The sequence below is a fragment of the Colwellia sp. 12G3 genome (assembly GCF_002836775.1).
Taxonomy (GTDB): Bacteria; Pseudomonadota; Gammaproteobacteria; order Enterobacterales; family Alteromonadaceae; genus Colwellia.
In genome coordinates this window covers 230685-288037 of sequence record NZ_PJAQ01000054.1, presented here as the reverse complement: position 1 = coordinate 288037, position 57353 = coordinate 230685, and the positions used below count along the sequence as shown (strand labels likewise).

General features: G+C 38.9%; 51 protein-coding genes (1 of these 51 only partly in view). 26 read left to right on the top strand and 25 right to left on the bottom strand.

Going from position 1 to position 57353, the window contains the following annotated elements; genetic code table 11:
- From pdhR to ampD, 3 genes are all read right to left on the bottom strand, one after another.
- The coding region (gene pdhR, locus CXF71_RS13025; protein ID WP_101233376.1) for a pyruvate dehydrogenase complex transcriptional repressor PdhR at positions 1-725 on the bottom strand (725 nt) is incomplete at its 3' end.
- A 265-nt stretch (positions 726-990) separates the two neighbouring features.
- Complete coding sequence (gene ampE, locus CXF71_RS13020) at positions 991-1914, bottom strand: beta-lactamase regulator AmpE (protein ID WP_101233375.1); 924 nt, start codon at positions 1912-1914, stop codon at positions 991-993.
- A gap of 1 nt (position 1915) precedes the next feature.
- Positions 1916-2485: a 1,6-anhydro-N-acetylmuramyl-L-alanine amidase AmpD gene (gene ampD / locus CXF71_RS13015; protein ID WP_101233374.1), complete on the bottom strand. Its 570-nt coding sequence runs from the start codon at positions 2483-2485 to the stop codon at positions 1916-1918.
- 114 nt (positions 2486-2599) lie between these two features.
- On the opposite strand from ampD, the gene CXF71_RS13010 reads away from it, so the two are divergent.
- Entirely contained in the window at positions 2600-3121 is a 522-nt protein-coding gene (locus CXF71_RS13010) for a retropepsin-like aspartic protease family protein (RefSeq protein ID WP_101233373.1), read from the top strand.
- A 13-nt stretch (positions 3122-3134) separates the two neighbouring features.
- Entirely contained in the window at positions 3135-4046 is a 912-nt protein-coding gene (nadC, locus tag CXF71_RS13005; protein ID WP_101233372.1) for a carboxylating nicotinate-nucleotide diphosphorylase, read from the top strand.
- Positions 4047-4167: 121 nt separating this feature from the next.
- Here the strand turns inward: nadC and CXF71_RS13000 are convergent, their stop codons facing one another.
- Complete coding sequence (locus CXF71_RS13000; RefSeq protein ID WP_101233371.1) at positions 4168-5451, bottom strand: DUF3667 domain-containing protein; 1284 nt, start codon at positions 5449-5451, stop codon at positions 4168-4170.
- A gap of 256 nt (positions 5452-5707) precedes the next feature.
- Here CXF71_RS13000 and CXF71_RS12995 point away from each other — a divergent pair, with 256 nt between their 5' ends.
- Complete coding sequence (locus CXF71_RS12995) at positions 5708-6253, top strand: YkvA family protein (protein WP_101233370.1); 546 nt, start codon at positions 5708-5710, stop codon at positions 6251-6253.
- Between the two features lie 111 nt (positions 6254-6364).
- On the opposite strand, the gene CXF71_RS12990 is transcribed toward CXF71_RS12995, so the two are convergent.
- The gene (locus CXF71_RS12990; RefSeq protein ID WP_101233369.1) at positions 6365-8551 is read right to left on the bottom strand and encodes a DUF6351 family protein; all 2187 of its coding nucleotides are present in this window, start codon (positions 8549-8551) and stop codon (positions 6365-6367) included.
- Between the two features lie 95 nt (positions 8552-8646).
- Entirely contained in the window at positions 8647-9201 is a 555-nt protein-coding gene (msrA, locus tag CXF71_RS12985; protein ID WP_101233368.1) for a peptide-methionine (S)-S-oxide reductase MsrA, read from the bottom strand.
- 127 nt (positions 9202-9328) lie between these two features.
- Here msrA and CXF71_RS12980 point away from each other — a divergent pair, with 127 nt between their 5' ends.
- Both CXF71_RS12980 and CXF71_RS12975 read left to right on the top strand, forming a co-directional pair.
- Complete coding sequence (locus CXF71_RS12980; protein WP_101233367.1) at positions 9329-10618, top strand: sensor histidine kinase; 1290 nt, start codon at positions 9329-9331, stop codon at positions 10616-10618.
- Positions 10611-11171: a response regulator transcription factor gene (locus tag CXF71_RS12975; protein WP_101233366.1), complete on the top strand. Its 561-nt coding sequence runs from the start codon at positions 10611-10613 to the stop codon at positions 11169-11171. The genes CXF71_RS12980 and CXF71_RS12975 overlap by 8 nt, the downstream gene beginning before the upstream one ends.
- Before the next feature lie 65 nt (positions 11172-11236).
- Here CXF71_RS12975 and CXF71_RS12970 read toward each other — a convergent pair whose 3' ends face one another.
- Positions 11237-12349, bottom strand: coding sequence for a DUF3083 family protein (locus CXF71_RS12970; protein ID WP_101233365.1), 1113 nt, complete (start codon positions 12347-12349; stop codon positions 11237-11239).
- A 130-nt stretch (positions 12350-12479) separates the two neighbouring features.
- Between CXF71_RS12970 and CXF71_RS12965 the strand changes: the two genes are divergently transcribed.
- Positions 12480-12698 carry a DUF3820 family protein gene (locus tag CXF71_RS12965; protein WP_101233364.1) on the top strand — a complete coding sequence of 73 codons (219 nt, stop codon included), beginning with the start codon at positions 12480-12482 and terminating at the stop codon, positions 12696-12698.
- A 437-nt stretch (positions 12699-13135) separates the two neighbouring features.
- Entirely contained in the window at positions 13136-13309 is a 174-nt protein-coding gene (rmf, locus tag CXF71_RS12960) for a ribosome modulation factor (protein WP_101230139.1), read from the top strand.
- Positions 13310-13392: 83 nt separating this feature from the next.
- Here rmf and hemN read toward each other — a convergent pair whose 3' ends face one another.
- The 4 genes from hemN to CXF71_RS12940 all read right to left on the bottom strand — a co-directional run bounded on the left by hemN (position 13393) and on the right by CXF71_RS12940 (position 16543).
- Entirely contained in the window at positions 13393-14763 is a 1371-nt protein-coding gene (gene hemN / locus CXF71_RS12955) for an oxygen-independent coproporphyrinogen III oxidase (protein ID WP_101233363.1), read from the bottom strand.
- Positions 14764-15015: 252 nt separating this feature from the next.
- A complete protein-coding gene (locus tag CXF71_RS12950; protein WP_101233362.1) occupies positions 15016-15510 on the bottom strand; it encodes a DUF2489 domain-containing protein in 495 nt (164 codons plus the stop codon).
- Between the two features lie 5 nt (positions 15511-15515).
- Positions 15516-16160, bottom strand: coding sequence for a Der GTPase-activating protein YihI (yihI, locus tag CXF71_RS12945; RefSeq protein ID WP_101233361.1), 645 nt, complete (start codon positions 16158-16160; stop codon positions 15516-15518).
- 125 nt (positions 16161-16285) lie between these two features.
- A complete protein-coding gene (locus CXF71_RS12940) occupies positions 16286-16543 on the bottom strand; it encodes a hypothetical protein (RefSeq protein WP_101233360.1) in 258 nt (85 codons plus the stop codon).
- Between the two features lie 164 nt (positions 16544-16707).
- On the opposite strand from CXF71_RS12940, the gene tesB reads away from it, so the two are divergent.
- Positions 16708-17565 carry an acyl-CoA thioesterase II gene (gene tesB, locus CXF71_RS12935; protein WP_101233359.1) on the top strand — a complete coding sequence of 286 codons (858 nt, stop codon included), beginning with the start codon at positions 16708-16710 and terminating at the stop codon, positions 17563-17565.
- Positions 17566-17626: 61 nt separating this feature from the next.
- Here the strand turns inward: tesB and CXF71_RS12930 are convergent, their stop codons facing one another.
- The 3 genes from CXF71_RS12930 to CXF71_RS12915 form a co-directional block, all read right to left on the bottom strand.
- Complete coding sequence (locus CXF71_RS12930; RefSeq protein WP_101233358.1) at positions 17627-18178, bottom strand: Mpo1 family 2-hydroxy fatty acid dioxygenase; 552 nt, start codon at positions 18176-18178, stop codon at positions 17627-17629.
- Between the two features lie 312 nt (positions 18179-18490).
- Entirely contained in the window at positions 18491-19744 is a 1254-nt protein-coding gene (locus tag CXF71_RS12920; protein WP_101233357.1) for a mechanosensitive ion channel family protein, read from the bottom strand.
- A 72-nt stretch (positions 19745-19816) separates the two neighbouring features.
- Positions 19817-20716 (bottom strand): acyltransferase, encoded by a 900-nt coding sequence (locus tag CXF71_RS12915; RefSeq protein WP_101233356.1) that lies wholly within the window; start codon positions 20714-20716, stop codon positions 19817-19819.
- Positions 20717-21064: 348 nt separating this feature from the next.
- Here CXF71_RS12915 and proB point away from each other — a divergent pair, with 348 nt between their 5' ends.
- The gene (proB, locus tag CXF71_RS12910; protein WP_101233355.1) at positions 21065-22162 is read left to right on the top strand and encodes a glutamate 5-kinase; all 1098 of its coding nucleotides are present in this window, start codon (positions 21065-21067) and stop codon (positions 22160-22162) included.
- A gap of 39 nt (positions 22163-22201) precedes the next feature.
- The gene (locus tag CXF71_RS12905) at positions 22202-23458 is read left to right on the top strand and encodes a glutamate-5-semialdehyde dehydrogenase (RefSeq protein ID WP_101233354.1); all 1257 of its coding nucleotides are present in this window, start codon (positions 22202-22204) and stop codon (positions 23456-23458) included.
- 107 nt (positions 23459-23565) lie between these two features.
- Here the strand turns inward: CXF71_RS12905 and CXF71_RS12900 are convergent, their stop codons facing one another.
- Complete coding sequence (locus CXF71_RS12900; protein WP_101233353.1) at positions 23566-23955, bottom strand: Fis family transcriptional regulator; 390 nt, start codon at positions 23953-23955, stop codon at positions 23566-23568.
- 212 nt (positions 23956-24167) lie between these two features.
- Between CXF71_RS12900 and yegD the strand changes: the two genes are divergently transcribed.
- Together yegD and CXF71_RS12890 are read left to right on the top strand one after the other, a co-directional pair.
- Positions 24168-25529, top strand: coding sequence for a molecular chaperone (gene yegD, locus CXF71_RS12895; protein ID WP_232771469.1), 1362 nt, complete (start codon positions 24168-24170; stop codon positions 25527-25529).
- A 103-nt stretch (positions 25530-25632) separates the two neighbouring features.
- Positions 25633-26505 (top strand): hypothetical protein, encoded by an 873-nt coding sequence (locus CXF71_RS12890; protein WP_157826762.1) that lies wholly within the window; start codon positions 25633-25635, stop codon positions 26503-26505.
- 71 nt (positions 26506-26576) lie between these two features.
- Here the strand turns inward: CXF71_RS12890 and CXF71_RS12885 are convergent, their stop codons facing one another.
- From CXF71_RS12885 to ilvC, 5 genes are all read right to left on the bottom strand, one after another.
- Complete coding sequence (locus CXF71_RS12885; RefSeq protein ID WP_101233350.1) at positions 26577-27035, bottom strand: NfeD family protein; 459 nt, start codon at positions 27033-27035, stop codon at positions 26577-26579.
- 77 nt (positions 27036-27112) lie between these two features.
- Positions 27113-28090, bottom strand: a complete 978-nt coding sequence (locus tag CXF71_RS12880) for an SPFH domain-containing protein (RefSeq protein ID WP_101233349.1) — start codon at positions 28088-28090, stop codon at positions 27113-27115.
- A gap of 176 nt (positions 28091-28266) precedes the next feature.
- Positions 28267-29262, bottom strand: a complete 996-nt coding sequence (locus CXF71_RS12875; RefSeq protein ID WP_198559883.1) for a Gfo/Idh/MocA family protein — start codon at positions 29260-29262, stop codon at positions 28267-28269.
- Positions 29263-30116: 854 nt separating this feature from the next.
- On the bottom strand, positions 30117-30431 hold the full coding sequence (gene ppnP / locus CXF71_RS12870) for a pyrimidine/purine nucleoside phosphorylase (protein ID WP_101233347.1): 315 nt from the start codon (positions 30429-30431) through the stop codon (positions 30117-30119).
- Positions 30432-30573: 142 nt separating this feature from the next.
- The gene (ilvC, locus tag CXF71_RS12865) at positions 30574-32055 is read right to left on the bottom strand and encodes a ketol-acid reductoisomerase (RefSeq protein WP_101233346.1); all 1482 of its coding nucleotides are present in this window, start codon (positions 32053-32055) and stop codon (positions 30574-30576) included.
- Between the two features lie 185 nt (positions 32056-32240).
- Here ilvC and ilvY point away from each other — a divergent pair, with 185 nt between their 5' ends.
- Positions 32241-33119 (top strand): HTH-type transcriptional activator IlvY, encoded by an 879-nt coding sequence (gene ilvY / locus CXF71_RS12860; RefSeq protein ID WP_101233345.1) that lies wholly within the window; start codon positions 32241-32243, stop codon positions 33117-33119.
- Between the two features lie 13 nt (positions 33120-33132).
- Here the strand turns inward: ilvY and CXF71_RS12855 are convergent, their stop codons facing one another.
- Complete coding sequence (locus CXF71_RS12855) at positions 33133-34662, bottom strand: YifB family Mg chelatase-like AAA ATPase (protein WP_101233344.1); 1530 nt, start codon at positions 34660-34662, stop codon at positions 33133-33135.
- Positions 34663-35103: 441 nt separating this feature from the next.
- Here CXF71_RS12855 and ilvG point away from each other — a divergent pair, with 441 nt between their 5' ends.
- The 6 genes from ilvG to CXF71_RS12825 all read left to right on the top strand — a co-directional run bounded on the left by ilvG (position 35104) and on the right by CXF71_RS12825 (position 43100).
- The gene (gene ilvG / locus CXF71_RS12850; protein WP_101233343.1) at positions 35104-36768 is read left to right on the top strand and encodes an acetolactate synthase 2 catalytic subunit; all 1665 of its coding nucleotides are present in this window, start codon (positions 35104-35106) and stop codon (positions 36766-36768) included.
- 1 nt (position 36769) lies between these two features.
- The gene (gene ilvM, locus CXF71_RS12845; protein ID WP_101233342.1) at positions 36770-37048 is read left to right on the top strand and encodes an acetolactate synthase 2 small subunit; all 279 of its coding nucleotides are present in this window, start codon (positions 36770-36772) and stop codon (positions 37046-37048) included.
- Between the two features lie 122 nt (positions 37049-37170).
- The gene (locus CXF71_RS12840; RefSeq protein WP_101233341.1) at positions 37171-38097 is read left to right on the top strand and encodes a branched-chain amino acid transaminase; all 927 of its coding nucleotides are present in this window, start codon (positions 37171-37173) and stop codon (positions 38095-38097) included.
- Between the two features lie 227 nt (positions 38098-38324).
- Positions 38325-40184, top strand: coding sequence for a dihydroxy-acid dehydratase (ilvD, locus tag CXF71_RS12835; protein WP_101233340.1), 1860 nt, complete (start codon positions 38325-38327; stop codon positions 40182-40184).
- A 269-nt stretch (positions 40185-40453) separates the two neighbouring features.
- Complete coding sequence (ilvA, locus tag CXF71_RS12830) at positions 40454-42007, top strand: threonine ammonia-lyase, biosynthetic (RefSeq protein ID WP_101233339.1); 1554 nt, start codon at positions 40454-40456, stop codon at positions 42005-42007.
- Between the two features lie 160 nt (positions 42008-42167).
- On the top strand, positions 42168-43100 hold the full coding sequence (locus tag CXF71_RS12825; RefSeq protein WP_101233338.1) for a prohibitin family protein: 933 nt from the start codon (positions 42168-42170) through the stop codon (positions 43098-43100).
- A 74-nt stretch (positions 43101-43174) separates the two neighbouring features.
- Here CXF71_RS12825 and CXF71_RS12820 read toward each other — a convergent pair whose 3' ends face one another.
- The gene (locus CXF71_RS12820) at positions 43175-43597 is read right to left on the bottom strand and encodes a hypothetical protein (protein ID WP_101233337.1); all 423 of its coding nucleotides are present in this window, start codon (positions 43595-43597) and stop codon (positions 43175-43177) included.
- Between the two features lie 213 nt (positions 43598-43810).
- A complete protein-coding gene (gene glpK, locus CXF71_RS12815; RefSeq protein ID WP_101233336.1) occupies positions 43811-45289 on the bottom strand; it encodes a glycerol kinase GlpK in 1479 nt (492 codons plus the stop codon).
- Between the two features lie 307 nt (positions 45290-45596).
- Here glpK and CXF71_RS12810 point away from each other — a divergent pair, with 307 nt between their 5' ends.
- From CXF71_RS12810 to CXF71_RS12785, 6 genes are all read left to right on the top strand, one after another.
- Entirely contained in the window at positions 45597-46046 is a 450-nt protein-coding gene (locus CXF71_RS12810; RefSeq protein ID WP_101233335.1) for a hypothetical protein, read from the top strand.
- Positions 46047-46223: 177 nt separating this feature from the next.
- Positions 46224-47717, top strand: coding sequence for a TolC family protein (locus tag CXF71_RS12805; protein WP_101233334.1), 1494 nt, complete (start codon positions 46224-46226; stop codon positions 47715-47717).
- Positions 47714-49309 carry an efflux RND transporter periplasmic adaptor subunit gene (locus tag CXF71_RS12800; protein ID WP_101233333.1) on the top strand — a complete coding sequence of 532 codons (1596 nt, stop codon included), beginning with the start codon at positions 47714-47716 and terminating at the stop codon, positions 49307-49309. Before CXF71_RS12805 ends, CXF71_RS12800 begins: the two co-directional genes overlap by 4 nt.
- Positions 49306-52446, top strand: coding sequence for an efflux RND transporter permease subunit (locus CXF71_RS12795; protein ID WP_101233332.1), 3141 nt, complete (start codon positions 49306-49308; stop codon positions 52444-52446). The genes CXF71_RS12800 and CXF71_RS12795 overlap by 4 nt, the downstream gene beginning before the upstream one ends.
- Before the next feature lie 280 nt (positions 52447-52726).
- Positions 52727-53563, top strand: a complete 837-nt coding sequence (locus CXF71_RS12790) for a substrate-binding periplasmic protein (protein WP_101233331.1) — start codon at positions 52727-52729, stop codon at positions 53561-53563.
- A gap of 88 nt (positions 53564-53651) precedes the next feature.
- A complete protein-coding gene (locus CXF71_RS12785) occupies positions 53652-54233 on the top strand; it encodes a hypothetical protein (protein WP_101233330.1) in 582 nt (193 codons plus the stop codon).
- An 80-nt stretch (positions 54234-54313) separates the two neighbouring features.
- Here CXF71_RS12785 and CXF71_RS12780 read toward each other — a convergent pair whose 3' ends face one another.
- Positions 54314-55075: a winged helix-turn-helix domain-containing protein gene (locus CXF71_RS12780; RefSeq protein WP_101233329.1), complete on the bottom strand. Its 762-nt coding sequence runs from the start codon at positions 55073-55075 to the stop codon at positions 54314-54316.
- 165 nt (positions 55076-55240) lie between these two features.
- Here CXF71_RS12780 and CXF71_RS12775 point away from each other — a divergent pair, with 165 nt between their 5' ends.
- Complete coding sequence (locus CXF71_RS12775) at positions 55241-56578, top strand: TonB family protein (RefSeq protein WP_101233328.1); 1338 nt, start codon at positions 55241-55243, stop codon at positions 56576-56578.
- A 184-nt stretch (positions 56579-56762) separates the two neighbouring features.
- Here CXF71_RS12775 and CXF71_RS12770 read toward each other — a convergent pair whose 3' ends face one another.
- On the bottom strand, positions 56763-57353 hold the 3' portion of the coding sequence (locus tag CXF71_RS12770; protein ID WP_101233327.1) for a dipeptidase. It continues 729 nt past the right edge of the window; 591 of the gene's 1320 nt are visible here — the last part of the coding sequence; its start codon lies beyond the right edge, outside the window; the stop codon is at positions 56763-56765.

Below are 57353 nucleotides of genomic sequence, written 5' to 3'. Positions count from 1 at the left end.
ATGAAAGCTAAGTGTCGATGACTAGCTCCCCATGCCTTTTGCGGTTCACCACTAATAATGGCATTGAGCAAACGCTTTCTATAATCGGTAATCTTGCTAAAGATATCAGGGCGCTTCGCTAATACTGTTAAATTTTGTGCAATGTTATCCGCTAATAATGGCGACATACTGCGAGCAAGCTGTAATATCACCGCATTATGTGACGCTGCACAAATGGCTAAATGAAATTCAACAACCGCTTCTGCTTCCCCACGAAAGTCATCTTCTAGTTGGCTAGTACCAATTTCATTATGCTTTGCTTGAATTTGTTCAAAATCTGCTGGCGTACCACGCATAGCGGCATAATACGAAGCCATTCCCTCAATACCGTGACGAAATTCTAATAAATCAAATTGTGACTCATTATTGTTCGACATTAATTCAAACAATGGGTCGGAAAAACCACTGAGTAAATTGGTACAAACAAAAGTACCGCCACCTTGCTTACGCGTTACCAAACCTTTGGCTTCTAACTTCTGTATCGCTTCACGTAATGATGGTCGGGAGACTTCAAATTGCAACGCAAGTTCACGCTCAGGTAATAATTTCTCACCGGGCTGTAAACTTCCCTCGATTATCATGCCTTCAAGCTGAGCTAAAATAATATCAGCTAACTTCTGTGGCTTTACCCGCCCAGTGCTTTTCGATGCTTTCATTGATTTATTTGCCGTTACGTTTGCATTCATAAAAGTAATTTAGCTAGCTATTTCCATGGTAATAAAGAAAGAAATGAGCGATTCAGACACCTGTTTGAATCTTGGTAAATTGGTAAGACCAATCATTTTCAAGGCAATAAAATAGCAAATATAGCTACTTTTGACAAGTAAATTTAGTTGATGGTTTGTATTTAAGCAAGGTTTATATGCGCTAAAACAATATTATTCAGTCTGTTTTTAGCGCATTAAGTCAGGATGACCGATTGGTCTGACCATTCGTTTTGACTAGATTTTGTTAATTAAGAAAACCCGTTAATGTCAAAATTGAAATAACCGCAAGAACTAGTAAAACATTCCGTTTGGCAAGTCTGACAAGTAAACAAGGCTCTGCTGTGCAGTCTTCCTCATTGACCAATATGTCTTCCGATTTTTCGGCCACATCAATCAATACTTGATGGGTTGGTTTTTCGCTATCAAAAATACTCTCTAACCAAACGGGCATCGCTTTGGAAAAGTGACCCACAAACATATAACCAAAAGAAGCGATACGCACAGGTAACCAATCTACCCAAAAAAGTACGTCGTAATGGTTTTGACAGCCGCTCATTATATTAGGAGCGACACTCGCTTCATGCTGACCTTCCTGCTCCTCTTCACTATCACTTGCCGAAGTTGTCTGCGCTTCTGCCTGTTTCTCAGCCGCACTCGCCATGCAATCTGCTTTTTTATGCTCAATAACTGTAGTCAATAAACGGTAAAATAGCGCACCCGCAGCACCAAAAACAGTGAAATACAGCATAATAGCAATGTAATAACGGTAATTTAGCCAAATAAGTGCTTGGCCAAAGCCCATATTAGGCAGGTTCTTATCCGTTAATAGTTGTTGATGGTGCATTTCCGTCGTTGTTTCTTCTCCCCTGAAAGCTGAATGAAGATAATTTTTATAACTATTTCTCGTGGTGGTACAACCAAAACAAACGATGAGTATCACGGTAGAAAGAAGTAACTGCAGCACTGTATTATCAATAACTTCAAGCAACAGGTATGTCAAAATCACAGGTAAGATAATAAACGCAGCACTCGCTACCGCACCTTGTTTTGCTGTAAAATTTTTACTAAAAAAATGTAAATAGTGTTGATAATAAAAATTAAATCGCCACATTTCTGCAGATAAAGATCGCTCTGCTGCTAGTGCAATTAATAAACTTAGTAAACTCATGTTAGGTGATGTTCCTTGTCGCTTGTTCAGTCAAACATTGATGAAAGTATTGCCAGTCAAAGACCGGCCCAGGATCGGTTTTTCTATCCGGGGCGATATCACAATGACCAACAACATTGCCTATAATAATCGCAGGAAATTGATTTTGCAAACAAAGCGTTAACGCAATTAATTGTTGATATTGTTCCGCAGTGTAAGGGATATCATCTGTGCCCTCTAATTCAATACCGATAGAGTAATCATTGCAGCATTCTCTTTTTTTGAATGATGAAATCCCTGCATGCCAGGCTTTATCATCGAAAGAAACATACTGGATTACACTACCATCGCGCAGGATAAGGCAATGGGCTGAAACTTCAACGCCCCTCAAGTCACTAAAACTTGGATGTGCATTACAATCTAGCTGCCCAAGAAACAAGTCACTAATGTAATGACCACCAAATTTACCTGCCGGCAGTGAAATATTATGTATCACTAATAAATTGATTTCTTCACCTAATTCACGTGGAGCAAAGTACGGTGATGGTAAGAGTTGCGCTTGTGTTAGCCAGCCAGAAGAAATAGAAAACATACGTTTCTCATTTTAGAGTGATAAATGCTGTAAGTGTTAAGGTTACACTTTGTACTTTCTTGCTTACTTGAGAAAACATACAATAGTAATACTCTTAATTAAAGATTGCTTAGTATGACTGAAGTTGACCCAACAAACAAAATGGCAAAAATATTCGTCTGGCTAGCCTGGATAATTGGTTTAGCATTATTAATGTTTGTCTTTCAAGATGTCCTTGATGAGCAGTACAACCCAAACAGCCGTCCTGAAATGCGCTTAACAGAAAGTGGCCAAGCAGAGGTGATTTTAGATCAAAACAGGCAAGGTCATTATGTTGCCCGAGGCACAATTAATGAAACGCCTGTTACTTTTTTACTTGATACAGGTGCAACTCAGGTGTCAATTCCTGCACATATCGCTGAACAGTTAGGTTTAGTGGCTCAGGGAAGTTACCAAGTACAAACTGCCAATGGTAGTGTTACTGTATATAAAACTGAAATTACGCAATTGAGCTTAGGTAATATTTTCTTGTATAATGTCGCCGCTCACATTAATCCTGCCATGAAAGCAGATGAAATACTTTTAGGTATGAGTGCACTCAAACAAGTCGATTTTTATCAAACCGGTAAACAACTAATCTTACGGGATCCCCTGTAACAGGAAGAAAGCAATGCTTAATGCACAATTAGAAAAATTACAGCAAGATATTAGCAAAACTATCTCTTGGGCCCTTTGTGAAGATTTAGGAGCCGTTGATAATGAGACACCTCAAGCCAGTCAAGATATTACCGCGATGCTCATTCCTGAAAATGAACAAGCAGTTGCCACGGTAATTACCCGTGAAGATTGTATCGTCTGTGGGGTTGCTTGGGTGAATGAAGTATTCAAACAACTTGATGCTTCTTTAAATAGCACGGCTGAACAAACAAACAAAGTATCATCTACCAAGATAACCTGGTTTGTTAATGATGGTGAATCTGTTGCCGCCAATAGCACGCTTTTTGAACTTGAGGGTGATGCCCGAACCTTGTTAACCGGTGAGCGAGTTGCATTAAACTTCTTACAAACCTTATCAGGCACTGCCACCTTAACCAGTCACTATGTAAAAGAGCTAGCCGGTAGTGAAACTAAACTGCTTGATACTCGTAAAACCTTACCTGGATTACGTAGCGCGCAGAAATATGCCGTGCTTTGTGGTGGTGGTGTGAACCATAGAATTGGCTTATTTGATGCTTTTTTGATAAAAGAAAATCATATTGCTGCTTGTGGCGGAATTAACCAAGCAGTAGCAACCGCTAAAAACAATCACTGTGATAAAACCATTGAAGTAGAAGTAGAATCACTCGACGAGCTTGAACAAGCACTTAACGCTGGGGCTGATATCATCATGCTCGATAACTTCAGTCCTGCGATGATAGAAGAAGCCGTAAAAGCCACACGTGGTAAAGCAAAACTTGAAGTCTCCGGCAATATGACTATTGAAATTTTGCAAGAATATGCCAAAGCAGGTGTCGATTACATTTCAAGCGGCGCACTAACCAAGCATGTTAACGCCATTGATTTGTCTATGCGTTTTAAATAACGCGGCGCTAAGAACAAAAAAACGGTAGGGCATATTATGCTTTACCGTTTTTTCATGAATACGATAAGCTTTACCCAGCAACATGAAGAGACTGGATTCAGCAAATTAGAGAGCCGCTATGCTAAGTTCCCATTATTCCCCATATCATAGCAACAATAGCGGTTACCCCTATCATCATAATATATAAAGTACCGATGATGCTAAACTTCACAAACGTAAAGAATTTGCCTTGTTTATAGACTCTTTTCTGCATTAGAAATAAGTAAATGGGTATCCAGACTAATAATCCACCCGCGACCACACCTGAGAAGTTGGCAATATTAGGACTCGTTTCTGCGAGATAGTCTTCTAAAAGGTCAAGCATTTCATACAGCAGTACCGTAATAAAAATAAAACTATGACTATGCAAAGCAACCGTTAAATGCTCCATGTACAGTCTTTTAGAGAAGATGAACATCACTTTCAGTAATACCGCAAAGAGGGGCAATAAAATAAACATCAATTGCGGGAGCTTACCAATCACTTGCTCCATTAAGGGGCCTGTATCAGAATTAAACGCTTTTTCACCTTTTTCTTTTAGCTCCTCGGTAAACTCATTTAGCTTTTTATTTTGTTCTGTTGATAAGAACTCAAAAGAGAGGCTGCCATCTTCATTATTACCGATAGTGAGCTCTTCAGAGATTAAGTCACCATTAAGCACTTTTATGCGTTTTTCGACTAGGGTCTCAAATCGCTCTTGTTCTTTTGATGACAACCCTTCATCAGCCTTATCAAACTCTAATTCAACCAACTTACGAGTAATTCTAATCATTTCTTTATTCTGCCCCGAACTATATTCGCGGTTCAAGTCAGATAAATAATTGTTAAATTTCGCTAGCTCTTCATTGAGGCGAGTTATTTCAGCTAGCGCTTCTGTACTTTCTGTAGATGATCCCTGTAAGCTATTCTGCTCAGTTTTAAGCTGCTTAATATGTGCTTTAACTTGAGTGACAACCTCTTGTTTACCATTGAGATCTATAGAGTTAACGTCATCAGAAGCAATAAAAAATTTTAAAGTGATAAAAAACACAATACTAATAAATAAATATAATCGTAAAGGCGGCACATAGTGCACTCTCCTGCCGGCAAAATATTCATTAGTGAGAAAAGCTGGTCGTGTAATTAATGGCCAAATAGTTCTACTAGCACGAGAATCAAAGCTAAAAATATCATCAAGCAAATGCATGATAACTAACCAGAAATACTTTAATGTCGAATCTGAAGATTGACCACAATTCGCGCAAAAAGGGCCATTAAGTTCTTGATGGCAATTTTCACAACTTTTACTTTCTTTCTTACTTTCTGAAATAGCAGAATTAACCACATCCGTTGCTGTTTCTGTCTCGATTAACTCGGTAGTTGTCATAATAAATACACAATAAAATAGCTATAAACAGTAAAATCATACCATTATGTCTACATGAAGTTACAATCTAAATACAAAAGTTAACTCAACTTAATTTTATGGGGTGCTGTCAGCGCTTTATTCTGGTAGATTGACTAATAAGAGAATAGATCAAATCAATATATTTCAACTAACTGAATTAATATTAGTGAACTATGCTTAAGCATAATTACCCAATATATATTGTAATAATAAAGCCAAAAGCAGGAGAATTATAATGGCGTTTGAAGTTAAATTTGAATTAACCGAAGCAGACTTAGAGTATTTTCGCGATGTTATGCACAAGGCGCAAACAGGTGCAAAGCAACTTAGCGAGCAAGAAATTTTAGCTAACGCTAAAAAAGTCAGTGTAAATATTAAAGATAACGTACCTGAATTTGTACGTGAGCGTATTCAAAAATTAGAAACTTTTGTTGCCATGATTGAAGATAGTGAATGGCAAATTCCCAGTGAAGAGCGCACCGAAGTATTAAGTGCTTTAGCTTACTTTAGTGATCCTGAAGATTTAGTACCGGATCATATTCCGGTCTTAGGCTTTTTAGATGATGCTATTATGATCGAGCTTGTTGCTGAAGACTTTAAAGATGACTTTGAAGCTTTTGAAGAGTTTTGTGCTTATCGTATCCGCGAAGAAGGACGTAGTGGAGATACTACTATTACTCGCGAAGAGTGGTTAGAGTCAAAACGTCATGAATTGCATAGTCGTATGAGAAGTCGCCGTTCATCTAGAAGCCGTGGCTCATCGTTCCGCAGAGTTTTTTAAGACAAAATATCTTTAAAGCAATAAAAATTTAATCCTTAAAATGACAAAGTATTACCTTTGTCATTTTTTTACTTCCCCTTAATCTGAACTCCAAATAAAACTCAAATTCATCTAAAGATCGCTAGGTCTACCTAAATCACCTTGGCTATAATCGCATACCCCTTGGGCAAATATGGCACGCAAAGATGTTAACTGCTCCGCAAGTTCTATATCACCGTACATGTCTTGTTTAATCGCCTGTTCAAACGGAATTTTATAACATTTGAAAATACTGCCCTGCCAGGGACCTTCGGCTTGAATACGACTATTTGAGAAAATGGCATAATGTTGTGCACATGCCCCTCGTTTTATCCTTTTATCGCCAGAGCTAGCATCACTCCAATTTCCCTGCCAAACCCCCTTACCTTGTGCCAGCACTTCCCCCTTATTATCAAAGCAAGTATCTTGTATTTGTGGTGGCTTACTTTGCCCTGCAGTTAACTCAGGAAATTGTTTCCGTTTTAGCAACCATAAATCCATTACATCAAAAGCTTGATCTGTCGGATCAAAATCTCGTTTTGCCACCCAAATAACCTGATTATCAAAATGACCGTTAGCCTGCTGCAAACGTAATCGGGTACTGAAAGATGCCGACATATGATGCATATCGAGCTTTTCTTCCAAGTAATGACGAACATCGATAATAGGCAAATCAAGTTGGCCAATAAATACCTGCCCACCTCGATAAGCCAGTTCTATCGACTTAAGTGAAGCACTTCGCCTCGGTGCCATTTGGTTATCAATCACTTGAGTTATATTGTCACTCCCCCATAAAGAGACCCAAAATGGCATTTTACGTCCAAATGGAGTAATAATTTTTTCAGCTGTCATTTGGTACTGCTCTTTCCAGCTACCAATATTTTTATTGATATGTACAAATTCAGCGAGTGTGATCTGCTTTTGCTTTAACGCGTGCAAACCATATTGAACACCATCATTATCCCAAGTGCTTTCTACTAACCCATGCTTATCACGGCTGAATAACCACGCCATATCTTCCCAATAGTTCCAATTAGTTTTCTCAACCACATCCTCACTATAAAAGTGTCGCAAGAAGCCTTGCCTAGGATTATGAATAAAGGTCGATAAACCAAAGTAACCATTAATACATTCACTATTTCCTTCAGGGAAACTAGGTATCATGCCGGCCATTAATTGTGCAACCGGTTGTAAGAACGCTATTTTTTGTGGAAAATCTTGCAAGGTGTTCATGCCCTCGAGTAATTGTCGCTGATCCCATTGCTGCCAGCGACTATTATCTTTGGCTCGAAAGGTGAAATAATTATTAAATAAATCACAATCTAAGGTATAAATTGTTTGGCTTATCATATCGGGGTAAGAGTACTGAGGAATTAAGCCATCAAGAATGCCACGGCTATTTTGGCCAATAAGATATTGCGCTAAACCACCACCTGAGCCGCCGATCCCAACCGTATATATTGGCTCACCAAATAAACTAACAAAGTTCAGCTTTACCCTGCGTGCAGTATCTTCTGCTAGTAGCATATTATAAGTATAACTAGTGCGATTTCCGCTCGAGCTTATAATAGCGTAGCCTTTTTGAACTTCAATTAAACGTCGGGTTATCGTTCGAACTGCTTTTTGCCTTCCTTGCCTAAAACCTATACCTGAGCCGCCATTAAATTGATAGATCAGCTTTTTATTCCACAAAGAACTCTTAGTACGTGTACCGAGCTCTTCAGGCATGATTGCCATGGCTATCGTGTAAATGAAACGATTAATACTGCCTTGTTCCGCACGAAACAATTGTAAAGGTAATTTGGCGTCTCTTAATGTCGATAATTGGGAGAATTGCTCAGCCGTGAGCTTCGCCAATTTTTCATTCTGATTAAGATAATAAAACTGTAAATGACTTTTAAATAAGCAATCTTTTGAATAACCAATAATTTTGTTACGCTGTGCTAAATTTTCATACACAGGCACACCAAAGCCCTCTTGGTTATCGACCAAAGGCTGGCCTATGTGTGAGTCTATGGTCATACAATAAAAGGGGTATTGCTTCGGACCTGAATATAGCGAATTACTTGGCCCAACCCCTCCTAACTTGATAGGAAAATGAAAGACTTCTTTGGGACGCCCAACTTGGCTAATATGCGGAGAGATTGGTAGTAAATAATTATCTTCGGCCGTAGCTAATAACTTAACTTGCCGGAATTTATAGGGGTGCTCAGAAGGATATAACCATACAAGTACCGCAAATAGAGCGAGTGTAGATAATATTAATTTTTTCTTTTGCATAATAACACCACCGAAAAAATTCTCTCCACATATATAAAAAGTATAGTGGAAATCATTTTAGTCGGTAGAAGATATTACGCTGATAAAGTGACTGCTTATTTCAATTTAGCCACGAAGGTTTTTCTAAACTTAGCAAGTTTAGGTGAAACAACGGCTTGGCAATATTGATTTTCTGGATTATTGTTAAAGTAATCTTGATGATAATCTTCACCACAATGAAAAGTAACCGCTGGACTCACTTGGGTGACGATAGGATCTTCAAATAACTGCTCTTGACTAATTTCCTCAATTATTTGTTCTGCTATCTCCTGTTGCTCGGCATTATGAGTAAAAATTTCAGAGCGATATTGTGTGCCGACATCATTGCCTTGACGATTTAACTGCGTGGGATTGTGTAGGGTGAAAAATATTTCTAAAATTTCTCTAAAACTAATCACCTGACTATCGAACACTAATTGCACTACTTCAGCATGGCCAGTATTGCCAGTACACACTGCGTTATAGGTTGGCGCTTCACTGTGCCCGCCCATATAACCAGGTTTTGCGGTAATAATGCCCTTGACCATATTAAGAGCACTTTCGATACACCAAAAACAACCTCCGCCTAGAGTCGCAGTTTGTAGTGCTTTGTCGTTGAGTTGTTCAGTCATTTATCGTGCTGCCTTATTCAATGTTTCTTTAATGATTTATCTCAGCCTTTTCTATTAATAAATAAGCTAAGATGTCTTTGTTAATTTTGTGAATACTCACATTATACCCCTATTTAGACCATAATATATGCCAAAATATTTCAAAAAAACGAGTCAAATACAAGTAATTATTGCACTACGCAGCACTGCAATTACCATTCAATTACTGTTAATTATTTTTGTTAATTTGGGCTTAGCGTACCAACTACCTTGGACGCCACTAGTTAGTGTTATTAGTTTAGAAATACTATTTACCTTAAGCAGTTATATTTATTATCGTCATAATCATTTAAGTGAAAAGAAAGCCAGCCAAAAAGCAATACTGGTGCAAATATGTGCGGACATCATCTTTCTCTCATTGCTACTATTTTTCAGTGGTGGCGCGACTAATGCTTTTGTTTCTTTATTGCTCATTCCTATCGCCATAGCCGCAGTTACCCTAACCCCATTATTACTGTCGATAGTAGCCTTTCTCGCCATTGCATCTTACAGTATTTTATTATGGTCATTACCCATGAGTGTGATGCACGGCAATATGCAAGGCCACTTTATTGGTATGGGTATCAACTTTTTATTTTCAGCCTTGGTGGTTGCCATTGTTGTGGGTAAAATGGCACGAAGTATTAATCAGCAAGAACTGGCCATTGCCGCTTATCGCGAGAACTTATTAAAACAAGAACAAGTGACTTCATTAGGTGTTGCTTCCGCTCAGGTGACCCATCAATTAGCGACCCCCATAGCAACCGTACAACTACTTGCTGATGAATTAAGTGAAAATTTACCTAACAACGACATTGTGGCCGATATGCAAAGCCAGCTTACTCGCTGTAGAGACAGCTTAGCTGAATTTCGTGCTATGGTTTTTGAGATAAAAGAACAGGTGGTTAAGGTGATTAATTGCCAAGATTTATTCAATGAAATAACGGTTAGCGTACGGTTCAATAATCCAGAAATACACTTACAATTGCAAAATAATACCGGCTGTAACTCAACCGAAGCAGTCACGATTAATGCTGATGCCACCTTATTACCCGCTATCATCAATTTAATTAATAATGCGATAAGAGCGAGTAAAGCCAATAATAGCAAAACCCTTTGTCTAACTAGCCAAATTATTAAAGGTAACTGGCAGTTTACTATTCGGGATTATGGTAAAGGTTTCACCTTGAAAAAACTCAATGAATTAGGCGTTAAACCTGTTAATAGTGAACAAGGTTTTGGCATGGCTGTTTTTTTAAGTCACGCAAGTTTAGAGCGCCTTGGTGGTAAGTTAGCCTTAACAAACCATCAAGATGGTGGCGCACTTGTCACCTTAAGTATGCCTATTTCATCTCAGCAAAGTAAAACCGCTAACCATAAGGAAATTAGTTATGCCTAATGCAGCAATAGCTCCAGCATCGTCGAAGTTATTAATCGTTGAAGATGATATTATTTTTGCCAACACGCTTAATCGACGCTTGACTAAATATGGCTTTGATTGTGTACAAGTAGATAATAATAATGATGCCTTACTCGCCTGTCATCGACACACACCCGATTATATTTTACTCGATATGAAGTTGGCTGAAGAAAATACCTTATCGATCATCACACCACTGCGTAAACTTCGACCAAAGAGTCGCATTATCTTACTTACCGGCTTTGCCAGTATTGCTACCGCGGTTGATGCGATAAAGCTTGGCGCTGATGACTATTTGTCTAAACCTGTCGATAGTCAAACACTACTCGCAACACTCAAAGGCAGTAAAGCCGAAACCATCGAAGTAGATAAGAGAAGCGAACAAACCTTATCTGCCGAGCAGGTTGAATGGCAACATATTCAGCAGGTATTAAAAGCTAACCAGGGTAATATTTCAGCGACCGCTAGACAGCTTTCAATGCACAGAAGAACATTACAACGTAAATTACAAAAGCGACCTCAATCGACCTAAACCTAGCAACTTAAAGAAAACTTAAAGAAAACTTAAAGAAAACTTAAAACGAACACAATCCAATTTTAATAGTTATATGCCAAGTGTTGATGAAATCTAACCACCATTTCTTCTTTAGTCGGTTCAATTTCTAGTTCAACTGCCATCAATTGCATTGCTTGTTCTATTTGATTTAAAAAACGACCAAAGCCGTGTTCGCTATTATTTTCGGGTGTAGCCACAAAAATTAACTGCACGCTATCAGTTAACTCACCCGCACTCCATTTACTGATAATACCGCATGGACTTTGCTCCGGGTTGTAACCTAACATTTGCAACTCACCTACTCGAGATACAATCTCATGAATGCTGTATCTCACAATAGGTACTAAACCGTTAGCAATCAGCGCCCCATTGTTTAAGTTATAGCGTTTTGCTGCCATGGTGAATACATCCGTTAGGTAAGTATACAGTGGGTTATACGGATCTTGAGAGTGGCTATCTATTTCTACCTGTTTCAATAATTCATTGCTGACATTTAGCGTAACAACAGCATAATTCATTGCACTATGATACGTAGGTACAATAACGTTTTGGCTAGCATAACGCTTTTTAATTTCACGTAATTTATGTGTCTGGCTAGTAGCACACCCCTTATTCTTAGCAAACAAATCGTACGTAAGGTGCTGGTGATCTCTCAAACGAATATCACTTTTATCTAACATAATTGTTTGACAAAATTTTTCGACCAGTTGACTCACTTTACTATGAAAGTTGGCCGCATTAACGCGGATCTCATTACCGGTAGCCAAAAAGAGTAAACAGATTTTTTTCGCTCGTTTACTGCCATCAAAAAAAGATTTTTTAAGGTGGTGACTTTCTGGATTATAATAAAAGAGAATTTGTTGATTGGTTTGCCATTGGTGCATTTCTTGGCTGTATCTGACTCGTGCTAATTTATCATTAGCAATAAATTGACAATTCTCTAGCTCAAATTCATCTGTTAATTTAAAAAACATATCCGATAGCTGCTGATAAAAATCGTAAAATGGCTGCGGTTTTAAATCACTATATTTTCCTGAAAACTGCTTAAATAGCTCATCGGTCAAACTAAATTCGGCTAAAATATATTGATTATCACGGACATTACCAGGTAAGTAAGCTTTGTGAGCGGCACTTCGTTTTCTAATGATTGACATATTCATCCCTAAATTTTTTAACGCGATTAACACTGAGTTGTTAACCTTTTAAGATAGGAGCAGTATAATGAGCACTAATGAAGGTTTTGTGACGTAAAGATGTCACTAACATGACAAGCACGGACTTAATTTGTTAAACGATCAACAAGCACTTATTGAAGCAATCAATCAAACCATGCCTTTTGGTAAATATGCTGGGAGAAAACTATTACAACTACCTGAACCTTATTTGGTATGGTTTCACAGTAAAGGTTTTCCCGAAGGTAAGTTAGGACAGCAGTTAGCCTTAATGTACGAGGTAAAACTCAATGGTTTGGAAGGCATGCTAAAACCTTTATTACATAACTAATTACGGATGTTACTACTCAAGTAACCTTGATCAATCAAATTTTACTAAGCCGCTTGACGTTATTTCTTTAGAATCATTCTGTCTATTAAAGCAACAACGTTATTACCTCTAGTAATAAGGTTTTAAGTTAATCTAATGCTAACAAGTTGTTTTGCCAAAAAAAACTTTTAGCGTTAAAATTTGTCCACAGGTTATCCTTTTCTCGGTATATTATATCCTCTTTAAAATTACATTTTTTCCCTTGCATCACCTCAATAAATCCTCTTAAATGACTCGTCGATTGATGAAATTTCATACCATAAAAATTAATGCAAAATTTGAGAATCGACCACTCTGTAGTATTAAGTAATAAGATGAACTCAGCTAAACGAGTGATTCTAAGTTTGTTTATTAATTGATTTATAAGACAATTACGAGGTGTTTATGAGGTGGAGTAAATGAAAAGACAAAAAAGAGATAAATTGGGTAGAGCGCATTCTAATGGATATCAAGCTGGCCTTGGCGGCAAAACTAAGGAGCAGTGCCCTTATCAAAATACTGATGCAAAATCAGAATGGTTAGGTGGTTGGCGAGAGGCCATCGGTGATAGAAATCTAGGACTATTTAGATAGCCATTATCAAGCTATTTTAATCCCCGAACTTGAACGTTCGGGGATAAATATTTTATGACAAACCAGAGCTTCACCTAAACGTATTAAATAACCCGAGAAAAGCGTTGCTGGTTAATATGTTTCTTCATATAAGCATCAAAGCTCATACAAATAATACGGATCAATAAACGAGCGGATTGATCTACTTTAATATAGTTTTCTGTATTTTCTAATAAACCATCATCAATAAACGTAGTTAACAGCGGTAAATCTTCAGCAAAATATTCATCAAAATTAATATTATATTTTTCATTAATCACTTGTTTGTCTAGATACAAATTACACATCAATTCCTGGATAACTTCACCACGTAAGATGTCATCTTCAGATAAACTTACGCCTTTTATTTGTGCATGCTGCTTTTCTGTTATGGCTTGATAATACTCTTTTAAATCTTTTATATTTTGGCTAAAACTATTACCAATAGAACTAATGGATGATACCCCTAGTCCCAATAAATCACAGCCGCCTTTAGTGGTGTAACCTTGGAAATTACGATGTAAAGTACCATCACTTTGCGCTATAGCTAACTCATCATTAGGTTTAGCAAAATGATCCATACCAATAAAGTCGTAACCAAAGTTACAAAGCGTTTCTACCGCTAATTTCATTAAAGCGAATTTTTCTTCGGTATTAGGTAACCATTCATCGCGTAATTTACGCTGTGCAGCAAAACGGCTTGGTATGTGCGCGTAGCTAAATAGAGAGATACGGTCAACATCCCACTCATGTGCTTTTACTAATGTTTTAGTAAAGTTATCAAGTGTTTGATGCGGTAAGCCATAAATCAAATCAATATTAATAGACTTAAAACCAACCGCTTTAGCATGTTCAATAAAGTCACCAATGAACTCTGTTGATTGCACACGGTTAATGGCCTGCTGTACCTTCAAATCAAGATCTTGAACGCCTAAGCTCAAACGATTGAAACCGAGTGAATATAAGTGCTCAGCTAAGTCCATCTCAATCTCACGAGGATCAATTTCAATGCTCATTTCCAATTCTTCAGAAAAATTAAATTTTTCTTTTAATAAAGAAACAAGTTTTGTGATTTGTGGGTGCGTTAAAAAGCTTGGTGTACCCCCACCCCAATGTAATTGTTTAACGGTGTATTCTTGAAATAATGGTGCTTGTAAAGCAATTTCTTGTGCTAAATATTCAAGGTAAGTATCTGCTTTATCACGATGGCGGGTAACGACTTTATTACAACCACAATAATAACAAAGCGTGTGACAAAATGGGATATGCACGTAAAGTGACAATTCTCGGTTTTGCGAGTTTTCTATCGCTTTAATAAAATCATCATGTTTAAAATCATCATGAAACTCTAACGCTGTTGGATAAGACGTATATCTTGGTCCGCTGGTGTTATATTTATTTAATAACTTATTATCGAAAAATTGACTTACTTTCATGCTTTCGTACCGTTTTATTTAGTGAACGAAAACATTATAGTCTTTTGCAATTTCAGGGTATTGATCAAGCGCAATAACAGAGTCGAATAACTCTGTTATTGGATTATATACCCATTACTATTCAAGAGGCATGTTCCAGAGCGCTTGAGCAATTTCAATTCAAGGCTTATCGATGTAGTTATGGTTATTCCATTTCAAATTGATGTAACGATGAAGTGATATTGCTCAACCGCTTCTGCGATGGGTATAAGTTTAAGCAGGGGTTGTAAGGCGACTAAGTTGCTCTGTAGTAAACTGATAAAGCTCACCTAAGTCAGTAACAATCTCATCATGCATTTTATTTAAAGCCGTCATGCGTTGATAATCTTCACGCATGCGTTCTTTTTTGGTTAGCGTTTTACGTCCATCTAGAATGGCAAGATCTTTAATAGCATCATATAAGCCAAAAATACCCGGAAATTTCGCAGGTAATTCCGTTAATGTTTTCAATGAAGATAACAATACCGATAGGCGCCAGCAGCCTTCATCAAATTCGCATTGCTCTTGCTGCATAGCGCGTGTAATTAATAACACGCTATCGAAGATTTTTTTGTCGTGCTTATTTAATGCTTGTTGCTGGGCTATCTGAGTTTTTTTCTGTTGGGCTTTTTGCTGTGCTACTTGTTTTAACAGCTTGCCTGCATAAAACGCTAGCGCGAGTACAATAATACCGGCAAGCAACAAAGCATAAAGCCAAAAATCACTCATTGAAGTTACTCTTTGTCTTCAAAATCTGAAAAGTCATGACCATCTAACTTATCCCATAAGTCATCTTCGCTGCCATTGTCTTTTGATTCATCACTCTCATCAGATTCGTTATCAAGACCTAATTCAGCTGATAATGCTTGATGACGATCCATCATGTCATTGTAGTAATTAACTTCTTCTTCAGTTAAAGCGATATCGTCTTCTTGCTTCGCTAAAATTGTTTGCAACGCTTCATCTTGCTCAATTGCATCTAATTCTTGCTCTGGCGTTAATGCTGCTGGAGAAATTTCTTGTTTTTCAGATAACTCAACGTCAGTATTTTCAACGAAACGGACACCGGCAATAGGCGCTGATTTCAGGCTCTTTTGTTTCGCTTTAACTTGTTGTGCTTTTTCTGCTTTATCTTTTTCAGCTTTAGTAATTAATTTACCTAAAACGATAGGTGTTTTATTACCAAGACGCGGATCTTTATTAGCGCCTTTCTGGTTATTATTAGTTTGGTCTGGCATTGCTTCTTTTTGACGATTTCCCGCCACTTTACCCGTTGTTTTGCGGGAGCGCTTCTCAACTTTTTCTAATTCTTGCTTACTTAACTTAGGCTTAGCTGTCGGTGCTCCACCTGGTTTTCTAGATTTTTTTGAACGAGACATAGTTACAATTACTTTTTTACTAATTAATGGCGGCTATTTTACGTTATTAATAGGTGAAAAACCTTAAAAAGCAGAAAAAAGACACAAAAAAAGCGCCTATAGGCGCTTTTTCCAAACTTGTTAGCTTAAAGTCGAATTTCAATATTGGGATGAGTATTGATTTCTCCACCTTTAGAGATCACTGCGATATTCTCATTGCAGCTTAATACTGCTATATGAGTATCATGAAAATCTCTAATAAAATTAAGTTTATAACCAAATTGCGTTAAGCTACTGGCGGCAAATTTCTGTGCCAAAGTAAGCTCTTCCCATAAATCATCGTAGTTCCCCTGAGTTGGCATTCGCCGTTCCAGCAGATCTTCTCTTATCATTGCTATAGCCATAATTTTAACTTCCCCATCCAATTATGATTTGGTTTAAATATTTACTGTATTTATTATTTGCACAAAACTTAACCTACTTTGCATGTAACATCAATAGGGATTACACTAACTACCTCATATTAAGCGGTGTCTAGCCAAATAGTCTTTGATAAGTAAGGTAAAAAATGTCACGTGTATTGGATGAATTATCAGCGTTATTAAAATTAGAAGTTATCGAACAAGGTATCTATCGAGGCCAAAGCCAAGATTTAGGTTATAAAGCGCTTTTTGGCGGCCAGGTTATGGGACAAGCCCTTTCCGCGGCTCAAGAAACAATCGCAGCTAATCGCTTTGTGCATTCATTGCATTCATATTTTTTACGACCAGGTGATGCGAGCTTACCCGTTGTTTATGAAGTAGAAGTTATTCGTGATGGTTCGAGTTTTAGTACTCGAAGAGTGCAAGCAGTCCAAAATGGCAAAGCTATCTTTTATATGACGGCGTCGTTTCAACATACTGAAGCAGGCTTTGATCATCAAGATAATATGCCTGATGTAGCTGCTCCTGAAGATCTGCCATCATTTACCGATTACATAAAGGCTAACCAGCAATATATACCTGAGCCATTGCGTGAAAAGTTTTTAGCTGAAATGCCTATTGATATTCGCCCCGTGCAGCAATATAACTGGCTAAAACCAACACCAATCAGTTCTGCCAGCCAAATGTGGATAAAAGCCAACGGTGATTTACCTGACGATTTAGGTATACACACCTATATGTTAGCTTATACCTCAGATTTCCATTTTTTACCGACGGCATTATTGCCTCATGGCGCAAGCCATTGGCAACCAAATTTTCAAATTGCCACCATAGACCACGCCATGTGGTTTCATCGTCCATTTCGCTTCGATGATTGGTTACTTTATTGTATGGATAGTCCATCAGCGAGTAATGGTCGAGGGCTAGTAAGAGGACAAATATTTGATCGACAAGGGAGATTAGTCGCTTCAACCATGCAAGAAGGCGTGATTAGACAAAGATAAGTTGGGTATTAGTAATATGGCTACAAATTGTTAGCCATATTACTATCGTAGCTAATGAAGACTATTTAGAGCGATTTCTCTTTTCCAGTGCTTTGCGTTTTTCCACCGCTAGTGAGGTAACACGCGCTTTTAATACCGGCTCTAAACCTGACATAAAGTATACTTCAGCCATCAAAAATAAAGGTCCAATTAAAAATTGGCTTAAATCATCGACAAAAGCAGGTTTGGCTTTTTCATAATAATGACCGACAAACTGAATAATCCAACCAATGACAAATATGCCTAATGCGATATACATCACACCTGCTGTATCACTAAATAATTGCGCGATAAACAAATTAACTAATATATAAGCCAGCATGCCCAACGCTAATAAGCGATGCAAAGCGATATAATAAATAGCTATGACTGCAAAAATCACCATGGCCAATGTGAAATGTAGAGTAAATGGACGACTAAACATCTCATTCATCGCTATTTCAAAAGTAATAGTACTAAGCATCAGCGTTACCGCGAATACGATTAAAGGCACACCGATAAAATGGGTGTTAATGTTTTTTTGATTTAAGTGCACACTTTTATAGCGTGCTAATTGCTCTTCAATGGATTTCATTTAAATACTCTATGTTATACCCGCTCCACTTGAAGATGCTCGTTTCAGGAAACTTGAGCGAATCATAATCAAGGCACATTTTTTTGTTAAGGGTCACTCCCTTAAAAACAAATGTAACGACGAGTATGTTTGGCTCAGGCTTCCCCAAAGGGCTGGTTTATAAACGCTTTATGCTGCGTTATTGATTTCGACAATAGAATAACTATTATCTTCAATCAATGCCTTGCCTAAAGGCGTTTATAATTCCAGCTGAAACCTGCATCTTCAAGAGGAACGGGTATATACCTGTGACCTTAATTAATGTAACGGGTATTATGAACGTTGTTGCCAATCATGGCCGCTTGGATGCTGAAAGACACGTAAATCAAACTGCGGTGCAATAGCAAAAAGATGATCGAAAATATCAGCTTGAATGGCCTCATAAGCTAGCCAATCAGTGGTATTTGCAAAACAATATATTTCAAGTGGTAACCCCGTTTCGGTGGCTGTTAATTGCCGAACCATACAGGTTAAATCATCACGAATTTGAGTGTTTTGTTGCAGATACTTAGTAATATAAGCACGGAACGTTCCGATATTAGTCAACTGTCGGCTATTCAAGGAGTTAAAAGATTGAAGCACTTCATCGTTACTTTGCTCTTGTTGGTTTAACTCAAGCTGTTGCTTTTTATCACTCAGGTAATCTTGCAATAAATGTGCAGTAGTCAGCTGATTTATTTTTTCAGTACTGTAAAAATCAATACTGGCAATATCAATAATAATCGTACGCTTAATACGTCGTGCACCCGTATGGTACATATTTCGCCAGTTTTTGAAAGAATCACTAATCAGGGCATAAGTAGGAACCGTAGTAATGGTTTTATCAAAATTTTCTATTTTTACCGTGCTTAAACCTATTTCTAAGACATCACCATCAGCACCATATTTAGGTAATTCAACCCAATCACCGGCAACGACCATTCGATTAGCTGAAATTTGAATACTGGCGACCAAACCTTTAATCGTATCTTGAAAGACCAACAACAATACTGCGGTCAAAGCACCTAAACCACTTAATAAATAAACAGGTGAGCGATCAATAATAAGCGATACAATAACAATACCGGCCACTAAATATAAAGCTAACTTAAAGATTTGAATAATTGCGTTTAAGGGCAAAAATCGTTGTTGGGCACTTTCGTGGTATATGCTTCTACTCACATTGAGTAAAGCACTAATACAACGGGCAATTTGAAAGGTAAGCAGTACTTTACTAAATACAATGAGTAAAATACTAACAGTACTGGTGCTTTCTAAAATAAGGGGTGTTAAAAAAAGTAGTAAAACAAACGGTAACAGCAAGGTCATTCGACTGAGCACACCATGCTCCATCAACGCATCATCCCAAGTGTTTTTACTGTTAATAATAAGCTTGTTCATCAAGTTCAACACTTGATGTTTAGCCAGGTAATAACTTAGGCTGGAAATCAAAACGATTATACTTACACCGATGAAAATGGTGCTACTGGCTATATATTCCGAGTTAAGTCCTTGCTCACTTAACCAAGCACTGATCAGTTCATTCATCTACTTCTCCTGACATTTCATCGGTAAGCGTGTTAATTCAGCTACCACCAGCATTAAACTTTACTTTTCACTTTAAGCCGTATGTTGCAGTCTCATTTTTTCAAGTCTGGCATCTTTATCATGCCAAAATTTTGTTAACCACTTTTGAAAAGCAACTCTATCATTACGATCTAAAAAATCGATATGGCCCAATTCAGACGCAATATCGAAGGTTTGTATATCAATGTGAACCTTTTCGACTTGTCCATAAACAAAATCGCTAAAATTTGGGATTCCGTCGGGATAATAAATAGTCACATCAACAATTTTAGTTAAATGCTCACCCATGGCATCCAACACAAAAGAGATACCACCTGACTTAGGCTTTAACATATGTTGAAAAGGAGAATCTTGTTCATCATGTTTCTTTTGAGTAAAACGCGTACCTTCAATAAAATTCATCACACTAACAGGTTTATGCTTAAATTTTGCACAGGCATTGCGGGTAGTTTCTAAATCTTTGCCACGTAAATGAGGATTTTTTTTCAAAAAAGCTTGGCTATATCGCTTCATAAAGGGAAAGTCGAGTGCCCACCAAGCCAACCCCAACAGTGGTACATAAATAAGTTCTTTTTTTAGAAAGAATTTTAAAAAGGGAATGTTGCCATGTAAAGCCCGCTGTAATACCACAATATCAACCCAACTTTGATGGTTTGCTAACACTAAATACCAATCGTTAATTTTAAGCGCTTCTAATCCGGTCACCACAATAGTGGTTTTAGTAAATATTTTTTGAATAATGCTATTGGTAGCAACCCAATTACTTGCCATCAAATCAAGTAAGTAACTAAAGCCTTTCTTAGAGAAGTTTAACGGAATTAAGGCTTTAAACAGTGAAAACACTAAAATAGGCACCAGCCAGAATATAGTATTAAGGATATAAAGGGAGAAGGATAAAAAACCGATCAGTTTCGCAGGTAAAAAATTTAACATATCTTGATAATAACTAATAATAGATAAGTAACATGGATAGCGTTATTTAATCATGATTTAGCTAATAATTATATTTTTTTATTACCTATTCAGATAGCAATGCATTTTGATATAACGCTATCAATAAAAATACAAAATGAATGAAAAACGATCACTTTTTTTTTATCACAAAGTAATTTGGCATTTTTTGCTTACCTATATGGGTAAAACGCATGGTTCGTTACATATACTTTATAAAGCGACTAAAAGCACACGTTTCATGTTTTATAATAATGAATAAAAATGTTATCAATTGAGTTTTTACTCAATTTACTGCATAATGGAGCAAGTATCATAATAGGAGAAAAAATGAACTTCAATAGAGCTGTAATCAAAGTAGGTAGTGCTTTAGTTGCACCGACTAGCGATGGTTGTAGTGGCCAATATATTTTAGCGATAGCACAATTTATCACCACATGCCAACAACAAGGTAAGGAGATTATTTTAGTTTCATCCGGTGGTGTGGCGGCTGGCCGTACCATCATTCAACATGGCTCACCTGTACTCTCTGTTTCCACTAAGAAAGCCATGTCCAGCGTAGGACAAATGCAAATGATGGCTAATTGGCAACGTTTTTTTGATGTGCCTTGTAGTCAAATACTCATTACCCAAAATGATTTAGCTGATAGAGAACGTTTTATCAGTATTCAAGAAACAATCAAAATTCAATTAGCCAATGGCGTGCTACCTATTGTTAATGAGAATGATACCGTCACCACCAAAGCACTCTCCATAGGTGATAATGACAACCTTGCAGCACTCGTTGCCCAAGCTTGTGAAGCAGACAGTTTATTCATATTAAGTGATATTGATGGCGTATTTACCAAAGATCCAAATATCAATGATGATGCAGTATTAATCCCTAATATTGATAAGATTACTGATGAAATTTATGCCATGGCTGGTACAAGTCGCAACCCTCAAGCGACAGGTGGTATGAAAACAAAAATAGAAGCCGCTGAAAAAGCCGTTGAACACGGTATAAACACCTATATTATCAACGGCACTAAAAGTGAGGTATTTAGCTCTCTTTTAGCTCATGTGAACCCCGGCACACGTTTTGCTGCAGATAAAAATATTATTACCGCTAAAAAGCACTGGTTAAAACACACCTTAAAAAGTCGAGGTAAAATTAAACTCGATCCCGGTGCTGTTAATGCTGTTGTTCATAACGGCGCGTCTTTATTACCCGCAGGTATAAAATCAGTGACGAATAGATTTAAAGCGGGTGATGCCATCGATATTATAGATGCCCAAAATAATGTAGTGATTGCCAAAGGAATTACTTTATATAGTCACTATGACTTGAAGAGAATTATGGGCAAACACAGTAATGAAATCATCACGATTTTAGGGCATGACTATGGCGATGTTGTTGTACATCGCGATGACATGGTTATTTTATAACTATTGTTTAACTTAAGAATTTCAGATGAGAGTAGCAAAATGACCGATTTTAATATTGCCACTATGGCACAAAAAGCTAAATCTGCCAGTAGAGTAGTAGCACAACTTAATACCAGTGAAAAAAATACCCTGCTAAATGCTATTGCCACTGCTATTGAGCATAATAGCGACGTGATTATTCAAGAAAACAGTAAAGATATTGCCGCAGGTCGCGAGAAAGGTTTATCACAAGCAATGCTTGATAGATTAGTGCTAAACGATAAAGGCATTAAAGAAATTAGTTCTGCTATTCGCGAAATTGTCGCCTTAGCAGATCCTATTGGCGATATTGATAAATTATCATTGCGCCCAAATGGTATTCAAGTCGGTAAAATGCGTATTCCTCTTGGTGTTATTGCCATGATTTATGAAGCACGCCCGAATGTTACCGCTGAAGCCGCTGCGCTGTGCATCAAGTCAGGTAATGCCGTCATTTTACGTGGTGGCTCTGAAGCAATTTATTCTAACTTAGCAATCGCGCAATGCTTACATCAAGTATTAACGACTCATGATGTCGATGAGAATATTGTCTGCGTAGTGCCTGATACAAGTCGCAGCGTTATTGAGGACTTACTACAACAGAGTGATACCATTGATTTAGTCATTCCCCGTGGTGGTGAAGGTCTAATTCGTTATGTCAGTGAAAACAGTCGCATTCCGGTTATTCAACACTATAAAGGTGTTTGTCACTTATACATAGATAAGTACGCCGACTTAAACAAAGCTATCGACATTTTAGTCAATGGTAAAACCCAAAAGCCTAGTGCGTGTAATGCTTTTGAAACAGTGTTGGTCCATAGCGATATTAGCGCTAGTTTTTTACCTTTGGCGGCGAAAGCACTTAATGATGCCGCACAAGTGAAAATACATGCCTGTAAAGACAGTATTGGTTATTTCACCAACGCCGAATTAGCAACCGATGAAGATTACCACGCTGAGTATTTAGCCCAGGAAATTGCCGTCAAGGTAGTGAATAGCTTTGATGAGGCGATTAGCCATATCAATCAATTTACTTCTGATCATACTGAAGTCATTATCAGCCAAGATATCTCCCGTAGCCAAAAATTTGTTCGTCAAATAAATTCTTCGGTCGTGATGGTGAATGCTTCTTCACGTTTTTCAGATGGTAATCAATTAGGCTTAGGCTCAGAAATCGGCATCTCAACCAGTAAATTACATGCTTATGGACCTATGGGATTAGAGGCTTTAACGACAGAAAAGTTTGTTGTTTTTGGCGATGGCCAAGTTCGACTGTAAAATAATAGAGTAACTTATTTAACCTCAACTTTGCTTAAGTAAAGGTAGGATTAAGATACACTGAATAGACGAAGCCTAAAATCTGGGCTTCGTTTTATACAAACTTATTAGTGAGTACGTCGAGAGATAGTTTTTTGTTTTACAATGCGTAATGCTAAACGTGCTTCCCAATCGCCACTATGCTGAGCCTGACAAGCCTGTTCAGTATCAAAATGAACACATTGTTTAATATTTTTAACAACAACGCCCACTTTTACTAATTGTTTTTGGATACTCAAGCGTAGCAATTCATCTTGCTGATCCGCTTTCATCGCTGCCACTTCTTCATCCGTATTAAACACACAGGTAATGACTAAGCTGCTAGGAAAATTGGTGTAATTCGCTCTATGGGTTAACCAAACAAAGCCAGCTACTTCATGCAAAGATGCTTCACAGGCAATGGTCAACGCTTTGCAGACGTTATTATCAATTTTTTGACTCGTTTTACTTAATTTCATCGTTCGTTCTCAATACAATTTTCGCTATTTTAACTGTCTAAAAAAGCGAACACAACCGAGTGATATCAGCGACCACTCCGACAGCCCATAAATTTAAGACTTAGCGCATAAGATCAACAGTTTAAAATTAATTCTCCTCTAAGGCTTGAGATTATCTTAGTTACTGAGTATGCTACGCGACCTTTTTCTCGTAGGCATTCTTATAGGTATTAATGATGATAGGTTTCGATTACGGTACATCTAACTGTGGTGTTGCCACCATGCGCAATGGTCAGCCACACATTATTCCCTTATTGGGGGATGAGTCATACATTGCCTCAAACCTATATGCACCAAGCCGCGATGTTATTACTCATTGGCTTTCTCAACAGTTGCCGTCCGCACAACAAGCGGTGTTTCTCACTGAGCGAAAAAATCAGCTGCAAAAAGGTCAATCAGCTCTACGAGAGTTAAAATTTGATGGTATCTCCAGTGAGTTACTCTTTGGTAAAACTGCCTTAGCACAGTACCTTGAAGACCCTGAAGAAGGTTATTACATCAAATCACCTAAGTCATTTCTTGGCGCGGGTGGTTTAGCGCCAGCACAAATTCAATTTTTTGAAGATATTGTCGCTTGTATGATGAGTAATGTGAAAAAGCTTACTGAGCAAGCATTACAAAAAGAAGTCACACAAACAGTAATCGGACGACCGATTAATTTTCAAGGATTACACGGTGAAGAAAGTAACCGACAAGCCATCACCGTATTAACTAACGCAGCAAAACGTGTGGGCTTTAAGGATGTTGAATTTCAATATGAGCCTGTCGCGGCTGGTTTTGAATTTGAATCGTCATTAACTAAAGAAATACGCGTATTAGTGGTCGATATTGGTGGCGGTACGAGTGATTGTTCAATGTTACTCATGAGCCCAAATTTCACTGATCAGGATAACCGTAATGATCATCTACTCGCTCATGCGGGTCTACGCGTTGCAGGTAATGACTTTGATATCCAATTAGCCTTACAAGGCATCATGCCAAGTTTAGGTATGAATAGTTTATTAAAAACAGGTAAACCGATGCCAACGAGTAGCTTTTATCAAGCCCTCGCGATTAATAACATTAATGAGCAAACAGAATTTTACAGTGCTAAAAATAGACGTGATTTACTGCAGTTATCACGTGATGCCAAAGAAACAGCAATAATTGAACGCTTAGTAGCTGTTCACGATCACAAACTGAGCTATCAATTAGTCAATGCCGCTGAGCAAGCAAAAATTGCTCTCTCAGAGCAAAATGAGCAAACAATCGACTTAACTGATATTAGCGATGGTCTTTATGCCGACGTTACCAAAGACACTTTAAGAACAGCCAATAAACGTACCCTAGAAAGCATTGCCGATATAATGCAATCAGCGGTACAACAAGCGCAGTGTCAACCGGAAGTGATTTTTGTCACTGGCGGCACAGCAAAGTCTCCGGTTTTGAGTGAATTTTTACAACAACAAATGCCGAACATCCCTATTGTCGTGGGTGATCATTTTGGCAGTGTCACTTCAGGCTTAGCGCGCTGGGCAGAGAAGATTTATAAATAGTCTACGCTATAAGTGATGAGTTAAGCTGCGAAATTCTCCTCGCAGCTTAACTAACTTAGGCTATAATAATATTCATTATTAGCCAATAGCTGCAATGTGATTCATGGTTCTAAGTAACATCCGCCAACTATTAATCACCATGGCATTAATCAGTAATTTTAGCTTTGCTACTGAAATAGATCTAGTTCGTTATGTCGAGTCAAAGAAATACCCAGACGTTAAACAAAGCTATTTTGTTGACTTATTAACACTGGCACTTGAGGTCAGTAAACCCCGTTATGGCGACTACAAATTACAGCCCGTCAATATTGAAATGGCCCAAGCTAGAACATCGATGATGTTGCAACGTGAAGAGTATATTGATTTAACCTGGCGAATGACCTCCCAAACATTAGAAAATAAACTTCAAGCCATTTATTTCCCTATATTAAAGGGCCTAATGGGCTATCGAATATTTATTATTCCGAAAGATAAACAACACCTTTTTAATAAAAAAACATCGTTAGCGGATCTAAAAAAAATAGACCTTGGTCAAGGACATAATTGGGCCGATAGTGATATTTTGTTGGCCAACAACTTTCAAGTTGTTAAAGGTAATGATGTTTCTTTAATTAAAATGTTAAAAAAAGGACGATTCCGTTATTTTCCACGAGCGCTACATGAACCTTGGTTAGAAATTGCTGATAACGAAGACCTTACGGTTGAAAAGTATTTAATGCTGCAATACCCTGCCCCGACATTCTTTTTTGTTAATAAACACAATGAACGATTACAGCAACGGTTATCTTTTGGTTTGACGCAGTTACTTGAATCAGGTCAGTTTGAACACTTTTTTCTGAATCATAGAATCACTGCAGGTATTTTATCTAAAGCTAACGTCAACAACCGCACCTCTTTTAGCCTGCATAACCCTTTATTATCTGAAGAATCCAAAGAACTGTTAACCGATGAACGTCTGTGGATTAAGCTAAAATAAAACAAAAAAACGACGCTAGTGCGTCGTTTTGATAAGAGAATATTAACATTTAGCGTTAGCGTTTATTTAAATTATAGCGCCTTAACTAACATAGTATTACCGGTTATTCCGACAATTTGACACTGACTTTTCTCACTAATGGCTTCCCCAGTAGTATCCTCAGCTAAACGTGCTTGCCAATCGATACCTGAATAACGAATGGTACCGCTAGTAGCCGTAATTTCAATACTTGCAGGCACTTGCAGACCTATCATATCGCTAGAGTCATCCGTTTTATCTTTAGAATTTTGCAATGACTTTAATGGTTTCCATAAAATAGCAGCAACAACTGCCGTTAATAAACCCACTGTCAATATTTCACTTTGCCAACCGTCAATAAACCCAATACTCACTAAAATACCGGTGGTCAAACTCGCGATAGCAAAAAAGAGTAACGGACCACTTAAACCCATAATACTCAATTCAATAACAAAACTAATTCCCGCAATTAAGTACCATAAATGATCAGGGTTATCTAAAAAATATTCCATAAAACCTCTTTGGTAAAAAGAAAGGTAGACCTAGCTTGTTAGGCCTTATAGCCAAATAATCTGGTCTACATTAACGACTAGTTAGCCAACTTCAAACTACTTGAAACAGCAATGGCTTGAGCAACAGTATTAGCAATATTGTCACCGGTTTTACCATCGGTCAGTACCACTGTACTGACCTTTGCAATGGCCTGATGCGCGCTAATAGCACCTTGCGCTAACGTTAAGGTTACCGCAGCTCGGCCCTGCTCAGTATTCGCTGAGTTACCGACCACTTCTAAGGCATTGGCATCGGCATCAGCTACTAATCGTATCGCTTCAGCTTTACCCGTAGCTTCAAGAATTTGTGACTCTTTTGACGCCTCGGCAGCTAGCACTTGCTCAGCTTTTGCCGCTTCTGCATCAAGAACACGGGCTTGTTTTTGCCCTTCAGCGGTTGTAATTGCGGCACTTTTAACACCTTCTGCTGTTAAAATAACCGAGCGTTTTTCACGTTCTGCGGTCATTTGCTTTTCCATGTCTTCACGAATGGTTTGTGGTGGAGTGATATCCTTAATTTCGTAACGTGTCACCATCACACCCCAAGGTGCTGTTGCTTCGGTCATAGAGCCTAGAATTTTCGCATTAATAGCATCGCGATTTTGGAAACACTCATCAAGTTCCATTGAACCAATGGCATTACGCATAGTGGTCATAGCAAGTTGCGTTACCGATAATTTGTAATCAGTAATATTGTTGGTTGCCGCTGACGCATCAGTGACTTTCATAAATAAAATACCATCAATTTCTAAGGTAATATTATCTTTAGTGATCGCTGGTTGTGAAACTATTTCTAACGATTGTTCCTTTAAATTGCGATCTGCTGCAACCGATTGCACGTAAGGAATAATAAAATTTAAGCCCGCTGAAAGGGTTTTACTGTATTTACCTAAAGTATAAATTACATAACCACGGTTTTGAGGAACAAAATAAATACCCTTTTTTAGCGTATATAAAATAACAATAGTCAGCCATAAAACCGGACTAGTAAGTATACCTTCAACAATGTTTTCCATAAATATCTTTCCTTGTTTATTTGAATCTACGTTCGAAGTGAAGTCTAAATTCAATTGAGAATTATTTTTAACAACACGTTAATAGACTGTTATAAGCAAAGCAAGCTATTTTACCCTAGCGGCTGTTTATGCCCCAGCAAGAGTGCCTTGCAAAAATTATTAGCACTGACTAAGCTTTAACACGAGTTAACCGCTAGAATTTTATCCATAACCCAACTGGTGTGTAACGCGGATGTGCCATTTGACGGGTGTTGCTGCTTATTGACCAATTGCTGATAGATATTACCGACATGATGTAATTGAATATTTTCAGGGTTTTCAATGACCAAGGTTTCGCTGTTATTACCTTGAGTTAATACTATAGGGACTTCATCAAAAACGGAGAAGCTCAATTCACCTTCACTGCCCACTATGGTCACGTTATCGTGCCTTGTTGCGCCACCAAAATTCCAACTGCCGACACCGGTAACACCACTTTCATGTTGCCAACAGGCAGTAACAGCATCAAAGGCTGAATATAAACCTTGCTGATTCGTACCTAAGCCGGCAACGTGTTGAAAGTCGCCCAGTAAAAAAGCAAACAAATCTAAACCATGGCTCGCTAAGTCATCAAAATAGCCTCCTACTGCAATACTTTTATCTGTTCGCCAATTATATTGACCCGATAAGTCAATCGCGTTGGCTGGCTTACTCAACTGCCAGCTGATATGCCTTACTTGCCCTATCGCATGACTTTCAAGTAAACTCTTTACTTTATTAAATCGCGGTAAAGAGCGACGATAATAGGCAACAAACAAGGGCACATTAGCTTTTTTAAAGGCCTGTTCAATCGCAAGACTTTCTTGATAACTCGATGCTAAGGGTTTTTCAATACAACAAGGTTTACCTGCCTTTGCGACAAGTAACGCATAATGTTTATGGCTATCTGGTGGGGTGGCAATATATATAGCATCAATGTTGTCATCATTAATGATATCAGCAGCATTATCGCTATATTTAGTGACGTTATGGCGCTGTGCATAACTTTGCGCAAGTGCTAAGTCTCTTCGCATCACCGCCGCTAATTCAAAACCAGCTGTTTTTTGATACGCGGGCCCGCTCTTCACTTCAGTGACCGCGCCACAGCCAATAATGCCCCAACGAATCACCTCATTTTTTGCTATTGTATTCAAAATTTATTTCTCCCAATGCACAAGTCCATAGTTAAACCGTTAACGATGGACTTCAAATTATATATTTATGGTGAGCTTATATATAGCAATCTTATAAATAGGGTTGTAGCCCATATTCACCAAGATTTAAAATAGCCGGTTTCATTTTTAAATTAACAATCGATTCCCTTTGAGTGCTGCGATAATTCTGCTACATCTCATCAAAGTGGTAAGAGAAGTGCCATTGCCACTAATGAACAAGTTTTTGTTATTGATATGACAGAAGAGACACTCAATGCTGAGATGATAACCTATGTCTAAGGCATAACATTGCAGTGCTATCATCATGGAAACGCTCTACTCGTTTCGCATCATCAAGCTTAAACACAGTTTGTTGCGCAGTTAGACCTTACACAAAAGAAACTATTACTGCTTAGAGCGAAAGAGAAAATGCCGGCTACTTAAACCATGATAATGAGTTGTTATTAATATCGAAGTATTCCATTCACAATCACTTGAGCTATAACACTGCCGATCTTGAGGGCAGTAATTATATACAAAACAGTTTTCGGAGAATAATGGGGTATACCTGCAAGTAGTGAATAAATGCGATATCGACCTGTACTTCTTTTCTTTTCAAAAAAGAGACCTTAAGTAAAGTCAGCGCATTGCAAAAAGGAGATGATATTTGAACGATCTCTCAACAAACACAAAAGATGCCTATCACGTCGAGACGCATTGAAAAAGATATGGTGATATTAAGATTAACCCAACAGTACATCTTATGGATATGCTGTTGGGTCATTAGCATGTTACTTACTGATCAATACGATAAAGAGCTAACCTGAGTTTTGCATGCTCGCTCTTTTGATATCTTAGCTTATATAAGTACAACAATAATCAATTAAGGTTTTCGCACGTATTTCAAAAGAACTATTTGCAGGAACTTCGAAAGATTGTCCACCGCTTATGCTTTGCCATTCAGTTGTATCGGCAAGTAAAATTTCACATTCACCCGCAGTAATTTCCATTAACTCTTCTTCATTTGTACCAAACTTATAATCACCTGGCATCATGATACCTAAGGTTTTAAAGCTTCCATCGTTGAAAGTAATCTTACGACTGGTAACTTTGCCATCAAAATAAACGCTGGCGGCTTTGGTAACGTTAACTTGTTTAAACTCTGACATAGGGGGTTCCTTTAGTATATTGGTATTTTAAAGCATGGGGAGTAAAGCAAAACGGGAAGCCATTAGCCTCTATTGAGCAATGGATTCCCGATTAAATAACCACGTAGAATGACAACCCAGATGGGGTCATTCTACCTTTCAATTATTTTGCACTAGCAATCTTTTTCATATCGGTCATATAACCACGAAGTTCTTTACCAATTACTTCAACACCATGGCTGCGAATTGCTTCATTCACTTCAATTAAGCGGGCGTTATCAACGTTATTTGAACTTTCGTTCAAACCTTCGCCTAATTGTTCAAGTGATAAGTTAGCAGCATAGTCTGCAAGTAATGGCACAGCAGCGTGAGTAAATAAGTAGTTACCGTACTCGGCAGTATCAGAAATTACTACGTTCATTTCGTAAAGCTTGTTACGTGCAATACAGTTAGCAATTAATGGCGTTTCATGAAGTGACTCATAATATGCTGATTCTTCAATGATGCCAGCAGCAACCATTGCTTCAAATGCTAATTCAACACCTGCTTTGATCATGGCAACAACGAAAATGCCTTTATCGTAATATTCTTGTTCAGTAATTTCAGTTTCACAATCAGCGGCTAATTCAAATGATGTTTCAGCGGTTTCTGCACGCCATGTTAATAAGTTAATATCATCATTTGCCCAATCAGCCATCATAGTTTCAGAGAAACGACCTTCGATGATGTCATCCATATGTTTTTCAAATAATGGACGTAAAATCACTTTCAACTCTTCAGACATATCAAACGCTTTAATTTTCGCAGGGTTTGATAAACGGTCCATCATGTTAGTGATGCCGCCATGCTTAAGGCCTTCAGTAGTTGTTTCTAAACCGTATTGTAATAATTTACGTGCGTAAGCTGCGTCCATACCTTGAGCGATTAATTGCTTATGACCCAAAACAGCAGCCGTTTGCAACATGCCACAAAGAATCGTTTGCTCACCCATTAAGTCAGACTTAACTTCAGCGATGAAAGATGACTGTAAAACACCCGCTCTATCACCACCTGTTGCACTAGCGTAAGCTTTAGCAATCGCTAAACCATTACCTTGTGGATCATTTTCTGGATGAACCGCGATAAGTGTTGGTACACCAAAACCACGTTTGTACTCTTCACGTACTTCAGTACCTGGACACTTAGGTGCAACCATAACAACCGTAATATCAGGACGAACTTGCATACCTTCTTCAACGATATTAAAACCATGTGAGTAAGAAAGCGTCGCGCCTTGTTTCATCAACGGCATTACCGCAGTAACAGCTGAGGTATGTTGCTTATCGGGTGTTAAGTTTAAAACTAAATCTGCTTGAGGAATTAATTCAGCGTAGTTGCCAACAGTAAAACCATTTTCTGTAGCCCACTGCCATGATTGACGCTTCTCGCTAATTGCACCATCACGTAACGCATAAGAAATATTTAAACCAGAATCACGCATGTTCAAACCTTGGTTTAAACCTTGAGCACCACAACCAACGATAACAATGTTCCAATCTTTAATGAAGTTACAGCCATCGCTGAACTCTTCACGTTTCATAAAACGACATTGACCTAATTGGCCTAATTTTTCACGTAAACTTAAAGTATTAAAATAGTTGCTCATGGACTTTCCTATAATTTCTGGAGTATTTAGTTGAGTCAGCTTGCTGACTGTTCTTTTTAACAATGCTTTTTTTCAATGTAATCACCATACCCTAGTTATTACGTTGCAAAAAGTGATATATTCGCACCGCTACGTTGCGTTTTTCGCAACGAGACAATTAAATATCAATGCAAGAGCAATAAATTATGGACCAAAAAGCACTGTCGATGTTTTCACACTTAAGCCAAACATTACATTTTGGCAAAACGGCGCAAGCACATCACATCAGCCCATCAACACTGAGTAGAGCCATTCAACGGCTCGAAGATGAGGTGGGTAGTGAGTTATTACATCGCGATAATCGGACGGTGGTGCTAACCGATGTCGGAAAAAAATTCAAAAACTACGCCGAACAACAACTTGAACAATGGCATAACTTTAAGCTATCACTTAAGGAAACACAGGCCGAATTAACAGGAAAACTCCATGTTTACTGCTCAGTTACTGCCGCATACAGTCACTTACCACCTTTGTTGGAAAGATTTCGTGTTCTTCACCCTTTAGTCGAAATTATGCTGACCACAGGTGATGCCGCCGATGCCCTTGAGCAAGTACAAAATCAAGCTGTTGATTTTGCCATTGCTGCAGCGCCCGAGCATCTACCTCGCAGTGTCTATTTTCATCACCTTGATACTATTGCACTATCGGTAATCGCGCCGACTATGACCTGCAAGGTTCAGCAGCAGTTAAACCAAAAGGTATTAAGTTGGGCTGAAATTCCCATAATTTTGCCTGAACATGGTGCTGCTCGAAAACGATTTGAGCTTTGGTATCGCAAAAAACAACAAGGTAAGCCAAATATATACGCCACGGTTTCTGGTCACGAAGCCTTGGTAAGTATGGTTGCTCTGGGATGTGGTGTAGGCATAGTGCCACAAGTAGTCGTGGACAATAGTCCAGTGAAAGATAGGGTCACCAATCTCGCGAACATTGGAGATATAGAACCCTTTGAGTTGGGTGTCTGTTGTTTAAATCAATCCAAAGCGCAGCCATTGATTAAAGCTTTTTTTTCGTCGATAGTTTGATTTTTATTATTCATTAAACCGAAACCGCACTCATTAAATGACGTAACAACCTATCCATAGCTCGGTAAGATAAAGCCTCGACCAAATGTTGGTGGCAAATATTTGGCGTGCCTTCCATATCTGCGAGGGTGCGGGCAATTTTCAAAATCTTGTGGTGTGCGCGGGTTGATAGACCTAATTTTTCCACCGCGATCTCTAAAAATTCGTTGTCATCAACGCTTAAACCGCAGTAACTTTTCAATTCACTACTGCTGATATGCGCATTGGCTTTGCCCTGTCGTTGTAATTGAATAATTCGACAAGCTTGTACTCGCTGCTGTACTTGTACACTTGACTCATTTTTTTGACTGCTCTGCGCCCAAGTACCTCTTGGCAAGCGCGCTACTTCAACTTGAATATCAATCCGGTCAAGAAAGGGTCCTGACAAACGATTCAAATAACGTAATACTTGCTCTGGCGTACTGCGTTGGTCGTTGTAAAATCCTGTAGGACTAGGATTCATCGCAGCAATCAATTGAAAACGTGCCGGAAAACATTGTTTGTGTAACGCTCTCGAAATAGTCACTTCGCCCGATTCCATGGGCTCACGTAACACATCTAAGACTTTTCGTTCAAACTCTGGCAGTTCATCTAAAAACAATACGCCATTGTGCGCTAGCGTGATTTCTCCGGGTTTGGGTTGACTACCACCGCCCACCAAAGCAGCTGAGGATGCAGTATGATGCGGAGCTCTAAAAGGCCGAGTAAACCAGGACTTACGCGTAATGCCTTGATGACTTATCGATTGAATGGCGGCAACTTGTAGCGCCTCTTCTTCCGTCATTGGTGGTAAAATACCTGCTAAACGGCTAGCTAACATGGTTTTACCCGTACCTGGTGGGCCGATGAATAATAAATTATGACCGCCGCTAGCAGCAATTTCTAAGGCTCGCTTTGCCAAGGGTTGCCCCATAACATCGCTCATATCTAGTGTTTGATCTTGCTCCGTCAACTCTTTCGCTACCACTTGCTCAGTGACTAACGGTAAAACTTGTTGCCCCGCAAAATGAGGGAATAGTTGTGTTAAATGACTAATAGCATGAATTTTAGCTTGCTTAACCCAGCTGGCCTGTTCGGTATTTTGGGTAGGAATAATCAAAGTCCGCTTGCTTTGGCTACTCGCCATGGCAACTGGTATTTCGCCAACAATTGCTCTTAACTCTCCGGATAATGCCAGTTCTCCAGCAAATTCATATTGGGATAAATCAACAGGTGGTAATTGCTCAGACGCGGCCAGAATACCCACCGCTATGGGTAAATCAAAACGGCCACCCTCCTTAGGTAAATCAGCAGGAGCCAGATTGACGGTAATGCGTTTCGCCGGAAACTCATAACCACAATTAATGATCGCGCTACGGACCCTATCTTTTGATTCTTTTACTGAGGCTTCCGGTAAACCAACAATATTGAATGCTGGTAAGCCATTGGCAAGGTGAACTTCAACCGTAACAAGAGGGGATTCAAGGCCGATTCGAGCTCGACTGTACACACAAGAAAGTGACATAAAAATTCCATTTTATTTATTCCTTTTTTCCAGTGTAGTTCAAATGTTTTCAAATTGGTTTATTACTGAATATCGATTACTGCACAAAAATACTATAACAAAATAACTTGCACATGGGATTAGAGCTATGGTACTAATTTAATAAGCAAGCGACCCTGAACATAAAAAAAACAATAATCAGTCGGCGCAAAATAAAACAAGCAAAGAGATAAAATGCATAAATTAAACTCAATTATTATAAACCTTCTCGTCGTGGTGATTATCAAATCATCTCGAGGGTTTTGTTGAGCTAAAGAAAAGCGTTCAATCAAATAACAAACCCTCGCTTCGTAAGAACCGAGGGTTTTCTTTTTAGCCGTTTTTATTAATTTTTTATTATTTCACTAATAAAGACAAAATGCTGAAAAAACAGACATTAACAAGATAACAATTGGAATCATCATGACCAAGAGTAAAACGCTAACAGGCGGCGCATTATTATTTGAAGTGCTACAGGAACATGGGGTACAGCATGTTTTTGGCTACCCAGGTGGCGCAATAATGCCGATTTATGACGCTTTATATGACAGTGACGTACAACACTATCTATGCCGTCATGAGCAAGGCGCAGCATTTTCTGCTGTTGGCTATGCTCGTGCTGCTGGTACCGTTGGTGTCTGTCTAGCGACTTCAGGTCCTGGGGCTACAAACTTGATCACCGGTCTTGCTGATGCACTAGCAGATTCGATTCCTGTTGTTGCCATCACAGGACAAGTTCCGACCGCTGCTATGGGTAGTGATGCTTTTCAAGAAATCGATATTTTTGGTTTATCGCTTGCCTGTACTAAGCATTCTTTCCAAGTTACCGATATCAATGAGCTTGAGAAAGTATTACACCAAGCCTTTGAAATTGCACTAGAAGGTCGTCATGGCCCCGTACTTGTTGATATCCCAAAAGACATACAGTTAGCTGAAGTTACTCAACGTTTAAATAAACTGTCTCACTTAAAAAACAAAGTAAAATTACCCCTTGCTGATATAAGTAAAGCACTTGATTTACTGACCCATGCAAAGCAACCTATTTTGTATGTAGGTGGTGGTGTTGGTATGGCAAACGCGGTAGATGAAGTACGAGATTTTGCTGAAAAAACAGGTATGCCTAGTGTTTCAACATTAAAGGGCTTAGGTGCAATTAACCCAGATAATGAAAACTACCTTGGCATGTTAGGTATGCACGGCACAAAAACAGCCAATATTGCTGTTCAAGAATGTGATTTATTAGTAGTGGTTGGCGCTCGTTTTGATGACCGAGTGACTGGCAAACTAGATGAATTCGCGCCAAATGCCAAAGTCATTCACTTTGATATTGATACCGCCGAAATTAATAAACGTCGCGCAGCAGATGCCGCTATTTTAGGCGATTTAAAGGGTAATTTACCGTTACTAACGATGCCTTTATACATATCAGCTTGGCAGCAAAGATTGCAGCAAATGAACACTGATTTTGCTTGGCGATATGATCACCCAGGCGATAATATTTTTGCACCTGCGGTATTAAAAACGGTTAGTGACTTGATGCCCAGCAATACCTGTATCACTACAGATGTTGGTCAACATCAAATGTGGGCCGCGCAACATATGAACTTTGATGATCCAAGTAACTTTTTAACTAGCGGTGGCATGGGCACTATGGGCTTTGGCTTGCCTGCAGCAATTGGCGCACAAATTTCACGTCCTCATGATACCGTTATTGCCGTATCAGGTGATGGCTCCATTATGATGAATGTACAAGAATTAGCGACGATTAAACGTTACCAAATTCCGGTAAAAGTTGTACTAATTGATAACGCTAAATTGGGTATGGTTCGCCAATGGCAAGACCTGTTTTTTGATGGTCGATTAAGCGAAACTGATTTGTCAGATAATCCTGATTTTGTCATGTTAGCAACAGCATTTGATATTAAAGCAAAACTCATCACTAAGAAGAGTGAGGTTAAAGCGGCCGTAGAAGAAATGTTAGATCATGATGGCCCATACTTACTGCAAGTAAAAATAGATTCTGCTGAAAATGTTTGGCCGTTAGTTCCGCCAAACACAGCAAACGATAAAATGATGGAGAGTGTTTAAGATGAATCCTGTAACGCTAAATAAGTATCAATTAATTATTATGGCTGATGATAAACAAGTGGTGCTAGAGCGTATTTTACAAGTCACTCGTTATCGCGGCTTTCTAATCAATGGTATGAATGCCGAAGTGAATACTGGCAACAATATTGCCACAATCACTATGAGTGTTAGTAGTGAGCGCCCTATTACTTTGCTTATTGATCAAATTAACAAATTGATCGACATCAAGAGTGTCAAAGTAGACAATAGCGTAGCGCAAATAAAACAACACAGCGCTTAAATAACAAGGCGCTTAGACAACAAGCAATATAATAAAAATTCGCTCGTTACTAATTTATATTACTCTGACATTGGTGTTGGTGTGTGTGAGTTAGCCACGAGCAACAAAATTAGGAAAAGATAATGGCTAAAGTAAATGCAGAATATATTTGGTTCAACGGTGAGATCATGCCGTGGCAAAACGCTACTGTACATGTAATGAGTCATGCACTTCATTATGGTTCATCAGTTTTTGAAGGTATTCGTGCCTATGATACACATAAAGGCACGTGTATTTTTCGTTTGGAAGAGCATATCAAGCGTTTGTTTGATTCAGCGAAAATTTACCGTATGAATATCCCATACACGCAAGCAGAAGTTGTGCAAGCCTGTAAAGATGCTGTCGTAAAAAACGATTTAAAATCAGCATATCTTCGCCCATTAGCCTTTTTAGGTGATATTGGTATGGGCCTTCGTCCACCAATTGATGCTAAAGCCGATTTAATGATTGCAGCCTTTAGCTGGGAAGCATACTTAGGCGCTGATGCTGTTGAGAATGGTGTTGAAGTGGGTGTTTCTAGCTGGAACCGTTTAGCGCCAAATACAATGCCTACTGCAGCAAAAGCAGGTGGTAACTACTTGTCTTCACAGCTTATTTCTACTGAAGCTGCTCGCCATGGTTATGCTGAAGGTGTAGCGCTGGATATAAATAACATGGTAAGTGAAGGCGCAGGTCAAAACTTATTTTTAGTACGTAACGGTGTAATCTATACACCACCAGGAACCGCCTCTATCTTACAAGGCTTAACACGTGATGCCGTATTCTACTTGGCTAAGCAGTTAGGTTATGAAGTACGTGAAGAATCTATTGCACGTGAAGCACTATATCTTGCTGATGAATTCTTTATGTGTGGTACTGCCACAGAAGTAGTTCCAGTAAAATCAGTAGATGGTTTACCTGTAGGTAACGGTTCTCGTGGCCCTATAACCAAAGCAATTCAAGAAGCCTTTTTTGGTATTTTTGATGGGACTACTGAAGTGCCAGAAAGCTGGTTAGATCCTGTAAAATAGTTTTTGGTTTACGTCATTGCTAATTCGCTAAATTTCATCGTTGGAAGTACTCACTTATACTTATAAGCTGCGCACTTCCTGCCTTGAAATTTAACCGAACTAGCTTCGACTATACTGTTCTTTGTTTTATAAAATAAATCTCATTTTAAAAGTTCATTTAGCGCTGTAAGCACAAAGTGAATTTTCAAAATAAGCCTTTCTCAAACACCAATTGGAATGTAAAAATCATGCCTAAATTAAGATCTGCAACTTCTACTCAAGGCCGTAATATGGCTGGTGCTCGTGCTTTATGGCGCGCTACAGGCATGACAGATGGTGATTTTGGAAAACCTATTATTGCGGTAGTTAACTCTTTTACACAATTTGTTCCGGGTCATGTTCACTTAAAAGATATGGGACAGTTAGTTGCCGGTGCCATAGAAGAAGCAGGCGGTGTTGCCAAAGAATTCAATACTATTGCTGTTGATGATGGTATTGCCATGGGTCACAGCGGCATGCTTTATAGCTTACCTTCACGTGATTTAATTGCCGACTCAGTTGAATACATGGTAAATGCCCATTGTGCTGATGCCATGGTTTGTATCTCAAACTGTGACAAAATTACTCCTGGCATGATGATGGCGGCAATGCGCTTAAACATCCCTGTAATTTTTGTTTCTGGTGGTCCAATGGAAGCCGGTAAAACCAAACTTAGCGATCAAATTATTAAGCTTGATTTAGTTGATGCCATGATTAAAGGTGCAGATCCAACAGTCAGTGATGAAGACAGTGATAAAATTGAACGTTCTGCCTGTCCTACCTGTGGTTCATGTTCTGGTATGTTCACTGCAAACTCAATGAACTGTTTAGCTGAAGCGTTAGGTTTAGCTCTGCCAGGTAATGGTTCGATGTTGGCAACACATGCTGATAGAGAACAATTATTCTTAAAGGCGGGTAAAGAAATCGTTAAATTGACTAAACGTTATTACCAAGATAACGATGAGTCTGCACTGCCACGTAATATTGCCTGTAAAGAAGCATTACACAATGCTATGTGTTTAGATATTGCTATGGGTGGTTCAACCAACACTATCTTGCATTTACTGGCAACGGCACAAGAAGCTGAAATTGATTACACCATGAAAGACATGGATGAATTATCTCGCCGAGTACCACAGTTATGTAAAGTTGCCCCCTCAACACCTGAGTACCACATGGAAGATGTGCATCGCGCTGGTGGTGTTATTAGTATTTTAGGTGAATTAGATCGTGCTGGTTTATTACATACTGATGTGCCGAATGTTTTAGGTACCACGTTAGCAGATGTTATCGCTAAATATGACATTACGTTAACAGATGATGAAGATGTTAAAAAATTCTACCGTGCAGGTCCTGCAGGTATACGTACTACTAAAGCATTCAGTCAAGACTGTCGTTGGGATACATTAGACGATGACCGTGCCAATGGTTGTATCCGTAGTCTTGAAAACGCATTCTCATTAGAAGGTGGTTTAGCCGTACTTTCAGGTAATATTGCACCTGATGGCTGTGTTGTTAAAACGGCGGGTGTAAGTGACGATAACTTAGTATTCACAGGCCCTGCACACATATTTGAAAGCCAAGACGAAGCAGTTGCTGCAATTCTTGACAAAAAAGTACTTGCTGGTGAAGTCGTCGTAATTCGTTACGAAGGCCCTAAAGGTGGACCAGGCATGCAAGAAATGCTTTACCCAACCACTTACTTAAAATCTATGGGTTTAGGTAAAGCGTGTGCCTTATTAACTGACGGTCGTTTCTCTGGTGGTACATCTGGTTTATCTATTGGTCATGTTTCTCCAGAAGCAGCTGATGGCGGTACAATCGCCTTAGTTGAACAAGGTGATATCATTCACATTGATATTCCAACGCGTGAAATTACCTTACAAGTCTCTGAAGAAGTACTTGATGCCCGTCGCGCTACAATGGAAGCGAAAGGTAAACAAGCATGGAAACCAAAAGATAGAGTTCGTCCAATTAGCTATGCATTAAAAAACTACGCTATGTTGGCAACCAGTGCCGATAAAGGTGCTGTTCGAAACCGTGCATTGCTTGATGGTTTAGTAGATTAATAATACTGAATAATTAAACTGACTTTTATATTGTCATTCCCGAGTGTTCTTATCGGACGTAGCATGGATGCTACTTATTAGAGAATGCAGACGGTACAGGAAGTACCTTATTAGATAATGCAGGAGCAATTATCCTGATGCACATTCTCCTGAATCCAGTTTTTAGTGAATGGATGCTCGACAAGAAAACTCGAGCATGACGACTTGTGAGTTAGCTTTATATTTCAAGTAATTGACAGTAATTGATAATAATTTTTTAGGTAAATCTAATGACAGAAACGCTCAAACAAGCATCACCACAAACACCATTAGATTACTTACGTCGTATTCTACTCGCCCCTATTTATGATCTAGCGGTTGAAACTGAACTGACGTCATTGAATAAACTATCCTCACGATTAAATAACCAAATTTATTTAAAACGTGAAGATCAGCAACCCGTTCATTCATTTAAATTACGTGGTGCTTATAACAAACTTAATACTTTAACTGAAGAACAATGTATTCATGGTGTTATCGCTGCTTCTGCGGGTAATCACGCCCAAGGATTAGCGTTGGCTGCCAAAAAACTTGGCATTAAAGCAACTATCGTCATGCCCAAAACCACCCCTGACATCAAAGTAGATAATGTTAGGCGTTTTGGTGGTGAAGTACGTTTAGTGGGTAATAGTTTCAATGAAGCACAAGCCGCTTCAGTTGAATATGCCAAAGCAGAAAACAAGACCCTTATTCACCCCTTTGATGATGTTGAAGTCATTGTTGGACAAGGCACAGTAGCAAAAGAACTTTTACAGCAATTGCCCCATGCTGATGTGGTGTTTATACCTGTTGGCGGCGGTGGTTTACTCGCGGGTATGTCGGTTTATTTAAAACAACTAAGCCCAAGCACTCGCATTATTGGTGTTGAAGCTGAAGATTCAGCCTGCTTAAAAGCGGCACTTGAGGCAGGGAAACCTGTCGATTTAACGCAAGTAGGTTTGTTTGCCGATGGCGTGGCGGTTAAACGCATTGGCGAAAATACTTTTGGCTTGATTCAACAGTTTTGCGATGAAGTGATCACGGTAACAACCGATGAAATTTGTGCATCAATTAAAGATATTTTCGAAGAAACGCGTGTTATTGCCGAACCTGCTGGCGCATTATCATTAGCCGGTTTACAAAAATATACGCAAACTAGCAAAGGTAATGAGTCATTAGCAGCAATACTTTCAGGCGCAAACATGAACTTTCATACCTTGCGTTATGTATCAGAGCGCTGTGAATTAGGTGAAAAGAAAGAAGCAATATTGGCGGTGACTATTCCAGAAGAAAAAGGCAGCTTTAAACGTTTTTGCCAATCTATCGGTAACCGTGCCATTACAGAGTTTAACTATCGATTTTCTGGTAAGCCTAGTGCTGAAATTTTTGTCGGTGTTCGCCTTGGTGGCAGTGTGCAAGAACGTCAACAGTTACTGCAAGGATTAGTAAGCGCAAACTATCTAGTGAGAGATTTCACCGACAATGAACTAGCAAAGCTGCATGTTCGCTACATGATCGGTGGTAAAAGCCCAAATTCAACTAAAAATAGTAACCATGAACGACTATTTAGTTTTGAGTTTCCTGAGCATCCTGGCGCATTAGAAAAGTTCTTAGACGCTATGGGTGAACATTGGAATATTACCTTATTTCATTACCGTAACCACGGTGCAGCATTTGGTCAGGTATTGGCTGGCTTTGATCTTGATAAAAGTCAGCAAAGCGAATTTTTCCAACACCTTGATGATCTTGGTTATCAATGGCAAGAAGAAACCGACAATCTCGCTTATCAAACCTTTTTGAATTAACTCTATCAACTAAAATTTCATACTAAATTGGTAGATAAAAACAAAAGCCTTGACATATTATGTCAAGGCTTTATTGTTATTAACACTCTAGTTACAATTATTCTTAAGATAAATATCTAATAATAATTGCTGAGCTATTAATGACAATAAAGGAAAATACATGTTGAAAAATGGAATGACAAAAACACCAGTCGATCTGGATACGGCTCAAATAACCAAACATTTTGGAAAAATTTCTGCTGCCGTTGTTGCGGCGCTTATTTTATGGCAAGTACCCTACACCATTGATGAAGGTCATGTCGGTATTGTCAAACGTTTCGGTGAAGCAACCACGCAAGTAAATCCAGGTCTGCATACAAAAATCCCCTTCGCCGACACTGTTGAAGAATTAGAAATACGTACGCGAAAAAACTCAGAAAACCTCAAAGCATCAACGTTCGAGCAAATGCCCGTACAAGCTGAAGTATCCGTTAACTGGACCGTAATTCGTGCAGAAGCTTTTGAGTTATATAAAGGTTACGGCGGCTTAGATCAATTTGAAAACCGTATTTTAGACCCACGTTTACGATCTGCAACTAAAGATGCGCTAGCACGTTTTAAAGCAGAACAAATCATTCAGAATCGTGGTCAAGTGATTCAAAAAATTGAAGAAACACTCTTAGATGCTATGTCCGAATTTCCAGTAAAACTGGATAGCGTACAAATTGAAAATTTAGTATTACCTCAAAAGTACTTACAAAGCATAGAAACTAAGCAAACAGAAAAGAACTTAGCTGCAGCAGAAAAGCATCGCTTAGAACGCCAAAAGCTTGAAGCGCAACGTGAGGTAAACACTGCAGAAGCTAAGCGTGATGCTGAAAAAGCGCGTGCCGATGGTAGTGCTTATGCCATTGAAATAGAAGCAAAAGCAGAAGCTGAAGCTATTTTAGTAAAAGGTTTAGCGGAAGCGGAAGCAATGATGAAAAAAGCAGCTGCCATCAAATCTAATAAAACCTTAGTAGAGTATGTTAAAGCGCAACAGTGGGATGGGAAACTACCAACCACGGTCATGGGTAGTGGCCAAGATATTTTATGGAATATGAAGGAGAAATAATCCTTCACTTTAAGTGGTTGAGGTATAGCACTATTTCATTGTGCTATACCTTATCTAACTGACTTTATTATTTATTATTCAGCCGGCATTGCCGCATCCATTTTCTTCAACGACCTTAAAAATAAACCAATCCCACCCATTGAGAGCACTAAGATGACAATTAAATCAAACGATGTCATTGTTCTCATGCTAAAACGAATCGAAGAAATCACCCCGAAAATTAAACCAGTAATAGAACCTAGTGCTAATATCCAGCCAATAGGATTCTTACTGTTATAGAAAATAATACCAACACCAAACATAAACGGGATCATCACCATACCGCTAGTTACGCTGTAGTTACCACCCATGGCAGAAAAGCCATAAAGACGCATGCCCATACCGAAGCTAGAACTGACTGTAATAGCATTAAGCAGTAAGTAAAAACCACCACACATCATAATTAATCCAATGAAAAACTGCCCTAAACCACCTGATGTTCCACCTGCTCCACGCATAAAATTCCTTATTTCTAATATATATACCAAGTCTTGTAACTGTAAACGATAGTACCTGAGCATAGGTAAAAATGGCAAGTGCCAAAGATAGCAATTCTATTAAGTGGCTTTCACTTTATGAGCGTTCACAAGTACTGAGAAAAATATTCTTTAATCGTTATAAAAACTTGCCTTTCGAGGTAAAGAACGAGATTGATTTATCTTATTAATTTATTAACTTTGAACACGGCGCACAGCATTTTTCCAACCATGGTACAAGCCATCGCGAGTTGGTTTATCAAGTTTAGGTTCAAAACATGTGTCACGTTTCCACATAGTTTCTAACTCTTCAAGTGAGTTATATATACCTGCCTTTAGTCCGGCAAGATAAGCAACACCTAATGCTGTTGTTTCAGTCATTTGTGGCCGCTCAACCGTTGTACCTAAGATATCAGCAAGAAATTGCAACAACCAATTATTCACAACCATGCCACCATCAACGCGAAATGCAACAGGTCTTTCACCATCATTTTCCATTGCTTTTTGTAAATCCTTAGTTTGATAACAAACAGATTGCAAACCAGCAGTAACAATTTCTTTAATACCTGTATCTCGAGTTAAACCAATGATTGCTCCCCGGGCATTTGGATCCCAATAAGGAGCACCTAAGCCTGTAAATGCAGGCACTAAGTACACTCCATGATCAACAGGTGTTTGCCGTGCTAAAGGTTCAGTATCGCTTGCGTCATCAATTAGTTTCAGGCCATCTCGTAACCATTGTACGGTAGCCCCTGCGATGAAAATACTCCCTTCTAAAGCATAAGTTACTTTGCCATTAAGTCGATAGGCTATAGTTGATAGCAACCTATTTTCTGATTTCAACGCGATATCACCTGTATTGACAATCATAAAACAGCCTGTGCCATAGGTACTTTTGGCCATACCTTCTCGGAAACATGTCTGCCCAAATAATGCTGCTTGCTGATCTCCGGCCATAGCTAATATAGGAACTTCAATCCCCATAATGCCTTGCTCTGTAACACCAAAGTTATCGGAAGAGTCCATCACCTCAGGTAATAACCCGCGAGGGATATTAAAAAGCTTTAATAAATCTTCATCCCATTGCTGCGTATGTATATTAAATAACATAGTGCGCGATGCATTAGTTGCATCAGTACGATGTTCTTTTCCACTTGTTAGCTTCCATAATATATAACTGTCGACTGTACCAAAGGCTAACTCCCCTCTTTCAGCGCGGGAGCGAGCACCGTCAACATTATCCAAAATCCAAACTATTTTGGTAGCAGAAAAATAAGGGTCGATTAATAGCCCTGTTTTGGAACTGATTAATGCTTCTTTACCTTCATCTTTAAGTTGCTGACAATATTCACTGGTACGACGGTCTTGCCAAACGATGGCTCGATATAATGGTTCACCTGTTTTTCGATCCCATATCAATGTAGTTTCACGTTGATTGGTAATACCAATGGCTCTGACAGTATCTTTACTCATGTCAATTTTGGCAATGACCTTTTTAAAGGTACGTTCTACCGTTTGCCATATATCTATCGGATCATGCTCAATCCAACCGTCATTCGGAAAATATTGTGGAAACTCCTCTTGAGCAGAATGTACTTTATCGCCTTCACGGTTAAATAAAATAGCTCTAGAGCTTGTGGTACCTTGATCTATGGCTAAAATATAGTCACTCATGTAAAATCCAATTAAGCTGTTGATTTTTCGTTAAAATTCGATAATAGCAAGAAAGAAACCTGAGCGTAAGCTTTCTATATTTCTCTGTCGTATGCTGCGGAAGTAAAAGCTTTACACCTTTTATGAATCACATGCTATCGTTCTGATAAAATTTGTCTTCCTAACAACTATTTATCGAAAAACAGTCTTTCATCCTCGACTCCAATTCAGCATATTATAAGCTCGATAATATAGCGATGAGTTATGAGTAAATTTATTCGCCTTGATATTATTGATATATTATTTTTATTAGTGTTAAGATCAGAGTATGTTTCGTATAACCCAAGTGCTGCTTGTGCCTACTTTGATAAATAAAACAATGATGGTGTTATTGCTTAGTTTGATCTTTATTGGTCAATCAATGGCGTCTATATCTATGTTTTATAGCATGACAAGTAAGCAATCTATGGCTGTAATGTCATCGATGAAAGGTTCACATCATATGATGGAAGAAACAGACGGCTCAACTCATGATATGAGTACGATGTCTGAATGTGATGAAGAAACGATGACAACATCATGCTCTACTATGGCTAGCGAAGATTGCTGTGCTCAAGAATGTGACTGCTTAACAACGGGTTGTTCTACCGTATCAGCATTTTCAACCATCATTAATTTCACCCCTGTTTTTGCCATTGAAAGTAAGATAAACACCCCTATTGCTTTAGCTGCTAGTCAAACACTTATCTCCCTTTATAGACCACCTATACTTAGCTAATCACAGCCTCATTGCGTCTAAATTTTGTTGTTTTAAATAATTATCAGTGACAACTAACAAACCATCGACGACACAAAAAGCATCTAGTCCTTTTAATTTAATGCCAATAGCAAACGGGTTAATAGGTTAATAGTGACTTCGCATTCATTACAATAATTATTCCCTTAGGAGGGAGTTATGTTTTCATTTTCTTTTCCAGTTAAAGCGATCATAGCGATTACCAGCGCTATAACATTTAGTGGCTTATTCGCTTATAGCCCCATTATTAATGCTGCTGATCATAACTATGCCGACGATAAGAAAGTCTGGTCGTTTAAAGACGCCGTAATCACAGCGCAAAAAAATGACCCTTGGCTCTCGGGTAATAAACATCAGCAACAAGCCATTGAAGCCATGAGTCATGCTGCTTCAAGTTTGCCTGATCCTAAAATGTCTATCGCACTAGCTAACCTACCCACTGACGGTTTTGATTTTGCCCAAGAAGGTATGACCCAGCTAAAGGTAGGTATAACCCAAATGTTTCCTCGCGGTGATAGCCTGGCAATAAAAAATCAGCAGTTGCGTATTCAAAGTGAAGCGTATCCCTTTCAACGAAGCGACAGAGAAGCAAAAGTTGCAGTTACTGTTGGTAGTTTGTGGCTTGATGCTTTTCGGGTGCAACAAAGTATTACCCTCATAGAAAAAAATCGCTCGTTGTTCGAACAATTAGTTGATGTTGCCCAAGCCAGTTATTCCTCTACGTTAGGTAAAACTCGCCAGCAAGATATTGTTCGTGCGCAACTTGAGTTAACTCGGCTCGATGATAGGCTAGACATATTAGCGCAACAGCAAAATGCTTATTTAGGCATGTTATCCCAATGGCTATCAATGGCTTTTCTTGCTAATACAACGCAAGAGACAATAGATGCTCTTAGTCAGTTACACGATATGAAATTAACCATGCAGTTACCTCAGCTAGACTTGATTCATAAGGGTTTAGCCAGCGCGCATTCTGAAAGTAATAAGTTAGCGAGTAATAACAATTGGTTATCCGTTGAAGAGCTCGCTCAACACTTTGCTAAACATCCGGCTGTTTTCGCGCTTGATAAAAAAATATTAGCAACGAAAACAGGTATCAATTTAGCTGAGCAAGCATATAAGCCTGAATGGGGTGTTAATGCGAGTTATGGTTATCGAGATGATGACCCTATGGGTAATAGTCGTGCAGACTTATTCTCTGTAGGTGTGACTTTTGACCTGCCACTTTTTACTGATAATCGTCAAGATATGACAGTCAAATCAGCTATTTCAGCAACAGAAGCAGTCAAAACAGAAAAAATATTATTACTACGTCAACTACTCGGTGCGTTCTCGAGTGCACAAGGTCGTTTGTCACGCCTTAATAGCCGTAAAACACTTTATAACACTAGATTGTTGCCACAAATACATGACCAAGCAGAAGCTTCATTAACAGCCTATACCAATGATGATGGTGATTTTTCAGAAGTAGTCAGATCACGTATTGCCGTACTTAATGCTGAAATTGAACAGCTAAAAATTGCCGTGGAAGAACAAAAAATAATTTTAGAATTGAATTACCTTTTTGTCGGTAGTTTAACAACGAATCATACCTTTGAAAATACGTCTGCAATGCTACAACAAACTTTTGCTCAGCGTGAGGAAACATTATGAACACTAATAATACTGACAAAAATAACAGCAAAAAATCAGCCACTAAGGGCAGCTTAATTACCGGCATAGTGCTTGGTGCCATCATTACGTTAATTGTAGTAAAGTTGCTACCAAGTCAACCACAACCAGGATCTGAAGTTGCCATAGAGAAAGAGGATAAGCCACTTTATTGGGTAGCACCCATGGATGCCAATTATCAACGGGACAAACCAGGTAAGTCGCCCATGGGCATGGATTTAATCCCTTATTATGACAATCAATCCAGTAACGAAAAAAATGAAGGTGCTGGCACAATAAAAATATCTCCCAGTGTTATTAATAACCTTGGTGTACGCACTACCCGCGCTAAGATACAAAGCCTACAGACTAAAATTAATACGGTCGGTTATGTCACTTATGATGAAGATAAATTAGTACACATTCATCCTCGAGTGCAAGGCTGGGTAGACAAACTTTTTGTAAAATCAATTGGTGAACCTGTCGTTAAAGGACAGCCGCTTTATAAAATTTATTCACCTGAATTAGTCAATGCTCAAGAGGAATTATTACTCGCATTAAACAGGAAGAATGAACGCTTAATCACAGCTGCACAAAATCGACTAGTGGCTTTACAATTGCCTCAATCGGCTATTGACGAATTAAAACAAACACGTAAAGTTCAGCAAAACATTACTTTTTTTGCTCCACAAAATGGGGTTATCGAAAACCTTAATATCCGAGAAGGTTTTTTTGTTAAACCAGGCTCAACGTTGATGTCTATCGGTGATTTATCACAGGTATGGGTAAAAGCTGAGGTCTTTGAACGCCAAGCTGGGCAAGTAAAACAAGGTACTCCCATTACCATGACACTTGATTATTTACCCGGAAAAGTATGGCAAGGGCATGTTGATTTTGTTTACCCTACTTTAGAACCCCAAACCCGCACCGTCAAAGTCCGCTTGCGCTTTAGCAATGAAAATGGTCAGTTTAAACCGAATATGTTTGCCCAGATCACCATTCATAGTAATACCGATGAGAAAGCACTACTTATTCCTAAGGAAGCCTTAATTCGAACAGGCAATCAAGACCGTGTGGTCCTTGCCCTTGGTGAAGGTTACTTTAAATCTATTGCAGTAACAGTTGGCCGTTTTGATAGTAAACATGTGGAAATTATATCCGGCTTAAGCGAAAACGAAATAGTGGTCAGCTCTGCGCAATTTCTGCTTGATTCAGAATCAAGCAAAACGTCTGATTTTCAACGTATGGATTTAGAACAACACCAAGACAACATGACTGAAACAACAGCGGTTAACGAGATTATTTCCGCAACAGTGCACGGTACTGTCACTGCCGTGATGACCGATCACCGCATGGTCACTATCGATCGTGAAGCCATTGAAAAATGGAACCGTGAACCTGCTAGTGTTGATTTCATCGTTGGTGAAAATGTTGATATGACGCTTTTTACGCTTGATGCTTATTTGATGTTTACCTTCGAAATTCAGCAGGGCGAATTTGTTATAGTCAGTGCGATGACAATGACAAAAGGCATGTCACATCAAATGCCTGACAACGCCATAAAAGGCACAATCGCTACAGGAGCAAGCCAATGATCAGCGGGATTATACGTTGGTCGGTTGGCAATCGATTTTTTGTCATATTAGCGACCATGATTTTAGTCGGGATCGGCTTATATTCAGTAAAAAATACCCCCGTTGATGCGTTACCTGATTTATCAGATGTGCAAGTTATCATCAAAACTAGCTATCCAGGACAAGCTCCTCAAGTGGTTGAAGATCAAGTGACTTACCCACTAACAACGGCTATGTTATCAGTACCCGGTGCAAAAACTGTCCGTGGTTTCTCCTTTTTCGGAGACTCTTATGTTTATGTCATTTTTGACGAAGATACTGATCTTTATTGGGCTCGCTCTCGAGTATTAGAGTATTTAAGTCAAGTAGCGCCAAACTTACCAAATGATGCGAAGACACAATTAGGTCCTGATGCAACCGGTGTCGGTTGGGTATATTTGTATGCGCTTATTGATAAAACGGGTCAACACGATCTAAGTCAATTGCGTAGTATACAAGATTGGTTTTTAAAGTATGAATTGCAAACGGTAAAAGGCGTTTCAGAAGTTACCGCACTTGGCGGTATGGTTAAGCAATATCAAGTACAAGTTGATCCAGACAAACTCAGAGCGTTTGGCATTCCATTATCGCTTATTCAAACCGCAATCAAACAAGGTAACCAAGAAATTGGTGCTTCGGTGGTTGAAATGGCCGAAGCTGAATACATGGTACGTGCTACTGGATATTTGAAAGGTGTTGATGATCTTGAGAACATTCCGCTGGGCGTCAATGAAAATGGCACCCCGTTATTACTTAAAGATGTCGCTGAAATAGTTACTGGTCCTCAGATGCGTCGTGGTATTGCCGAGCTAAATGGTGAAGGCGAAACCGTTGGCGGCATTGTCGTTATGCGCTTTGGTGAAAATGCTCAACAAGTCATCAATGGCGTAAAAGCCAAACTTGAACAACTAAAAAAGGGCTTACCCGATGGCGTAGAAATTGTTCCTGTGTATGACAGATCGGCATTAATTGAGCGTGCAGTTGAAAATTTAGCGATGAAACTGTTAGAAGAGTTTGCGGTAGTTGCCTTGGTCTGTATTATTTTTCTGTTTCATTTACGCTCCTCTTTAGTGGTGATTGTCAGTATCCCCATCGGCATTTTAACCGCCTTTATCGTCATGCACGCCCAGGGATTGAACGCTAATATCATGTCACTTGGTGGTATTGCCATTGCCATCGGCGCTATGGTTGATGGTGCTATTGTCATGATTGAAAATATGCATAAACATTTAGAACGCTTGCCTAACGATCAACCGATCAGTAATGAACATCGCTGGAAGATAGTTACCGAGTCAGCGTGTGAAGTAGGTCCGGCACTATTTTTCAGTTTACTGATCATCACCGTAAGTTTTATGCCTGTTTTTACCCTTGAAGCGCAAGAAGGTCGAATGTTCTCACCATTGGCTTATACAAAAACTTACGCCATGGCAGCGGCGGCTGGCTTAGCTATTACTTTAGTACCCGTACTGATGGGCTATTTTATTCGCGGTAAAGTCTTAGCAGAACATAAAAATCCTGTAAATCGCTTACTCACAGCGTTGTATATGCCCGCCCTCAAAGCTGTATTACGTTTCCCTAAAGTAACTTTATCTGCCGCTGTTGTTGTCCTACTCATTGGTTTATACCCCCTTGATAAAATTGGTAGTGAGTTTATTCCGCCACTGGATGAAGGTGACCTCATGTATATGCCAACCACTTATCCCGGCATTTCTATTGGTCAAGCAAGGCAGCTGTTACAACAAACCGATAAACTCATTAAAACCGTACCTGAAGTAAAAACCGTTTTTGGTAAAGTAGGTCGTGCGGAAACGGCCACAGATCCCGCCCCGTTAACCATGATAGAAACCTTTATTCAGCTGAAACCACAAAGTGAATGGCGCGAAGGAGTTACCACGGAGAGCTTGAAAAAAGAACTTGATGCCTTAGTTAAACTCCCTGGAGTCACCAATGCTTGGGTTATGCCCATTAAAACCCGCATTGATATGTTAGCAACCGGCATAAAAACACCCGTTGGTATTAAAATAGCGGGTCCCAAACTCGATGTGATTCAACAAATAGGTCAGCAATTGGAAACCATTCTAGCTGACGTACCCGGCACAGCCTCTGTGTACTCAGAACGTGTTGCAGGTGGTCGCTACATCAAGGTTGATATTCAGCGAGGCAAAGCCGCACGCTATGGCTTAAATATTAGTGATATTCAGCAAGTGGTTGCTACCGCTATTGGTGGTATGAATGTAACCAATACCGTAGAGGGTTTAGAGCGTTATCCTGTCAGTTTACGTTATCCTCAAGATTACCGAAATTCACCAGAGCAGTTATCACTGCTGCCTATTGTGACCCCGAATGGTCAACGTATTTCACTCGGTGATGTTGCCCATATATTTATTGAAGATGGACCGCCTGGTATCAAGTCTGAAAATGCTCGCTTAAATGGCTGGGCCTTTATTGACATCGAGGGTGTAGATATTGGCAGTTATGTTAATGCCGCACAAAAAGTGGTTGATGAGCAATTAAAATTACCTGCGGGTTACTCTATTGCGTGGGCAGGTCAATATGAATACATGCAGCGGGCGAAAGAAAAACTCACTTATGTGGTGCCGCTAACCTTAGCCATCATCATTGTATTACTGTATTTAAGTTTTAGAAATATAGTAGAAGTAGCGATGATATTAGGCACATTGCCGCTAGCGATGGTCGGTAGTATTTGGCTAATGTATTTACAAGGTTTTAATTTTTCTGTCGCGGTAGGTGTTGGTTTTATAGCCCTTGCTGGCGTCGCCGTTGAAATTGGCGTTATTATGCTGGTCTATTTGAATCAAGCATATCATGCCTTATTGAGCGATAATGAAGGAAGAATCACGAGTAAAGACGAGCTATTACAAGCTGTACTCTATGGCGCAGGCTTAAGGATTAGACCTATTATGATGACCGGTGGCACTGTCATTATTGGTTTATTACCCATATTATATGGCTCAGGTACAGGCTCAGAAGTAATGAGTCGTATCGCAGCACCTATGGTGGGCGGTATGGCAAGTGCTATGCTATTAACCTTACTTGTTTTGCCAGCACTCTATTATTTGTGGCGGGCAGCGGGCTTACCCAAGCATCTCGATAACTAAATAATACAGAAAGTAACATTTTTATTGATTGTTATATGACCAATTATGTTGATTATAAGCCATAAGTGACTTTCGCGGTCACTTATGGCTCTTAAGTAATACCATTTGTATTAATTTAGTGATCAAAATTCAATGAGGATAAATTTTCAAGTTCAAGGCGCGTGATTGAGTAATAGCTAGCTATTGGGATAGAGCGCAACGCAGAAATTGTAAATTAAGACCATTTGAATATGGGCAATTAATTAGTACCATTGGTATAAGTTTTAATGAGAAGAATGGCATGATAAAACTCACTACAAAACTAAGACTTTGGAGCTTCACTTTTCCCCTTTTGTGGTTAAGTGTCTCTATTGCACAAGTACAGGCGAAAACCTTAGTGGTAGCGTCTGATGAGTGGTGTCCTTATATCTGCGATGACCGAACTTTACCGGGTTTTTTGGTTGAGATAGTGAAGGAAATAGCAGCCAATAATACAATCAAAGTGAAGTTGTCTCTAATGCCTTTAGCAAGAGCACTAGATCTCGCTCAGAAGGGCAAAGTAGATATATTACTTGCCTTAACACCACAGCATATAGCTGAGTTCCAGCTCCAACAAAGCCAGACCAGTTTTGGTGGCTTATACAATGATTTCTATGTACATGCTGATCAACCCTGGCGTTTTAAAAATATTGATGATTTGGCAACTAAGTTAAAAGACAATGCTATTTTAGGTACCATTAATGGCTATCAATACGGCACGGATCTCGGTCATTTAATAGAAGAGAATACCTCACACATTTTTTCGGCTAGTGGCATTTCTCCTCTGCAAAAACAGTTAGATATGCTACAAATGAAACGCTTGGATATATTGCTAGACTCTCGATTCACTGTACAATTTCACTTAGCAAAACTACCCAACTACACTATCGTTTATGCGGGTACACAGGGAGACTTTACCCCACTATTTCTGGGCTTTTCATCGTTATTCGATAAAGCATTAATACCTGTGTTTGATGAAGGTTTACAGGCGCTTAGGGAAAGTGGCCGGCTAAAACAGATATTAGCAAAATATGATGTGAATGACTGGCAACAGCAATCTCAGATGGACACTATACATCTACCTCCTAAATCGCAATGAATAACCTTAGCTGGTGACCTAAAAACTATCTTGAAGGGCTAGCTTGTTTTATCATTACGCTGCTTGCACATTAATTTAAAGGATATAAATGCACTTTTTCAAAACATCGCTGTTTGCTAGCTTGGTTAGTTTCCTCTTCTTATCTGCAATGCCCGCGGAGGCTGACAATACGCTTAGCCCTTTGGATAAACATCTATGGAGTTATGATACTGATCCCTATGGCAGTGAAGCCATTATTAACGAAAAGCTTATTAGACATGGCGGTATTTGGATTAAATTCAAACGTGTCCCTCGAGTTGATGAAAAGCGAAACTCATGGATAGAGCTTATTCATAAACTCCCTATGGCTTCATTAGCAGGTAATCAGAAAATACGGTTAACTTACCAGTGTGATATTCCCCTGATCATTAAGTTATCACAGCTCGAATATGGGAAAGATGGTGACCAGAGTTATGCCCATTACCAAATTAAATTACCGGAAACCAAAGGCTGGACAACAAAAGAAGTTGATTTGAAAGACTTCTACCGACCAAAATGGACACCAGAAAGTTCAATAGATCACGGCATATTACCTGAGCATATTGACGCAATTTATTTAACACCAAGCATGACAGACAAAGACGGTGGCGAAGCTATTTTACAAGTACGAGCGATTGCGTTTTCACCTTAGAAACCGTCCTAGCTATTACCTTAGCTATCACCTTGAAAAATAATTGCGTCTCACGCATTGATTAGTTTTAGGTACACTACTTAGTGGTTTGTCTTTTTCAGCGATTTATCTGCGCAAACCACTTGGCCTTTGACACCTTTTTCTTGCTTACAATCATGCTTAATTGGGTCAATGGTAAAAATCATATCAGAGTGTTCTTCACCGGTAATACGCTTGATTTCTTTTAACATAGCTACTTTTCGCTCTTCCGTTAACTCCCCATCAATACCTACCTGAATTTCATAACCACCCTCAGCTAAGCGTTCGATATGTAAGTCGGGGAAAGGAAACTTTTCTCCTCCTGTTGTTATTTCTTCTGCCGCTTTTGCAGATGTTATGCTCGGATTTACATTTGGCGTAAGTAATGTGCTATATATTGCCCAAATAAAAGCCGCTGAAATGGCTACTCCAGTAAAAGCCAGTACAGTTTCTCTATTGGTTATTTTATGCTTGGTGAGATCAACCTCTTGTAACCAGCGATAACCTTTTCGCTGCACCGTTTCAATAAACTGTGGATTCTTAGCATCGTCACCCAGTACTTTACGTAAACGAGTCACTGAATTCGCTAACGAATCAGGGCCAACAATAGTCTCTGGCCATAAAGCGGCAGTTAACGTTTGTTTGCTAAGGGTTTGACCTTGTGCGGCACACAGCAGGACTAAAAGCTCTAATACTTTAGGTTGTAATACCAATATGTTCTGTTGATATTCCACCCTGTTTTGGCTGAAATTCACTGTTAATCCACCACTGTTAAAGGGTGAACTCATTAATATTTCAATGGTGATGTTTTTATTAATAATCATTAAAATTCTTTATTTTCAATTCATTAACAAGTCTTAAATAGCTCGATAGGTTTTGGATAGCTAAAGAATATAACTTGTTACGTAGCATAAACTGGTAATGTTTTAATACCTAGTGGATAAAGGCAATTACACATTTATAGATCCATTCCCTACTTTAAGGCTGCCATGAAATATTTACTACTACTTTTACTTTGCACAACGTTTATTAGCCAAGCCATTATTATTCGTCATGATACACCAGCGGTGAATTATCAAGTATCCGACAATCAATATCCAAGCGTGATCAACCTCACCTATTTAACAGGTACCTTAATTAATCAACAATGGATTTTAACCGCTGCCCATGGCACTCCTTACCTACCCGCTCAGCAGAAAGTTATCATTGGCGGTAATCAATACCAAGTCGACTATATTATTGTGCACCCGCAATATAATCAACAAAACAACCTCAATCATGATATTGCACTACTGAAACTTGATCGAAAAGTCACGGGCGTAACAAGTACCGCTATCTATCAAAATAATGATGAAAAATTACAGCATGTTTGGTTTGTCGGTCAGGGTGATACAGGCAACGGACAATTAGGCGTTACCGGTAGTAGTGAGAGAATAAACCATGCTGAAAATATCATTGATGACGTAGAAGCGTTATGGATAAAATTTGATTTTGATAGTCCTGAAAATAAAGCACTGATACTTGAAGGAATTAGCGGTCCTGGAGATAGCGGTGGCCCAGCATTTATTACCACACCATCGGGCTTTAAAGTTGCCGGGGTTAGCTCACATCAACGTAATAATGAACAAGGTGAGGGACTTTATGGTGTCGAAGAATATTACACCCGTACAAGTGCACATCAATCTTGGGTAGAGAATACAGTAAAATCATCACCCGATACATTACAGGAACACGCATTACCACGTACTAACTATGTCGCCAGTGATGCTACTACAGACGAAATATCGGCCTTATTAGGCAGCTATTTACTCGAAGATAAAAGTGAGTTTATTCTTGAACCTTGTGGGCAAGAGATTTGCTATCGATGGGCAGGTAAAGCGCGACAAACACGGTTACTTAAAGCAAACAATGGCCACTGGTACTCTCCGGATATTAATCGCGCTTTTACGGTAATAACCAATAGCGAGAAACAAGTCACACAACTTAATATGAATGATTTTCATGGCGCCCGAGTCTTAACAAAAAAAGTGAGTTCACAAGTTAATCAGCTTAAAGCCAAAATTAAGACACGCGACAGAACGTTACTTCACCATGCGGAGCCTGTTTGGCCACAAGCAGCACTAACGAATAAAGTACATGGCAGTGTCACTATGTCTTTTAGCATCAGTTTGGATGGAAGGGTAAATAATATTGTCGTGACTGAATCGACGCCAAAAGGGGTATTTGAGCAAGCGGCAAAAAACGCATTATCACAATGGCGTTATGCTAGCTTAGATAAGCCGTTAAATAACATCTTAACTCGCTTTGATTTTGACCCGTCATTATAACTAGTGCTTGACCTGAACTGGGCGAGTAATCATTCGTCTTAAAATAGTATCGGATATAAAAAATTGCCAATTTCAATACTTAATAAGCAAGATGATTGGCAATTGTTAATGTGCAAAACAGTCCTCATTAATTTTAGCTAAATTGGGTTAAGCTAAATTAATGAGGGCTAGTAACTATTTAAACCTAATGCTGTGCAGCATAAACCTCAACAGCTTTCCAAACACGCATCACATTGCCTGAAAGAATCTTGGCAATATCTTGCTCGCTGTAACCTCGCTTTAACAAGCCTTCAATCAAATTTGGGTATGAAGCCACATCTTTTAGGTTACTTGGCAGGCTATCACCAACACCGTCATAATCAGAGCCAATACCCACATAATCAATACCCACTAATTTAACAACATGGTCAAAATGATCAATAACATCATTTAAACTTGCGTATGGGTATGGGTTTTTGATTTTGTATTCATCTTTAAATGCTGTAATTTCAGCACTCTCTTTGTCGAGTTTGTTTACTTCCGTGAAAACTTTGATTGCTTCTTTACGCACCTTACCGTACTCAATGGCTTTTTGAGTAATAAAGCTAGAGCCAAAGTTGATTTGAATAACACCACCATTTTTCGCTAGCGTTTTAATCATGTCATCACTCATATTACGCTCAAAACCTGGCGTAAAGTGACGAGCAGAAGAGTGTGAAGCAATAACAGGTGTTTTACTTACCGCCATCACATCATTAAAGGCATCATCAGATATGTGAGAAACATCTACCATAAC

Coding starts and splice junctions, on each gene's coding strand:
- CXF71_RS12885 (WP_101233350.1), bottom strand. CDS start 27,035: ATGGAATATTTTTTAGATAACCCTGATCATTTATGGTACTTAATTGCG.
- ampD (WP_101233374.1), bottom strand. CDS start 2,485: ATGTTTTCTATTTCTTCTGGCTGGCTAACACAAGCGCAACTCTTACCA.
- proB (WP_101233355.1), top strand. CDS start 21,065: ATGAACTTCAATAGAGCTGTAATCAAAGTAGGTAGTGCTTTAGTTGCA.
- CXF71_RS12905 (WP_101233354.1), top strand. CDS start 22,202: ATGACCGATTTTAATATTGCCACTATGGCACAAAAAGCTAAATCTGCC.
- ilvC (WP_101233346.1), bottom strand. CDS start 32,055: ATGAGCAACTATTTTAATACTTTAAGTTTACGTGAAAAATTAGGCCAA.
- CXF71_RS12855 (WP_101233344.1), bottom strand. CDS start 34,662: ATGTCACTTTCTTGTGTGTACAGTCGAGCTCGAATCGGCCTTGAATCC.
- CXF71_RS12780 (WP_101233329.1), bottom strand. CDS start 55,075: ATGATTATTAATAAAAACATCACCATTGAAATATTAATGAGTTCACCC.
- rmf (WP_101230139.1), top strand. CDS start 13,136: ATGAAAAGACAAAAAAGAGATAAATTGGGTAGAGCGCATTCTAATGGA.
- CXF71_RS12920 (WP_101233357.1), bottom strand. CDS start 19,744: ATGAATGAACTGATCAGTGCTTGGTTAAGTGAGCAAGGACTTAACTCG.
- CXF71_RS12800 (WP_101233333.1), top strand. CDS start 47,714: ATGAACACTAATAATACTGACAAAAATAACAGCAAAAAATCAGCCACT.
- CXF71_RS12790 (WP_101233331.1), top strand. CDS start 52,727: ATGATAAAACTCACTACAAAACTAAGACTTTGGAGCTTCACTTTTCCC.
- CXF71_RS12810 (WP_101233335.1), top strand. CDS start 45,597: ATGTTTCGTATAACCCAAGTGCTGCTTGTGCCTACTTTGATAAATAAA.
- msrA (WP_101233368.1), bottom strand. CDS start 9,201: ATGACTGAACAACTCAACGACAAAGCACTACAAACTGCGACTCTAGGC.
- ampE (WP_101233375.1), bottom strand. CDS start 1,914: ATGAGTTTACTAAGTTTATTAATTGCACTAGCAGCAGAGCGATCTTTA.
- CXF71_RS13010 (WP_101233373.1), top strand. CDS start 2,600: ATGACTGAAGTTGACCCAACAAACAAAATGGCAAAAATATTCGTCTGG.
- glpK (WP_101233336.1), bottom strand. CDS start 45,289: ATGAGTGACTATATTTTAGCCATAGATCAAGGTACCACAAGCTCTAGA.
- CXF71_RS12970 (WP_101233365.1), bottom strand. CDS start 12,349: ATGTCAATCATTAGAAAACGAAGTGCCGCTCACAAAGCTTACTTACCT.
- ilvG (WP_101233343.1), top strand. CDS start 35,104: ATGACCAAGAGTAAAACGCTAACAGGCGGCGCATTATTATTTGAAGTG.
- CXF71_RS12940 (WP_101233360.1), bottom strand. CDS start 16,543: ATGGCTATAGCAATGATAAGAGAAGATCTGCTGGAACGGCGAATGCCA.
- CXF71_RS12995 (WP_101233370.1), top strand. CDS start 5,708: ATGGCGTTTGAAGTTAAATTTGAATTAACCGAAGCAGACTTAGAGTAT.
- CXF71_RS12825 (WP_101233338.1), top strand. CDS start 42,168: ATGTTGAAAAATGGAATGACAAAAACACCAGTCGATCTGGATACGGCT.
- CXF71_RS12890 (WP_157826762.1), top strand. CDS start 25,633: ATGGTTCTAAGTAACATCCGCCAACTATTAATCACCATGGCATTAATC.
- CXF71_RS12880 (WP_101233349.1), bottom strand. CDS start 28,090: ATGGAAAACATTGTTGAAGGTATACTTACTAGTCCGGTTTTATGGCTG.
- CXF71_RS12820 (WP_101233337.1), bottom strand. CDS start 43,597: ATGCGTGGAGCAGGTGGAACATCAGGTGGTTTAGGGCAGTTTTTCATT.
- yegD (WP_232771469.1), top strand. CDS start 24,168: ATGATGATAGGTTTCGATTACGGTACATCTAACTGTGGTGTTGCCACC.
- CXF71_RS13000 (WP_101233371.1), bottom strand. CDS start 5,451: ATGACAACTACCGAGTTAATCGAGACAGAAACAGCAACGGATGTGGTT.
- CXF71_RS12805 (WP_101233334.1), top strand. CDS start 46,224: ATGTTTTCATTTTCTTTTCCAGTTAAAGCGATCATAGCGATTACCAGC.
- CXF71_RS12975 (WP_101233366.1), top strand. CDS start 10,611: ATGCCTAATGCAGCAATAGCTCCAGCATCGTCGAAGTTATTAATCGTT.
- CXF71_RS12930 (WP_101233358.1), bottom strand. CDS start 18,178: ATGAAATCCATTGAAGAGCAATTAGCACGCTATAAAAGTGTGCACTTA.
- ilvD (WP_101233340.1), top strand. CDS start 38,325: ATGCCTAAATTAAGATCTGCAACTTCTACTCAAGGCCGTAATATGGCT.
- ppnP (WP_101233347.1), bottom strand. CDS start 30,431: ATGTCAGAGTTTAAACAAGTTAACGTTACCAAAGCCGCCAGCGTTTAT.
- ilvM (WP_101233342.1), top strand. CDS start 36,770: ATGAATCCTGTAACGCTAAATAAGTATCAATTAATTATTATGGCTGAT.
- hemN (WP_101233363.1), bottom strand. CDS start 14,763: ATGAAAGTAAGTCAATTTTTCGATAATAAGTTATTAAATAAATATAAC.
- CXF71_RS12900 (WP_101233353.1), bottom strand. CDS start 23,955: ATGAAATTAAGTAAAACGAGTCAAAAAATTGATAATAACGTCTGCAAA.
- CXF71_RS12785 (WP_101233330.1), top strand. CDS start 53,652: ATGCACTTTTTCAAAACATCGCTGTTTGCTAGCTTGGTTAGTTTCCTC.
- CXF71_RS12915 (WP_101233356.1), bottom strand. CDS start 20,716: ATGTTAAATTTTTTACCTGCGAAACTGATCGGTTTTTTATCCTTCTCC.
- CXF71_RS12950 (WP_101233362.1), bottom strand. CDS start 15,510: ATGAGTGATTTTTGGCTTTATGCTTTGTTGCTTGCCGGTATTATTGTA.
- yihI (WP_101233361.1), bottom strand. CDS start 16,160: ATGTCTCGTTCAAAAAAATCTAGAAAACCAGGTGGAGCACCGACAGCT.
- CXF71_RS12980 (WP_101233367.1), top strand. CDS start 9,329: ATGCCAAAATATTTCAAAAAAACGAGTCAAATACAAGTAATTATTGCA.
- ilvA (WP_101233339.1), top strand. CDS start 40,454: ATGACAGAAACGCTCAAACAAGCATCACCACAAACACCATTAGATTAC.
- nadC (WP_101233372.1), top strand. CDS start 3,135: ATGCTTAATGCACAATTAGAAAAATTACAGCAAGATATTAGCAAAACT.
- CXF71_RS12990 (WP_101233369.1), bottom strand. CDS start 8,551: ATGCAAAAGAAAAAATTAATATTATCTACACTCGCTCTATTTGCGGTA.
- CXF71_RS12840 (WP_101233341.1), top strand. CDS start 37,171: ATGGCTAAAGTAAATGCAGAATATATTTGGTTCAACGGTGAGATCATG.
- CXF71_RS12775 (WP_101233328.1), top strand. CDS start 55,241: ATGAAATATTTACTACTACTTTTACTTTGCACAACGTTTATTAGCCAA.
- CXF71_RS12795 (WP_101233332.1), top strand. CDS start 49,306: ATGATCAGCGGGATTATACGTTGGTCGGTTGGCAATCGATTTTTTGTC.
- ilvY (WP_101233345.1), top strand. CDS start 32,241: ATGGACCAAAAAGCACTGTCGATGTTTTCACACTTAAGCCAAACATTA.
- tesB (WP_101233359.1), top strand. CDS start 16,708: ATGTCACGTGTATTGGATGAATTATCAGCGTTATTAAAATTAGAAGTT.